54 protein-coding genes and 1 pseudogene (1 of these 55 running past the window's edge) are annotated in these 57,671 nt (G+C 49.0%); 6 read left to right on the top strand and 49 right to left on the bottom strand.

The annotated features are described in order from the left end of the window. The 22 genes from HP398_RS13630 to coxB all read right to left on the bottom strand — a co-directional run. Positions 1–564: the beginning of an ABC transporter substrate-binding protein gene (locus tag HP398_RS13630; protein ID WP_069849014.1), read on the bottom strand. It extends 624 nt beyond the left edge of the window; 564 of the gene's 1,188 nt are visible here — the first part of the coding sequence; it begins with the start codon at positions 562–564; its stop codon lies off the left edge, out of view. A 50-nt stretch (positions 565–614) separates the two neighbouring features. Then, on the bottom strand, positions 615–1,358 hold the full coding sequence (locus HP398_RS13625) for an ABC transporter ATP-binding protein (protein ID WP_017251564.1): 744 nt from the start codon (positions 1,356–1,358) through the stop codon (positions 615–617). A gap of 22 nt (positions 1,359–1,380) precedes the next feature. Next, positions 1,381–2,142 carry an ABC transporter ATP-binding protein gene (locus HP398_RS13620; protein ID WP_173622851.1) on the bottom strand — a complete coding sequence of 254 codons (762 nt, stop codon included), beginning with the start codon at positions 2,140–2,142 and terminating at the stop codon, positions 1,381–1,383. Further along, on the bottom strand, positions 2,139–3,167 hold the full coding sequence (locus HP398_RS13615) for a branched-chain amino acid ABC transporter permease (RefSeq protein WP_017251566.1): 1,029 nt from the start codon (positions 3,165–3,167) through the stop codon (positions 2,139–2,141). The genes HP398_RS13620 and HP398_RS13615 overlap by 4 nt, the downstream gene beginning before the upstream one ends. Continuing rightward, on the bottom strand, positions 3,167–4,045 hold the full coding sequence (locus HP398_RS13610) for a branched-chain amino acid ABC transporter permease (RefSeq protein WP_017251567.1): 879 nt from the start codon (positions 4,043–4,045) through the stop codon (positions 3,167–3,169). The genes HP398_RS13615 and HP398_RS13610 overlap by 1 nt, the downstream gene beginning before the upstream one ends. Positions 4,046–4,178: 133 nt before the next feature. After that, positions 4,179–5,006 carry a phenylacetic acid degradation operon negative regulatory protein PaaX gene (gene paaX, locus HP398_RS13605; protein WP_173622850.1) on the bottom strand — a complete coding sequence of 276 codons (828 nt, stop codon included), beginning with the start codon at positions 5,004–5,006 and terminating at the stop codon, positions 4,179–4,181. Between the two features lie 169 nt (positions 5,007–5,175). Continuing rightward, on the bottom strand, positions 5,176–5,601 hold the full coding sequence (locus tag HP398_RS13600) for a thioesterase family protein (protein ID WP_017251569.1): 426 nt from the start codon (positions 5,599–5,601) through the stop codon (positions 5,176–5,178). 27 nt (positions 5,602–5,628) lie between these two features. Beyond that, positions 5,629–6,828, bottom strand: coding sequence for a thiolase family protein (locus HP398_RS13595; RefSeq protein WP_173622849.1), 1,200 nt, complete (start codon positions 6,826–6,828; stop codon positions 5,629–5,631). 34 nt (positions 6,829–6,862) lie between these two features. Beyond that, positions 6,863–8,062, bottom strand: coding sequence for a thiolase family protein (locus HP398_RS13590; RefSeq protein ID WP_173622848.1), 1,200 nt, complete (start codon positions 8,060–8,062; stop codon positions 6,863–6,865). Further along, on the bottom strand, positions 8,059–8,814 hold the full coding sequence (locus tag HP398_RS13585; protein WP_069849028.1) for a 3-hydroxyacyl-CoA dehydrogenase family protein: 756 nt from the start codon (positions 8,812–8,814) through the stop codon (positions 8,059–8,061). The genes HP398_RS13590 and HP398_RS13585 overlap by 4 nt, the downstream gene beginning before the upstream one ends. Next, entirely contained in the window at positions 8,798–9,655 is an 858-nt protein-coding gene (locus tag HP398_RS13580; RefSeq protein ID WP_173622847.1) for a 3-hydroxyacyl-CoA dehydrogenase family protein, read from the bottom strand. The genes HP398_RS13585 and HP398_RS13580 overlap by 17 nt, the downstream gene beginning before the upstream one ends. Positions 9,656–9,677: 22 nt before the next feature. Continuing rightward, complete coding sequence (locus HP398_RS13575; protein WP_173622846.1) at positions 9,678–10,457, bottom strand: enoyl-CoA hydratase-related protein; 780 nt, start codon at positions 10,455–10,457, stop codon at positions 9,678–9,680. 9 nt (positions 10,458–10,466) lie between these two features. Beyond that, complete coding sequence (locus HP398_RS13570; protein WP_173622845.1) at positions 10,467–11,240, bottom strand: enoyl-CoA hydratase-related protein; 774 nt, start codon at positions 11,238–11,240, stop codon at positions 10,467–10,469. A gap of 33 nt (positions 11,241–11,273) precedes the next feature. Beyond that, positions 11,274–12,602 carry a phenylacetate--CoA ligase family protein gene (locus HP398_RS13565; protein WP_173622844.1) on the bottom strand — a complete coding sequence of 443 codons (1,329 nt, stop codon included), beginning with the start codon at positions 12,600–12,602 and terminating at the stop codon, positions 11,274–11,276. Positions 12,603–12,658: 56 nt separating this feature from the next. After that, positions 12,659–13,444 (bottom strand): enoyl-CoA hydratase-related protein, encoded by a 786-nt coding sequence (locus HP398_RS13560; RefSeq protein WP_017251577.1) that lies wholly within the window; start codon positions 13,442–13,444, stop codon positions 12,659–12,661. Next, positions 13,444–13,845 (bottom strand): PaaI family thioesterase, encoded by a 402-nt coding sequence (locus HP398_RS13555; RefSeq protein WP_016741459.1) that lies wholly within the window; start codon positions 13,843–13,845, stop codon positions 13,444–13,446. The genes HP398_RS13560 and HP398_RS13555 overlap by 1 nt, the downstream gene beginning before the upstream one ends. A gap of 93 nt (positions 13,846–13,938) precedes the next feature. Next, entirely contained in the window at positions 13,939–14,400 is a 462-nt protein-coding gene (locus HP398_RS13550) for a PaaI family thioesterase (protein WP_173622843.1), read from the bottom strand. Positions 14,401–14,402: 2 nt separating this feature from the next. Next, positions 14,403–14,702, bottom strand: a complete 300-nt coding sequence (locus HP398_RS13545) for an EthD family reductase (RefSeq protein ID WP_007723387.1) — start codon at positions 14,700–14,702, stop codon at positions 14,403–14,405. Positions 14,703–15,299: 597 nt separating this feature from the next. Beyond that, positions 15,300–15,617, bottom strand: coding sequence for a cytochrome C oxidase subunit IV family protein (locus HP398_RS13540; RefSeq protein WP_007723383.1), 318 nt, complete (start codon positions 15,615–15,617; stop codon positions 15,300–15,302). A 3-nt stretch (positions 15,618–15,620) separates the two neighbouring features. Next, positions 15,621–16,247, bottom strand: a complete 627-nt coding sequence (locus HP398_RS13535; RefSeq protein ID WP_017251582.1) for a cytochrome c oxidase subunit 3 — start codon at positions 16,245–16,247, stop codon at positions 15,621–15,623. Next, positions 16,247–18,091 carry a cytochrome c oxidase subunit I gene (gene ctaD / locus HP398_RS13530; protein WP_017251583.1) on the bottom strand — a complete coding sequence of 615 codons (1,845 nt, stop codon included), beginning with the start codon at positions 18,089–18,091 and terminating at the stop codon, positions 16,247–16,249. Before ctaD ends, HP398_RS13535 begins: the two co-directional genes overlap by 1 nt. Positions 18,092–18,162: 71 nt before the next feature. After that, on the bottom strand, positions 18,163–19,191 hold the full coding sequence (coxB, locus tag HP398_RS13525; RefSeq protein ID WP_017251584.1) for a cytochrome c oxidase subunit II: 1,029 nt from the start codon (positions 19,189–19,191) through the stop codon (positions 18,163–18,165). A gap of 336 nt (positions 19,192–19,527) precedes the next feature. Here coxB and HP398_RS13520 point away from each other — a divergent pair, with 336 nt between their 5' ends. Further along, entirely contained in the window at positions 19,528–20,364 is an 837-nt protein-coding gene (locus HP398_RS13520) for an oxidoreductase (protein WP_173622842.1), read from the top strand. Positions 20,365–20,423: 59 nt separating this feature from the next. Here the strand turns inward: HP398_RS13520 and HP398_RS13515 are convergent, their stop codons facing one another. From HP398_RS13515 to HP398_RS13490, 6 genes are all read right to left on the bottom strand, one after another. Next, entirely contained in the window at positions 20,424–20,774 is a 351-nt protein-coding gene (locus tag HP398_RS13515; RefSeq protein WP_017251586.1) for a DUF2512 family protein, read from the bottom strand. Positions 20,775–20,821: 47 nt separating this feature from the next. Continuing rightward, positions 20,822–21,049, bottom strand: a complete 228-nt coding sequence (locus HP398_RS13510; RefSeq protein ID WP_173622841.1) for a hypothetical protein — start codon at positions 21,047–21,049, stop codon at positions 20,822–20,824. 28 nt (positions 21,050–21,077) lie between these two features. Next, positions 21,078–22,259, bottom strand: coding sequence for a Ger(x)C family spore germination protein (locus HP398_RS13505; protein ID WP_173622840.1), 1,182 nt, complete (start codon positions 22,257–22,259; stop codon positions 21,078–21,080). A gap of 35 nt (positions 22,260–22,294) precedes the next feature. Further along, the gene (locus tag HP398_RS13500; RefSeq protein ID WP_173622839.1) at positions 22,295–23,803 is read right to left on the bottom strand and encodes a spore germination protein; all 1,509 of its coding nucleotides are present in this window, start codon (positions 23,801–23,803) and stop codon (positions 22,295–22,297) included. A 142-nt stretch (positions 23,804–23,945) separates the two neighbouring features. Then, a complete protein-coding gene (locus HP398_RS13495) occupies positions 23,946–24,590 on the bottom strand; it encodes a SurA N-terminal domain-containing protein (protein WP_017251590.1) in 645 nt (214 codons plus the stop codon). A gap of 109 nt (positions 24,591–24,699) precedes the next feature. Then, positions 24,700–25,119: a hypothetical protein gene (locus HP398_RS13490; protein WP_017251591.1), complete on the bottom strand. Its 420-nt coding sequence runs from the start codon at positions 25,117–25,119 to the stop codon at positions 24,700–24,702. 218 nt (positions 25,120–25,337) lie between these two features. On the opposite strand from HP398_RS13490, the gene HP398_RS13485 reads away from it, so the two are divergent. Together HP398_RS13485 and HP398_RS13480 are read left to right on the top strand one after the other, a co-directional pair. Next, the gene (locus tag HP398_RS13485; RefSeq protein WP_173622838.1) at positions 25,338–26,081 is read left to right on the top strand and encodes an ABC transporter ATP-binding protein; all 744 of its coding nucleotides are present in this window, start codon (positions 25,338–25,340) and stop codon (positions 26,079–26,081) included. Further along, positions 26,078–27,217, top strand: a complete 1,140-nt coding sequence (locus HP398_RS13480; protein WP_173622837.1) for an ABC transporter permease — start codon at positions 26,078–26,080, stop codon at positions 27,215–27,217. The genes HP398_RS13485 and HP398_RS13480 overlap by 4 nt, the downstream gene beginning before the upstream one ends. Positions 27,218–27,329: 112 nt before the next feature. Here the strand turns inward: HP398_RS13480 and HP398_RS13475 are convergent, their stop codons facing one another. Next, positions 27,330–29,054, bottom strand: coding sequence for a methyl-accepting chemotaxis protein (locus HP398_RS13475; RefSeq protein WP_017251594.1), 1,725 nt, complete (start codon positions 29,052–29,054; stop codon positions 27,330–27,332). 210 nt (positions 29,055–29,264) lie between these two features. Beyond that, complete coding sequence (locus tag HP398_RS13470) at positions 29,265–30,029, bottom strand: class I SAM-dependent methyltransferase (protein WP_173622836.1); 765 nt, start codon at positions 30,027–30,029, stop codon at positions 29,265–29,267. A gap of 292 nt (positions 30,030–30,321) precedes the next feature. Between HP398_RS13470 and HP398_RS13465 the strand changes: the two genes are divergently transcribed. Continuing rightward, positions 30,322–32,451, top strand: a complete 2,130-nt coding sequence (locus HP398_RS13465; RefSeq protein WP_173622835.1) for a multicopper oxidase family protein — start codon at positions 30,322–30,324, stop codon at positions 32,449–32,451. A 57-nt stretch (positions 32,452–32,508) separates the two neighbouring features. Here the strand turns inward: HP398_RS13465 and HP398_RS13460 are convergent, their stop codons facing one another. The 17 genes and pseudogenes from HP398_RS13460 to pdxR form a co-directional block, all read right to left on the bottom strand. Next, positions 32,509–35,352 carry a VWA domain-containing protein gene (locus HP398_RS13460; protein ID WP_017251597.1) on the bottom strand — a complete coding sequence of 948 codons (2,844 nt, stop codon included), beginning with the start codon at positions 35,350–35,352 and terminating at the stop codon, positions 32,509–32,511. After that, positions 35,342–37,216, bottom strand: a complete 1,875-nt coding sequence (locus HP398_RS13455; RefSeq protein ID WP_173622834.1) for a VWA domain-containing protein — start codon at positions 37,214–37,216, stop codon at positions 35,342–35,344. The genes HP398_RS13460 and HP398_RS13455 overlap by 11 nt, the downstream gene beginning before the upstream one ends. A 16-nt stretch (positions 37,217–37,232) precedes the next feature. Beyond that, the gene (locus HP398_RS13450) at positions 37,233–38,114 is read right to left on the bottom strand and encodes a DUF58 domain-containing protein (RefSeq protein WP_173622833.1); all 882 of its coding nucleotides are present in this window, start codon (positions 38,112–38,114) and stop codon (positions 37,233–37,235) included. Beyond that, entirely contained in the window at positions 38,111–39,094 is a 984-nt protein-coding gene (locus HP398_RS13445) for an AAA family ATPase (protein ID WP_017251600.1), read from the bottom strand. The genes HP398_RS13450 and HP398_RS13445 overlap by 4 nt, the downstream gene beginning before the upstream one ends. A 30-nt stretch (positions 39,095–39,124) precedes the next feature. Next, a complete protein-coding gene (locus HP398_RS13440; RefSeq protein ID WP_173622832.1) occupies positions 39,125–40,840 on the bottom strand; it encodes a hypothetical protein in 1,716 nt (571 codons plus the stop codon). Between the two features lie 3 nt (positions 40,841–40,843). Beyond that, on the bottom strand, positions 40,844–41,704 hold the full coding sequence (locus tag HP398_RS13435) for an ABC transporter permease (protein ID WP_017251602.1): 861 nt from the start codon (positions 41,702–41,704) through the stop codon (positions 40,844–40,846). Further along, positions 41,701–42,627 (bottom strand): ABC transporter ATP-binding protein, encoded by a 927-nt coding sequence (locus HP398_RS13430; protein ID WP_173622831.1) that lies wholly within the window; start codon positions 42,625–42,627, stop codon positions 41,701–41,703. The genes HP398_RS13435 and HP398_RS13430 overlap by 4 nt, the downstream gene beginning before the upstream one ends. Beyond that, the gene (locus HP398_RS13425; protein ID WP_254476102.1) at positions 42,624–44,999 is read right to left on the bottom strand and encodes a DUF7408 domain-containing protein; all 2,376 of its coding nucleotides are present in this window, start codon (positions 44,997–44,999) and stop codon (positions 42,624–42,626) included. Before HP398_RS13425 ends, HP398_RS13430 begins: the two co-directional genes overlap by 4 nt. Positions 45,000–45,197: 198 nt before the next feature. Then, positions 45,198–45,401, bottom strand: a pseudogene (locus HP398_RS13420) (proline dehydrogenase family protein); the annotation flags it as partial. 479 nt (positions 45,402–45,880) lie between these two features. Further along, positions 45,881–46,435, bottom strand: coding sequence for a glycerol-3-phosphate responsive antiterminator (locus tag HP398_RS13415; protein WP_017251605.1), 555 nt, complete (start codon positions 46,433–46,435; stop codon positions 45,881–45,883). Between the two features lie 13 nt (positions 46,436–46,448). Continuing rightward, entirely contained in the window at positions 46,449–48,119 is a 1,671-nt protein-coding gene (locus HP398_RS13410; RefSeq protein ID WP_173622829.1) for a glycerol-3-phosphate dehydrogenase/oxidase, read from the bottom strand. A 147-nt stretch (positions 48,120–48,266) separates the two neighbouring features. Continuing rightward, entirely contained in the window at positions 48,267–49,766 is a 1,500-nt protein-coding gene (gene glpK / locus HP398_RS13405) for a glycerol kinase GlpK (protein WP_017251607.1), read from the bottom strand. Positions 49,767–49,820: 54 nt separating this feature from the next. Further along, positions 49,821–50,651, bottom strand: a complete 831-nt coding sequence (locus tag HP398_RS13400; RefSeq protein WP_173622828.1) for an MIP/aquaporin family protein — start codon at positions 50,649–50,651, stop codon at positions 49,821–49,823. 216 nt (positions 50,652–50,867) lie between these two features. Further along, the gene (locus tag HP398_RS13395; protein WP_173622827.1) at positions 50,868–51,290 is read right to left on the bottom strand and encodes a YvaD family protein; all 423 of its coding nucleotides are present in this window, start codon (positions 51,288–51,290) and stop codon (positions 50,868–50,870) included. Further along, entirely contained in the window at positions 51,287–51,649 is a 363-nt protein-coding gene (locus HP398_RS13390; protein ID WP_017251610.1) for a DMT family transporter, read from the bottom strand. Before HP398_RS13390 ends, HP398_RS13395 begins: the two co-directional genes overlap by 4 nt. Positions 51,650–51,663: 14 nt before the next feature. After that, entirely contained in the window at positions 51,664–52,233 is a 570-nt protein-coding gene (locus HP398_RS13385) for a TetR/AcrR family transcriptional regulator (protein WP_106834671.1), read from the bottom strand. Positions 52,234–52,324: 91 nt separating this feature from the next. Then, on the bottom strand, positions 52,325–53,746 hold the full coding sequence (gene pdxR / locus HP398_RS13380) for a MocR-like pyridoxine biosynthesis transcription factor PdxR (RefSeq protein WP_173622826.1): 1,422 nt from the start codon (positions 53,744–53,746) through the stop codon (positions 52,325–52,327). Between the two features lie 116 nt (positions 53,747–53,862). On the opposite strand from pdxR, the gene HP398_RS13375 reads away from it, so the two are divergent. Together HP398_RS13375 and HP398_RS13370 are read left to right on the top strand one after the other, a co-directional pair. Beyond that, positions 53,863–54,438 (top strand): GNAT family N-acetyltransferase, encoded by a 576-nt coding sequence (locus HP398_RS13375; protein WP_173622825.1) that lies wholly within the window; start codon positions 53,863–53,865, stop codon positions 54,436–54,438. A 143-nt stretch (positions 54,439–54,581) separates the two neighbouring features. Next, a complete protein-coding gene (locus HP398_RS13370; protein WP_173622824.1) occupies positions 54,582–55,859 on the top strand; it encodes an erythromycin esterase family protein in 1,278 nt (425 codons plus the stop codon). 83 nt (positions 55,860–55,942) lie between these two features. Here the strand turns inward: HP398_RS13370 and HP398_RS13365 are convergent, their stop codons facing one another. Then, positions 55,943–56,524, bottom strand: a complete 582-nt coding sequence (locus HP398_RS13365; protein ID WP_173622823.1) for a hypothetical protein — start codon at positions 56,522–56,524, stop codon at positions 55,943–55,945. Between the two features lie 66 nt (positions 56,525–56,590). Continuing rightward, positions 56,591–57,259 carry an MBL fold metallo-hydrolase gene (locus HP398_RS13360; protein ID WP_017251616.1) on the bottom strand — a complete coding sequence of 223 codons (669 nt, stop codon included), beginning with the start codon at positions 57,257–57,259 and terminating at the stop codon, positions 56,591–56,593. Between the last annotated feature and the right edge of the window lie 412 nt (positions 57,260–57,671).

Below are 57,671 nucleotides of genomic sequence, written 5' to 3'. Positions count from 1 at the left end.
ATTGCTGTCATTGAGCGTAGCAATTTTCGTAATGCCTTTTTCCTTCAAATATTTGAAGATGCGCTTCGTTCCGTGTACGTCCGTGTGCGGCGTTTTGTAGATGCCTGCACGAACTGGATTGGTGATTTGGTCTGCCGCTGCCATCGAGATCAGCGGGAGCTTTTCTGCTGCGGCATACTCAGCCATCCCGAGAGACGGACCACTGCCCGAGGAACCGAGTACAGCTACGACCTTTTCTTTCGAAGCGAGCTTTTTGATTGCTTTTACTGCTTCCGTATTGTCAGACTTGTCGTCTTCAAAAATGACTTCCAACGGTCGACCCTCTACTCCGCCAGCGCCGTTGATTTCTTTTACCAACAACTCTACCGCTTGCTTCTCTGGTACGCCGAGCGGACTGTTCGGACCAGTCAGCGAGAAAATAGCGCCGACCTTGATCGGGTCCTTGCTGGCGCCACCAGTGCCCGACTCTGCCGCTGGCGTAGCGCCGCCTCCACAGGCACTCAAGAAAACGAGCGAAGCGACTGCTGCTGGAAATAGCCATTTTTTGAATGTTCGTTTTTTCATGGGTGTACCCCCTCAAATGTATGTGTCTATCTTAGTCAAACTGCTATTGGCTACACTGCCTCGTGGGAGCTTCCCAAATAAGCAGATTGCACACGCGGGTCATTGCTAATCTCGTCTGCCTTCCCTTCCAGCATGACGGTTCCTGTACTGAGTACGTAAGCCCGGTCGGAAATAGCGAGCGCTGCGCGAGCATTTTGCTCGACCAACAGCACCGTGGTGCCCCACTCCGAGCGAATCTCCTGCACAATCGTCAGGATTTCTTTGGCAATCAATGGAGCCAATCCTAGCGAAGGCTCGTCCAACAAAAGAAGCTGCGGTCGAGACAAGAGCGCTCTGCCAATGGCGAGCATCTGCTGTTGCCCCCCGGAAAGCGTTCCCCCGAGCTGCCATTTCCGCTCTGCCAAAATGGGAAAACGTTCATACACCGTCTCCATTTCTTTGGCAATTTCCTTTTTGCTCGTCTTGGGCATCCGATGCGAAGCACCCAGCCACAAATTGTCCTCTACGGTCAGCGTCGAAAAAATTTGTCTGCGCTCCGGTACATGCGCCATGCCCCGCGGTACTACCAGCTCCGCAGGAACACGTGTAATGTCCGCGTCACGAAACCAAATCTTGCCTTCCTTGTCGCCGTGCAGACCGCAAATACAGTTCAAAAGCGTCGTTTTACCTGCCCCATTTGCACCTAACAGAGAGACGATCTCGCCTTCGTTCACTTGTAAAGTAATCCCGTGCAACACTTCCACCGGACCGTAGCGAGCCGTGATGTTGTCTACTGTAAGGACTGCCTTCCCCATGTTTGTCCACCTCTTTCGCGCTTCATTCTGCACCCAGATACGCCGCAATCACTCGCGGGTTCTCCTGAATCTCACGCGGGGTTCCTTCTGCGATTTTTGATCCTTGATCCAATACAACGATGCGATCCGCAATCGTCATGATCATATCCATGTCATGCTCCACTAGTAAAATAGCCGTTCCGTTGTCACGAATCTCGCAAAACATGCGGCTCATCTCCGCCGTCTCGGTATGATTCAGACCCGCAGCAGGCTCATCCAACAAGAGCAGCCGTGGCTTGGCTACCATTGCGCGGGCAATCTCCATCAGCCGCAGTTTCCCGTATGGCAAGCTCCCAGCCAGCAAGGACGCTTCCTCTGCCAAGCCAACATTCTCTATCCACGTCTGTGCTTGCTCCTGCATCATCTTCTCTTCCTTGCGGGACTTTGCCAGATTCATGCCGCAGGAAAAGAGACTCGCGCTTGTCTTGGTATGCATGCCGACCATCACGTTTTCCAAGACGGTCATATCGTCAAAGGTTTGGAGGTTTTGAAAGGTTCGGGTGATGCCCAATCCGGCATATTCGTAGCCTTGCACACGTGTCAACGGCTGGCTGCTGAAGCGAATCTCTCCTTCCGAAGGCGGGATCACACCCGACACCATGTTGAGCACCGTGCTTTTTCCAGCGCCATTCGGACCGATCAGCGCGAGGATCTCTCCTTCTCGCACCTGAAAATCTACTTGATTCACTGCCCGCACGCCGCCAAAATCACGAGAGAGCTTTTGCACATCCAAAAGTGTTGTCATGTTGCAGCCTTCCTTTCCACCTGCTGCTTTCGTTGTGCGTCGTCAGCCATGGCCTTCGCCTTTTTCGCCTGCCCTTTTTCGAAAGCAGCCCGGATACGCGGAACCAATCCTTCTGGCATGAACATAATGATCAGCACGAGAATCGCACCGAACACAATCGTATCCACATCCCCCTGCAAGCCCGGCACCACTTCACCCAAGAGGATCAGCCCTTCACTGATAAAGCCAATCAGGATGGTCCCGATCAAAGCGCCCCAGATGCTTGTCATCCCGCCGATGACGACCATCGTCAGAAACTTGATCGACTCGTGCAGTCCGAACGGCTGCGGATCAAGAATTCCCATGTAATGGGCATACAAGCCGCCGGAAATACCAGCGAACATGCCGCTTACTACAAAGGCATTCAGCTTGAACTTGCGGACATCAATTCCCATCGAGGTCGCGGCAATTTCACTTTTGTGAATCGCCCGAAACGCTCTGCCGACTCGTGAATTCAAGAGATTAAGTGAGAAGAGCAGCACACAGGTGACGACTCCCCAAATCAGAAAGTACATGGATAGCTCGCTTCCACCGAAGAAAGTCATCTGCGGAATGCTGATCATCCCGTTTGCTCCCCCTGTGACCGACTCCCATTCCGTAATCCCGATCTGGACGATGTAGCCAAATGCGAGAGTTGCCATCGCGAGGTAGTAGCCTTGCAGCCCCGCTATCGCCCGTCCGAGGATAAAGGCGAATAACCCTGGAACAACTGCAGCGGCGATAAGACCGACAAATGGCGGCAGACCGTACTTCGTCGTCAATACAGCCGACGTATAGGCGCCTATCCCCCAAAACGAGGCTTGCCCCAGCGAAATTTGTCCAGCCAGCCCCATCACGAGGCATAGCCCGATGGTTACGATTGCTTGAAGACCGATAATAATTCCGACAGATCGATAGTATTCATCTGGCATAACGAATGGGAAAAGAATCATCAAAAACAGGTAGATTCCTATGCTTTTGCCCCACTTATCGATGATCTGCTTCATCATAGCCCTCCTTTTCCAACGCTACGTTCTCCAAAGATGCCGGATGGCTTAATCAACAGCATGCCGATCAACACCAGAAAGGCGATCGCGTCCTTCATACCCGAGCTGATGTAACCAGCTCCTAGCGACTCGACGATCCCGAGTAAAAAGGCGGCTACGGCTGCACCCAATGGATTCCCCAGTCCGCCTAGAATGGCTGCGGAAAAGCCTTTGATTCCGAGCAGCACGCCTATATCGTAGGAGGTTACGGAAAGCGGCGCGATCACGATTCCTGCAATCGCCCCTGTCGCTCCACTGATGGCAAAGGCCAGCATACTCATCTTTGTTGGGCTGATCCCCATCAAGCGAGCTGCCATTGGGTTGACCGAACAGGCGTTAATTTTTTTGCCGAGAATCGTCTTGTCCATCAAGTACCAAAGTAGAAAAAGAATGATAAGAACAGCAGCCAAAATCCAGATACTTTGTTGCGCGATCATCACGCCGCCGATCGAGATCGGCTCATTGCTCGTAATCGGTTCGAGTGCAAACGCATCTTTTCCCCAAATAAAGCTGGCAATGCCGCGAATGAGTGTCGAAATTCCTATCGTCAAAATAATCAAACTAATTGGATTAGCCTTTTTGACATAAGCGATTACGTATTTCTGCATCAAAACACCGATCAAGGTGACCAGGAGGATCGCGAGCAATGCCGCCAACCCATATGGAAGATTCATACCAATCAAGGCGACTGTGACCATTCCGCCCAGCATCAAAAATTCACCCTGTGCCAGATTAATGACCTTGCTTACGTTGTAAATCGTGATGAAACCCACCGCTACGATCGCGTAAATCCCGCCACTGACGAGGCCGTTTGCAACGTACTGCAGCAATTCCGTCATATTCGTGCTGTACCCCCTTTGTTTCGCGTCCACCAAACACACCCAAGTAAAACGCTTACATTTTAAATAATGGAAAATGAATTGAATGAAAAAGACCCTAGACTTGCTAGGGCCTTTCCTTCGCAGCTATCGCCTATGCGGATGGCGCAGCTTCATACACGGTCTCGAAGAATCGTACTGCCCCTGGATTCAATAACTGGTAGTAATTTTGGAACAACTGATCCGCCTCTTTGCCCAACCACAGCTCTGGCAACAATTCCTGCGGCAAATCAGGATCGATGAACAAGAACTTGCGGTATTGGTGGACGAGCTTTGTCTTTTCCACGAAGCAATGGCTGTCTGGAACCTCTTCCCCATTGCTGAGTTTTGCTGAAAGCTGCTCGTATTCACCTCGGTAGGCATCGATGAAGGCCTTGTATTTTTCATTGATTTCATCGATATCCCAGCATTTCTGCACGAGCTGCTTCGGATCGCTCCAGCCCATATGCTCTGCTGTAAAAATCTCGACATACTCTGTAATCTCGTGTGCTTCCGTCAGGTCCTTCACGCGATCACTGAGGTTATTCGGGCTGATCCATGTGCTGGTCGTCAGCATCCCGAAGCCCATCCAGCCCAGCTCCTTGCGCAGTTGATCACGCAGCGCTCGACGCTCCTCTGGGATGTTGTAGCTGGCAATGCACCACTTGCCGTCCCACACATCTGTCTCGACCTTATAAATACGTGCCGCTGCTTCTTCCAGCCGCTTTTTGCCGCGCTCGGATACCGAGTAGAAGCTGCGGTTCCCTACTTTTCGCGATTCCAGCCAGCCTTGGCGAAGCATCCGGGAGATTGCTGCACGAACAGCCGGCTCCGACAGTCCGAATTCCCCCATCAGCTTGGTCAGACTACCAATCCAGATTTCGCTTCCATAATGGCGGACGTATTCCCCGTAAATTGTAAAAAGCATGGATTGTGGCTTCACGTTTCTTCTACCCCCAAATCGATTCATACCTATATGCTGTGTGAAATTGTACCATATTCTGTAGGAAGTGCGTGAATCGATCGAGAGTATATGACGATAAAATCGTATAACGTAATTTAAACGTAATTATAGTAAAACATTTTAAAAGAGTCAATTTATTCTGTCATATTTATGATTTCCCATTTACTTCCTGGTTGATCTCTTCTTGCAAGGCCTCAAATCGGTGCTTGATCTCGTCCTTTTTGAAGATGGCTTGGACGAACGTACCGAGTCCTACACGATTACGCGTAGTGTCCGCCGTAACCTCGCACACTACGCGTTTTTCGGTAACCTGCACGCAGGTAGCCCGGAACGTGACCGCTTGACCAATCACTGCTGGGCCGACATGCTTGATGTCTACAGCAAATCCCGAGCCCTCTTCATCAGCTTCCAGGTACGGTAAAATGACACGTCTTCCCGCCCATTCCATGTAATAAATCATGCTGACTGTCGACATCACGGGATGCACGACTTGGCCTTCAAAAACAGGCAGCATGTCCTTTGTCACTGTCACAGTAAATTCTTCCGTCGTACCTGGCTGCAGTCTATCTATCAAGAGTACCTGCCTCCCTATCTACCCAAGCTACACACGCTCGATAATCGTCGCAATTCCCTGTCCAACTCCAATGCACATCGCAGCCAGCCCGTAATGAGCATCACGACGCTCCATTTCATTCAGAAGAGTAGTAAGGATGCGCGCTCCGCTACACCCGAGAGGATGGCCCAAAGCAATTGCTCCGCCATTTACGTTGACCAGATCAGGGTTGACCCCCAGCTCACGTACGCTCGCCACTGCCTGCGCCGCAAAAGCCTCGTTGAATTCGAACAGATCAATCTGCGTAAGCGACAAGCCTGCCTGCTTCAGTACTTTGCGAGTAGCAGGTACAGGCCCAATTCCCATTACGGAAGGATCGACCCCTGCCACAGCGGATGCGACGATTCTTGCACGAGGCTTCAAGCCGGCTGCAAGAGCCGCTTCCTGTTCCATGATAAGCAGAGCGCAGGCTCCATCGTTTAGACCGCTGGAGTTTCCTGCTGTGACGCTGCCATCTGCTTGGAATGCTGGTTTCAGCTTTTGGAGCTGTTCGATGGTCGTCTCTGGACGTGCATGCTCATCGTGCTCAAACAGCGTAACCTCGCCTTTGCGCCCTTTCAGCTCAACGGGAACGATCTCCGCATCCCACTTTCCTTCTGCTAAGGCACGTGCGTAATTTTGCTGACTGCGCAAAGCAAACTCATCCTGCGCTTCACGGCTAATGCCATATTGCTCCGCTACCTTCTCCGCTGTTTCCCCCAAGCTGATCGGCGGATACATCTCTTTCATTTTTTCGTTAACCAATCGCCAGCCCAATGTCGTATCGACCAACTGCTGATTGCCGCGCTGAAAAGCTGTGCCTGGCTTCATTATCACCAGCGGAGAGCGTGTCATGCTCTCTGTCCCGCCCGCGATATAGACATGACCTGCTCCGGCTTTGATTGCATTCGCGCTTTGGTTCACAGCCTCCAGACCTGAGCCGCACAGACGGTTCACTGTCACTCCCGGCACTTCGACAGGTAGCCCCGCCAACAGAAGTGACATACGCGCGACATTGCGGTTATCTTCCCCAGCCTGATTGGCACAACCCATGATGACATCATCAATCGTCTTCGGATCGATCGAGTTTCGTTCCAGTAGCTTTTGAATCACCAATGCGCCCAGGTCATCCGGGCGCACATCCTTCAACGCACCACCAATACGGCCGATTGGCGTGCGCACAGCATCTATGATGACAGGTGTACTCATTCTTCCACTCCTCCCATGCACAAGGGCTTTGTTTCTATAGCACTTCTACTAACGTGGCCAATCCTTGACCGCCGCCTATACACAAAGAAACGATTCCGTATTTCTTTTGGCGACGTCTCAGCTCGAAAAGTATCGTACCTGCCAGTCGGGCACCGCTCATTCCGAGTGGATGACCCAACGCGATTGCTCCACCGTTTACATTCGTTTTCAAAGGGTCCAGTCCCAGTTCGCGCATGCAGGCGAGTGACTGGGAAGCAAAAGCTTCATTTAACTCAAATAGATCAATTTGATCTACGGTCATGTTCGTTTCTGCTAACAGCTTGCGGATCGCAGCGACCGGACCAATGCCCATAATGCGCGGATCTACACCAGCACTGACAAAATGAACAATGCGCCCCAAAGGAGCGATGCCTGTCTTTAACAGCATTTCTTCATTCATCAGCAGCAAGGCCGCTGCGCCATCGTTGATACCGGAGGAGTTGCCTGCTGTGACGCTACCATCTTTTCGGAAGGCAGGTCGCAATTTGGACAATGACTCCACACTAGAATCCCTTCTTGGGAATTCATCCGTATCAAACAGCGCTTCTTCCCCTTTTTTCCCAGTTAACGTGATGGGAATGATCTCATCGCGAAACAGACCTGCCTCTATAGCGTTGATAGCCCGAGACTGGCTCTCTGCTGCAAAACGATCCTGATCCTCGCGACTGATACCAAATTGCTCCGCCACGTTTTCCGCTGTATCTCCCATGGTCAGATCGCCATAAAGCGAGACAGGAGCAGAACGAGGTCCGCCAAAGGACTCGATCAGCATCTGTCCCCCACGTTGATACGGCTGCTCGAATTTTTCCATGATGTACGGTGAACGAGTCAAATTTTCTACACCACCAGCCAGCATGACCTGACTATGTCCTGCCTGGATGGACTGCGCAGCCAAATTGACTGCCTCTAGCCCGGATGCACACACCCGATTCACTGTCAGTCCAGGTATGGTGTCAGGTAGCCCTGCTTTCAACAAACCAACGCGCGCAATGTTAATAAACGGCCCGGCCGATATGACGTTACCCATGATGACCCCATCAACAATCTCACCGGATTGTCCTGCCTTCGCAAGCGCTCCATTCAAGACAATGGCTGTCAGGTCGTCGATGGGGGTGTTCTTCAGACTTCCGCCCAGCTTGCCGATTGGTGTACGTACTGCTGTTGCTATGTACACCTTCTTGGTAGTCAAGCTCATGCCTCTACACCTACTTTTTCTTCGTACGTGTAAAAGCCTTGCCCACTGCGTACGCCGACACGCCCTGCCAGAACCAGCTTGCGTAATAGCGGCGCTGTGCGATAACGCTCCTCGGCCAGGTCGCGCTGCAAGCCTCTCGATATCGCAAAAATCTCATCCAACCCGATACGATCTGCCCATTCGAGAGGGCCGTATGGGTAGTTGGTTCCTTTTTTCATCGCGATATCGATATCGGTAGCGGTTGCTGCTTTTTCCATCAGCGTAAAGGTAGCCTCGTTGATAATGAGTGTTAAAATGCGTGGGAACACGAGACCTACCTCGTCATTTACGGTCTCCGTTGCTTTCCCGAGTGATTGAAAGAAGCCTTCCGTTGCTTGAATCGTATCCAGCTCCGTTTGCAGGGCAGGGGCAATCTCGATCAGCTCCCGTTCAACCAAGGGCACGAGCGTTCCAAATCCGCAAACGCGTTCAGGATGCTGTGTCCATGACGCTACCTCTGTCGCTGTAATCGCGAGCGAAGTTGTGATAATCGGTACGTTTGGTGGCAATAGGTCATCCAGCTCGCGTACCTGCCTCTTTTTCGCCTGCAAATCGACGCTATTTACTTCCACAGCCAATTCAATCAGCTCAGGTTCAGCCATCGCTTCTGCAAGCGTAAGCACCTGGTAACCTCTTTCCACCATCAAATGATTCAACTCTGCGTACAGCGGGCTTGTGCCCACGAGCAATACAGCCTTATTGGTTGTAATCATAGAAGCCTTCCCCCGTCTTTCTGCCCAAGCTGCCGGATTGAACCATTTGTTGCTGAATCCGGCTAGGCTTAAATCGTCCTTCATGGAAGAAGTCGGTATAGATCGATTTGGTGGTGGCAAAATTGATGTCGATGCCGATCATGTCTTGCAACTCAAACGGTCCCATTTTGAATCCGCCAGCCAGCTTCATAATGCGGTCAATCTGTTCCACACCTGCCACATGATCGCCCATGATACGCAATGCTTCATTATAGTAAGGCCGCGCGATTCGATTGACGATAAAGCCTGGGGTGTCCGTCACCAGGACAGGCACCTTGCCCAACTCTTGCGCAAATCGATACGCCACCACCACATTTTCCTCACTCGATTTTTTTCCACGAATAACCTCAACCAAGGGCATGACGGGTGCCGGATTGAAAAAATGAAATCCGAGAATGCGCTCGGGATGCGAAAGCCCTCCTGCAATCTCCGTAATCGAGATGGAGGAAGTATTCGTTAGTAAAAGGGCATCCTCTCTGCAAATCACAGAAAGCTGGCTGAAAATGCTTTTTTTCAAATCAAGACGCTCTGGCACCGCTTCGATGACGATATCGCAGTCTGCCAATTCCTCTATTTCCGATACGAGATGGACCAGCTCTAGCGTCTCTGCCATTTCTTGTTCACTGATTTTGCTTTTCTCCACGTCTTTTGTCAGGATCGATTCCAAATAGACAAGCGCTTTGTCCAGCACCGCCTGATTTGCATCCAGCAGCATGACCTGATGTCCTTTGCGAGCACAAACGAGAGCGATCCCCGCTCCCATCGTTCCCGCCCCGATGACGCCTACTGTTTTTATACTCACTCGGGCTTGCCTCCCTTCGCCTCTAACGGCCTGTAAAACGAGGCGCACGCTTTTCCATGAAAGCGGTGACCCCTTCCTTATGATCCACTGTGCTGCCAGCCGCCTCTTGTGCAAAAGCTTCATATTCCAAGGTCTCTTCCAACCCCATCTCAAGCCCTTTGTACATCGTGCGCTTGATTAAACCGATCCCCTTCGTCGGCAGTGACGCCAGCTTGCGCGCATACGCCAACGCATCCTCTATGAAGCTCTCCGCAGGGTACACCTGATTGACCAATCCAATTCGCATTGCTTCCTCAGCAGATACTTTTTCCCCTGTCATCGCCAGCTCCAACGCCTTGCCGATCCCGACGATGCGTGGCAAGAAATAGCAGCCTCCTGAATCAGGAACGAGCCCGATGTTGACAAAAGCATTGACGAAGGATGCCTTTTCCGATGCCAGGCGAATATCGCACGCTAGCGCAACACTCATGCCTGCACCTGCTGCTACACCGTTTACTGCTGCAATGATCGGCTTCTCTGTTTTTTGAAACTGAAGGATCATTGGATTATAGCGATCCCGCAAGAAACCACCGTAATCCACATCTCCCCCTCCAGAAACGTCACTGAGATCCTGACCGGCATTGAACGCCCGCCCTGCCCCGGTAAGAACGATGCAGCGCACATCCGCATCCTTCTGCGCTTGCTTCAATGCATCGGTGATTTCCTTGTTCATGACGGCTGTAAACGCATTGAATTTGTCCGGACGGTTCAAGGTCACTACTGCTACGCCTTCTGACACTTCATAAAGAATCGTTTCGTACATGGCCGCCTCCTAATTTCCCGTAAAACGGGGTTTGCGCTTCTCCAGAAAAGCTTGCATGCCTTCTTTTCGATCTTCGCTTGCCAAAAGAAGATAAAAGCTGTTTCGCTCGTAATCCATCCCCTCTTGAAGAGGGAGATCACCAGCTTTGTACACGGCTTTTTTGATTACCTGTACTGCGAGCGGCGGCTGCTGGGCGATTTGCTTCGCCAGCTTGAGCGCTTCCTGGTAATACGCCTCCACTGGTACTACCCGATTGACCAATCCGTATTTCAACGCTTCTTTGGCCGAAATCGGTTCACCTGTGAGCAGCATCTCCAATGCTTTTCGCTCACCTACCGCACGCGTCAGACGCTGTGTACCACCAGCCCCAGGCATGACTCCAAGCTTGATTTCCGGTTGACCAATGACAGCTGTCTCCGAAGCGATCACGATATCGCAGTTCATCATTAATTCACAGCCACCACCGAGCACAAAGCCGCTGACGGCACCAATAATCGGCTTGGAGATAAGCGAGATGCGATCCCAAACCGCGAACTGATTGCGCTTCATGATGTCGATGGCTGATGCTTCCGCCATTTCATTAATGTCGGCACCCGCTGCGAACGCCCTCGCGTTGCCAGTCAGGATGATCACCCGAATATCCGGGTCGCGGTCCATTTGCTCCAGCTGTTCAACCAATTCGTCGACGAGCTGCAAATTCAGTGCGTTTAGAATCTTCGGTCGATTCAACGTAATGATACCGACACCATCTTCACTGGCTACGCTAATATATTCATAGGCCATGAACTGTCACACCCTTTTTTTACAGGAGCTGGTTTAAATAGCTGCCTGTGATTTGTTCCGGTTATCCACGACACGAATCGCTTTTCCTTCGCTGCGCGTCAAAGAATTCGGCGGTTGCACCCGCAGCACCACGGACACACCCAACGTATTTTTGATCTGATGGCAAATTTCTTTCACCAATGGCGAGAGAGCAGAGCTGTCATTTCCACTGATCTCATTTGCATATGCTGGTGTCAGCTCACAGTGCACCTCAAAACGGTCGAGGGCACCGTCGCGTTCAATGACGACCTGGTAGTGTGGAGCCAATTGGTGGAACGTAAGCAAAACGGACTCGATCTCTGTCGGGAACACATTGACCCCGCGAATAATGAGCATGTCATCTACACGCCCTTTGATGCGCGACATACGCATGGTTGTCCGTCCGCACTTACAGGGCTCAGTATTGAGGGAAGCGATATCACCCGTACGGTAGCGCACAACCGGGAATGCTTCTTTCGTCAGTGACGTGAATACGAGCTCGCCTTCTTGTCCATATGGGAGCACTTCTCCAGTGCTCGGATCGATAATTTCTGCGTAGAAATGGTCTTCTGCGATATGCAGGCCATCCTGCCCTTCATGACATTCAATGGAAACACCTGGCCCCATCACTTCGCTCAGCCCGTAAATGTCCACCGCTTTAATGTCGAGCTCATGCTCCAGTTGTACGCGCATTTCTTCCGACCACGGCTCTGCACCAAAAATCCCGTATTTGACACTCGTCTCACGCGGATCGATTCCTTGCTTTTTCATCTCTTCCACGATGTTGAGGACATAGGATGGCGTTGCTGCAATGCCACGTGGCTTGAAGTCCTCGATCAACGTAATTTGACGGGAGGTATTGCCACCGGATACTGGCACTGCAACTGCGCCCATGTGCTCGATGCCGTTGTGCAGACCCAATCCGCCTGTAAAAAGGCCGTAGCCATACGCGTTATGGAAAATGTCTCCCGGCTCACCACCCGCACAGCAAATGGCGCGCGCCACGATCTCCGCCCAATTCTCCAGGTCTTTTTTGGTGTAGCCGACAACAGTCGGTTTTCCTTTTGTCCCGGATGAACCGTGAATGCGTGCTACTTCCTTCATTTCGACTGCAAACAGATTGAATGGATAATTTTCTCGCAAATCTGTCTTTTTCATAAATGGGAGCTTCTGTATGTCTTCGATCGATTGGATATCTTCTGGTTTCACACCAGCTTCATTGAATGCCTTGGTGTGGAAAGAGACGCGCTCATATACGCGTTTGACCGTTTCTTTCAAGCGTGCCAGTTGCAGTTCCGTCATTTTCTCTCTTGGTAGCGTTTCCATTTCTGTATTAAAGATCATGTCGCTTCCCTCATCCCCTTGCGTTATGACTCGGTAGGAGTACTTGTTTGAAAATGTTACTCGCCCTTAAAAACTGGTTTTCGCTTTTCGCGAAAGGCTTCCAATGCTTCCAGACGATCTGTCGTGGGAATAATCACTTCATAACACATGGTTTCGATATCTAGTCCTGTCTGCAAATCGACACTGCTTCCGCGATCAATGGCTGATTTTGCCTGATACACAGCCAGCGGAGCATTTGCTAAAATCTCGTCTGCCAGCCCCATTGCCAGCTCACGCAGCTCCTCTGTATCTTTTGCAACAGCATTTACAAAACCGATTTGATACGCTTCCTGCGCTTGGATGCGCCTGGCAGTCAGGATCAGCTCCTTTGCCTTGGAGACTCCGATTAAGCGAGACAACCGCTGCGTACCACCCGCACCTGGAATGATGCCCAAGCTCACCTCTGTCAGACCCATTTTGGCATCTGCGACGGCATAGCGGAAATCACAGGCCAGCGCCAGCTCAAAACCCCCGCCAAAAGCAAATCCGTTAATCATGGCAATCGTCGGCTGCGGAAGCCTCTCCAACGCAGTAAATACATCGCGGATTTTGCGTACATTGCGGCGTACCTGCTGTTCCGTCAGTGTACGGCGCTCCTTCAGATCTGCCCCTGCGCTAAATGCTCGCCCTTCTGCCTTCACGATGACTACGCGAATCTCTTTTGCATCCAGACGTACCTGCTCAATCAAGTTTCCCAGGCGCTCCAATGTATCGTAGTTCAGCGCATTCAACTCATCTGGGCGATTCAGCGTAATCAGTCCTATATGTCCTTCACGTTCAAATCGAACGCTCTCTTCCATCATCAACGTCCTCCTTGTGCAGGCGGGTTAACCCGTGCATACGTTCCGGTAGCAAAAGCCACAAGCTTGCCATCACAAGTCACGCGTGCTTCCATCACGATCAAGCTTTTTCCTTGTTTCAATACATGAGATTGTGCCTCGAGTACCTCACCGCGAGCTGGGTGCAGGTATTGAATCTTGCTCTCCACCGTCACACATTGCTGTACACCATCCACATGAGGTGCTGCCCCATGCCCCATTGCCACATCGGCTAATGTCGCCGTAACGCCTCCGTGTACGACACCTTCGATGCTATTGAACAGCTCGGGGCGAATTTTCAGTGCTACCTTACAGCCCTGTTCATCTCGGTGCACAACTTCTATGCCCAGGTAGTGATTGAATCGATTACGGATCTCCACTGACATCTTTGCCCCCTTTCACGTATTGTCTTGAAACAGTGAAAGGAGCCTAAGCACGTGGCTTTTGGCATCCTTTCTCCGTTTTATTTTCGCTGTCAGTTATTCGTTTTCGTCGATTTCGACGAAGTAATCACTTTTCCGGTAAGCCAGTGCATCCAGTGTCGCTACCAAGCCATGCTCCGTTTCTACGCGAATACGGTACCAGGCTGTTCGATTGTTTTTCTTCTCTTCGGTCGCGATTGCCACCAAGCGATTCCCTTTCATGGCAGCAGCCAAAAATCCGATGTTCATCGACAGTGCTACAGACGTTTTGCCATAGGAATTACAGGCCGCTGCAAAAACAAAGTCTGCCAGGGAGAAGATGATTGCGCCATGAGCGGTGCCATGTGCATTCAGCATATGCTCGGCAACTGTGACTTCCGCAGTCGCCGTTCCTTCTCCCAGCTCAATCAGCTTGATACCCAAAAATTGCGCAAATGGATCTTGCTTTAGCTTCTCACAAATCTCTGTGTAATGCTTCTGATGGATCGCTTGTTCGTCTATCAATCTTTTTGTGGTCATGATTAAACTACTTCTGCAAAATGCATGGACACAATTGGTCCAGCGAAACCACGGAGGTCTTTTCCTGCTGCGCGACCTTCAGGCGATGACAACGCTTCCATCAACGCTTCTTTTGATTCAAAGTACATTTCTGCCATCAGATGCAGGTCGGATTCTCCCATTGGTGTTCCATAGATTTTGCTCACTTCCATTTTGATTAAGCCAGGCATTTTCTCTGCCAATGGGCCATGTACCTCGAAATAGTGCTTGTCAAAAGCATCGATATCTTCGGGCTTGCGATAAATCGCTACCAATTTCACCATCATGATCCCTGCTTTCCTCAGATTATAGTTGTAATGTGTGACGACTAATTCATATAACGTTATTTTAACGCATGTTAATATTTTTATTATATAAAGCCTTTGTGACAGGTGCAAGTATTTTTCAAAAAGCAAGAAAACTCTGCCGAATCGTTTTCCCTCCTTCTCTTCATGTTTATGACTGGGAAAAGGCTGACAGAATATGCTTCGATGGGGTGAATTCCATCAATTCCATCTTTTGTGGTCGGGGGAAGCCCTGCCACATGTTTTCCAGTCGCCTGTATCCTCTCTTCGTTCGGCGGTCTCCTTCCAAACATGTGACAGGACTTTCGAACAGCTGTGGCTGCATTTGATTTTTCAAAAATTTGTTATGGTATTTCAAGAAGTCCTCATTGAATTAGCTTTCTCGGAGTTTAATAAAAGCCACGTGGGAAGAAGCGAATTTCCAGTCAAGCGCCTCCGGAGCGGACAGTTCCCCCCCTTGCAGGGCGTAGGCCGAAGCGTAGACTGGAAATTCGCTTCTTCCCCTCCACCACAGCTCCTTTAAACGCAAAAAAGAGGACAGACCCAATGTCTGTCCTCTTCTATTCGCTCCACTTCCTAGATCCAAACCCAGAAAATAAAGACGAAAATTGCCAATAGGATTACGAATAACCCTGCAAAAATACTGATACGTGCAAACTCATGACCTTTTTGATCCATGTGCATCCAGACATACAGCTGGAAGAACGCTTGAACGAAGGCCAAAGCAACGATGAATGGTACGGTAAAACCTGATGGAATTGCTTCATACGCCACTGCAATGAATGCCAGTGCAGTCAATACGAGAGATCCGATGAAAGCAACTAGGTGTCTTTTCGGACCCTCGTGTTTGACTTTCGGCTTGCGTACCTCTTCATTATGAGCTTGTGCTCCCATAGATTATCCCACCTTTCCACCGATCATACCCATGAGATATACCACGGTAAAGATGAATACCCATACAACGTCGATAAAGTGCCAGTACAGACATGCCAGATAGAACTTCGGTGCAGTTACTACCGTCAGGCCCTTTTTCGTCGCAGATACTTGCAAAAGGATGATCCAGCTAATCCCGAACGCTACGTGAGCTCCGTGGAATCCAACCAAGGTGTAGAAGGCAGATGAGAATGCACTTGTTGACATTTTCAGTCCTTCATTCACATAGTGTACAAACTCGTAAATCTCCAAAGCAAGGAAGCCGAGACCGAGCAATACAGTGATGGTCAGCCAAAGCTGAATCTTCTTCAGGTCTTTCTTGTGCAGAGCCAGCGTAGCCATAACACTTGTCATCGAGCTGGTAAGCAAGAGAAGTGTTGCCACGGCAACGAGATTCATGTCAAACAACGATTGGGACGTCGGTCCACCATTTGCCTGATCACGAAGAGCGATAAATGTTGCAAACAAGGAACCGAAGAGAACTGTCTCTCCACCGAGGAAGAGCCAGAAGCCAAGAACCTTATTCTTGCCTTCAAGGGTGGCTTTTTCCGGTTCGTCAGGCAATACTGCATGTGCATGATGGTTAGCCATTAAGCCTTTACCCCTTTCTCGTCGAGTTCGTCCTCATGAATGTGATAACCTGGATCGTCTTTCACAGAACGGGTAAACATGCAGCCCAGTGTAAAGAGCAATCCAATAACTACGACCACGTAGTTGTGGTAGATAAAGCCATAACCTGCAATGAACAGACCGAGAGACATCAAGAATGGCAGGAACGATGGTGATGGCATGTGAATGTCACCGATTGGTTCTGCAGGTGTCATACCTTTGTTACCAGCCATCTTCTCAACCCACAACGCATCCAAACCACGAACGAGAGGGGTTTGAACAAAGTTGTATTCTGGTGGCGGCGAAGGAATCGCCCATTCGAGTGAACGTCCATCCCATGGATCTGCAGGAGCGCGTTTGGAGCTTTTCGCTGCAACGACTACGTTGATCAAGAATAGGATGGTACCGATCGTCATACCAAATGCACCAATCGTACTGATAAAGTTCCCCATATCCAGGTTCTGATCCTTGAGGTATGTAAAGACGCGACGCGGCATCCCCATCAGACCCAGGAAGTGTTGCGGGAAGAAGGTAAGGTGGAAACCAATGAAGAACGTCCAGAAGTTCCATTTACCAATTGTTTCGTTCAGCATTTTACCGAACATTTTCGGCCACCAGTAGTAAAGACCAGCGAAGAGACCGAATACGAGACCCCCTACGATAACGTAGTGGAAGTGAGCAACTACGAAATAACTGTCATGGTATTGGTAGTCAGCTGGCGGAACCGCAAGCATAACCCCTGTCATACCACCGATTGTGAACGTCGGGATAAATCCTACTGCAAACAGGTTTGCGGTAGGGAAGCGGATTTGACCGCCCCACATGGTCAACAGCCAGTTAAAGATTTTGATACCTGTAGGAACAGCAATCAACATGGTTGCAAGTCCAAACAGCGTGTTGGCAATTGCGCCCAAACCTGTTGTGAACATGTGGTGAGCCCACACCATGAAGCCCAAGAAACCGATCAGCGCAGTTGCAAATACCATGGAGCTGTAACCAAACAGACGCTTTCTTGAGAATGTAGAAACCACTTCAGAAATGATACCGAATGCTGGGAGAATCAAAATGTATACTTCGGGGTGACCGAAGATCCAGAACAAGTGCTCCCAGATAACAACGTTACCACCTGCGTCAGGGTTGAAAAAGTTTCCGCCGAACAAACGGTCAAACATCAACAGAACCAAACCAACCGTAATCGCAGGGAATGCGAAGAGGATCAAACCGGATGTAATAAAGGACGACCAGGTGAACATTGGCATACGCATGAATGTCATACCTGGAGCACGCATGTTGATGATGGTAACCAAGAAGTTAATACCACCAATCAGCGTTCCAAGACCGGCAATTTGCAAACCGAGTACGTAGAAGTCTACGCCGATTCCACTGTATTGATTCAAAGCCAAAGTCGTATACGATGTCCAACCAGCATCAGGTGCGCCACCCAAGAACCAGCTTGTGTTCAATAGCACTCCCCCGAAGAAGAATAGCCAGAATCCGAGTGCGTTAACAAACGGGAATGCTACGTCGCGTGCACCGATTTGAAGGGGAACAATCGCATTCATCAAAGCAAAAATGATCGGCATAACTGCCAAGAAAATCATCGTGGTGCCGTGCATCGTAATTAATTCGTTAAACGTCTTGGCACCAACCAATTGAATTTCTGGGTACATCAACTGCAAACGAATCAGCAGGGCTTCCAAACCACCGGCCAAGAAGAAAATTCCACCTGCAATCAGATACAGGATCGCAATTTTCTTATGGTCCACTGTCGTAAGATAATCCCACAGCCCCGAGCGATTTGGTGCATGAGAAGCATGTGCAGACACGGGTTTACCTCCTTTTTAAGCGTCACTGCCTATGACGATTGTCAATGCAATAAGTTTTATGAGGTTTTACTTTACTTTTTTTCGCTTACGCTCAATGTCTCCATGTACTCTACAAGCGCTTTCACTTGGTTGTCATCGAGGTTGAGGTTAGGCATTTTGTTGCCCGGTTTCATTTTTTGCGGATCTTTCAGCCACTCTGCAATGTTTTCAGGCGTATGTGCTTTGATACCTGCTACACGTTCGCGATCTGCAAAGTTAGTCAGGTTTGGCCCCATCTTACCGCCTTTACCTGCCACAGCGTGACATCCCAAACAGCTCTTATCGAAGATTTGTTGACCTTCTGCAGCCAGTGGAGAAGTTGCCGTTACAGGTTCTTTTGCCTGAACGCCCTTCATGTTAGCTACCCAAGTGTCAAAATCTGCTTGTTCCTTTACTTCTACCTTGAAGTCCATCAAGGCATGGGACGCTCCACAGAGCTCCGCACATTTACCGTAGTAAATGCCTGTTTTGTCTGCTTGCAGCCACAATTTGTTTTCTTGCCCTGGGTTCGTATCGATTTTACCGCCCAATGCAGGAATCCAGAATGCGTGCTTAACATCAGACGCTGATAATACGAATTGAACCTTTTTGCCAACTGGCAATACCAAGTCTTGTGCAGTCGATACGCCAAGATCAGGATACTCGAATTCCCACCAGAATTGGTGAGCGGTAACCTTTACTTGAACTGCTTCCTCTTTCGGAAACTCCTTGTGCAGTGCGAAACCGGTAGTAACAGTTGGAATCGCCATGATGATAAGAAGCAAGAAAGGAATTACCGTCCAAAGAATTTCAAGTGCATGATTTCCTTCGACCTGCTTAGGAATGCCTTGCTGTCCGGGACGCTTACGATAACGGATAAGGACGTACGTAAAGATCGTCATAACGACAATGAAGACGCCGATCATGATAGCGGAGGACAGCTTCATCAGGTCAAACTGCATCGCAGCTACCGGACCAGAGGGCTTGAGCGCTGAGAGCTCATCTTTGCCACACCCGGTTAACACTAGCGCCAGCAGAGCAAACAGGGAAAACTGACGCCAATACTGTTGCCAACCCTTCATACCAATGAACCCCTCTTTCTTCGTGTTGGTAACGTTCTAGCCACGCCTACAACTAGAAGTTTTCGTACTTTTCTATCTGAATGAAGAAATCGCATTCAATACTTTCCACAACTATAATGCCCAAACAGGAAAAGTATTAGCAGCAATTCCAAAAACAAACAGGAAAGTAAGGGGCAGTATTGCACACTTCTACCCAAGCGTGGTAACCATTTAAGTATACATAAATTTTCCTTAATACAAAGGCTATTTGTTATGATTTTGTTAACAAATTTATGAACAAATTTGTGAACTTTGCAGTTAAATCCTACCATAACATCCAATTTAAAGGAGAATTCCATGCAAAAAAGACCAATTGCACTAGTCACTGGTACCTCAAGTGGCTTTGGCAAGCACGCATCAGTCGCTTTAGTCAAGGCTGGTTTTCAGGTAATTGCTGCTATGCGTGATCTAGCAAAAAGAGACCCTCTTGACAAATTGACAAGCTTGCATATAGATCCTGAGCATCTGGAAGTCCTTTCCCTTGATGTTACGCTTCCGGAACAAATTCAGGATGCGATCTCCTCCATCATTGCAAAGCATGGGCGCATTGATCTGTTGGTGAACAATGCCGGCTACGCGTTGGGCGGCTTTGCGGAGGAAGTCTCTTCTGAGGAATGGCGCAAGCAGTTTGATGTAAATGTGTTCGGACTGATCGACGTCACTCGGGCAGTCTTGCCTTATATGCGGCAGCAACAATCTGGACGAATTATTAACCTAAGCAGCATCAGTGGGCGATTTGGATTCCCCGGTCTCTCGCCGTATGCCGCATCCAAGCATGCAGTTGAAGGCTTCAGTGAATCACTTCGCCTTGAAATGCTACCCTTTCAAGTTCAAGTCGTCCTTGTTGAGCCCGGCTCCTTTCGTACAGCAATCTGGGAGAAAGGCATGCAAGACCAACAGCTTGATGAAGCCTCTCCATACGCCTCCCAAATGAAACAACTGATGCGTCACGTAGAAGCGATCATAGAAAAGGCACCTGCTCCCGACGCAGTCATCTCGACGATTGTCCATGCGGCCACCACTCCCAAGCCACGATTCCGTTACCCGGTTGGCCGAGGCGTGGCGCTCACAATCGCCGCAAAAAATTGGCTTCCGTGGTCATGGATTGAGCGAATCGTGACAAAGCGATCGTGATGTTTTGTTTATGCATAAAAGAACACACCCCCGTAAGGAGTGTGTTTGCACGTTGAACACTATACACTTTCCGTTCGTCCTGTGCGTATCAGCCAAACATGTTGGATATATTCAGCTACACCAAAAAATATCGCAACAAAACCGGCCCCGATTGCGGCGATTTGAGCCGTCGGCAAAAACACAATGCTTCCATAAACGATCAAAAAGCCGATAATCAAGTCAAACATGGTCGTCAGCCAAAGACTCCCTGATGTAAGAATCGCCCTATCCAAAAAATATCCGGCGACTGCCAAGACAAATCCGACTCCGACAGACTGATATAGATTTGCGAAATTCACTTCTGGAAAGAGAGCATCTGCCAAAACGACCAACACCGGACTAACGAGCAGCTTCATCAAAAGACCGTCCACGTCTATTTACTCTCCTTTACTGGGGGTGTACTCAGTATGCCCCTCGTTTACTTCAGCCATGTCATGACTCCGTCGTATACCGGCTTGTAAACCATTTCCATCCAATAAACAGGATTGGGGACAACCCCTTTTTCGGCTCCTGCGTACAAGCCCACACTTATGACAAGCAACCCGAGAAAGACAGCGATCTCTTTGCGCTGCCGCTTCCGAATCAATCGGGGTAGCTCGTATGCACAAACGATTATGGATACAACGATGACAGCAAATGTCGTCATACAAACTCCCCCTGATCCTGTTGCACAATCACTTTTCGTCAAAGGCATTATTGATGGTTCCTAAACGTCTGATTTTCACATCAGCTATGACATGTACAGGCAGCTTGGTAAATTCCTTTTCCCAATTGCCCCCTATCTTCTTCCATACTTTCGGGTATTTTCGATGGATCGCTTCGCCGAATCCATAGATATCTATGCCATTTTTCTTGGCATTGGCAATTGCTTTTGTCGCTAATGCTTCCATTGATTTTTCCGACTCTTTTTCCAGGTCTTTGATCGTATTCATGTTAGTCAGATCGAGTTTGCATTGCACTTCACCAATATCATTTTCCAAACCGATGTGAACGATGATTTCAGGCGTACCATTTTTCATAGTAGCCTCGATTTTGGCGTCGGCGCGCATGACTTCCATCGTCAAGCGTCCTCCCCCCTTGCAAGGCATGCTTCCAACCGTGCTTTTTACTTTACCCGTAATGTAACTATACGCTTTGCTGTCCGCTTCACTCAGCCAAGTGATCAGCCTATCCCCCCGGAACGTAGCCAATGTCGTGTATTGAAGCAGGACAGGTGTATCTATTTCTTCAACATTTTTTCGTTCGTCTCCCTCACTTCCTGGCCCAGCCGTGCGGATACCTGTCAATACTGCTTGCTTTCCCTTGCTGGTAAAGTCGGTAATCAATTGATCCATCGTAACTGCTGCGGTAGGCGCCCATACTTTGGAAGATGTCTCCAAAGAAGCAAACATTTCTGTGGAAGGAATTTGTTCAAGCGGTGTGATCACTTTCAAGATATTGCGGGCTGTTGTTCCTCTAGCTACGGCGATATAAAAATCAGTTCGAAACTCATGGTCGCGTGAGACAAAATCAGTGATTGAAGAGATCCCTTCCCTGGCCACCTCCTCGCCAAATATGAGCATCCTGGTGTGCGCCATGTATATTTTACGCGGAGATACCGTGGTCATTTTACGCACAGCCTCAAAGATGGTCGGAGCGTTCATGGTAAAGAGCGTAACGGGCGCACGTCCAGGCTTCCCTTTGTTGGCTGCGACCTCTGCCGGGTCTACAACTTGAACGGAAACCTGATAACCTCCTTGCACTTTATCAATACCGATCCCAACAGCAATCGCCAAATCGTTTAGTTCTTTGCGATCCCAACAACCAGCTAGGATAATAACGAGCACGATGCAGAGAAGAACTTTTATCCCTTTCACTGGTGCCCACTCCTTTACATGCTGTGAAAAGCCTCTTACTTCTGCGGTGGTAATGGCTTTATCCCTTTAGATTGGCGACGCAAATTGTTTTTGGTAATCGATTCAGGGCGTTTGTCCAAGGCCCAGCGAGGCAAGCGAAGGATCGTGTCTCTTTGCTCTTTCAAGGAAAACGGGGCAAACGATTCCATATACGGTACGCCAAATGAGCGCAGACTGCATAAATGCAACACTAAGGCAAGCATCCCTACAATGACCCCGTAAATGCCAAAAGAAGCAGCCAGAACCATCAGGGGAAAACGAAGAATCCTCACGGTAATCGACATATTGCTCGCTGGGAAAATAAAGCTGGATATTGCGGTAATCGAGACCACAATGACCATCGCGGCCGAAACAATCCCCGCTTCCACCGCTGCTTGTCCGATAACCAGTGTTCCCACGATGGAAATGGCTTGACCTACTGCTCGCGGCATGCGGATTCCAGCCTCTCGTAATATCTCAAAAGCCACTTCCATCATGATCGCCTCAATAAAGGCTGGAAAGGGCACTCCTTCTCGCTGTGCCGCCAAGCTAATTAGCAACTGTGTCGGGAGCATCTCTTGGTGGAAGGTCGTAATGGCGATATAGAGGGAGGGAGCAAGCAACGCGATTAAAAAACAGGCAAACCGCAGCATACGAATCAACGTACTAAAATCAAAGCGCTGATAGTAGTCTTCCGCTGAATGAAAAAACTCAACAAAGAGAGAGGGCACGGTCAAAACAAAGGGAGTCCCATCTACAAGAATCGCTACGCGTCCCTCTAATAGATTCGCAGCCACCACATCCGGGCGCTCCGAGTTTGAGATCGTGGGGAAAGGCGTGTAAGCTTCGTCCTGGATCAACTCCTCAATCATTCCGCTTTCCATGATGCCATCGATGCTGATTCGATCCAGTCTATTGCGTACTTCTTCTACAACACCCTCTTCTACAATCCCTTTCATATACACAACCGCGACTTCTGTCTTGGTTTCCTCGCCAATTCTGTTGAATTCAATCCATAGCTTTTCACTGGAAATCCGTCTCCGTAGCAATGTAATATTCGTACGGAGTGTCTCCGTGAAGCTTTCCCGCGGTCCACGAATGACTGTTTGGGATGACGGCTCAGTGACTCCTCTATCCCTCCACTCCTGCAAACCAATATGAATTCCTTGCGAGCAGCCATCTATGAGAATAATGACACAGCCGGACAGCAATGCTGTAAACAATGTGGGAAAGTCGAATAAATCCCCCATATCCCCAACGGTCAGGACCGATTCTTTTAAAAAGGGAACGAACTCGTCCTCGCGTATCCCTTCCCATTCCTTCAAACGCGTCTTGTATAAAAGACTATCGATTAATACGGCTTGTACCAAATACGAATCAACCATGCCATCCGCATACAAGACAGCTGCCCGAATGGGTTCTAGGCTATTTAGGACTACCTCTCGAATCACAATATCATTGCTGTATCCGAGCGATTCTTTAATATAGTGAACGTTGTCGTCTAAGCTGCAACCAATCTGAGCCATTCGGATTGCTCCTCACATCGGCAATTATGAACACAGTTTCTCCGATTGCTCCCATTACTAAACAAAACGCTCCTATCCGTTTTCACAGAAAAAGACCTCGCACTCATTTAAGAGGACAAGGTCTTTTGGTATGTGTTCTACACTATGGAGCAGGTGTTTGTGCATCACCTGGCACTGGTGCATCGTCAAAGGATGGGTCGTGCCATTCTACTTTATGTTTTTCCTGAAGCGTATTTAACCAGGTACCGTAGTTCTGACTGCGATTTTGGTCAGTCAGCATTATCTTGATCTGATCTTTGACTTTATCAAACTCAGGTGCCGGTGACCCCAGCTGTTCTTTATTTGTATCGTAGTAGGTTTTGATTTGCTCCTCGGTAACCGGGAATGCTTTATCCAACAACCTATCCCGTGTCATGAGCACGCTCAACTTATCCCGCAGCTGGGCCTCGGTCATTCCCATACTCTTCAAGTAGTTTTGGAATGCCTCAGGTGAACCTACCTGTTGTTTCATCGAATCAATCTCTTTATCCATATCTTCTTGCGTCACCGCGACGTTTTGCGCCTTGGCTTCCTGCTTGATTAACGCTTCCGCAACAAGTTCATGTATCGTTTGTTTTCCGTACATTTTTTTCATTTCACTGTAAAGCTGATTTTGTGTAATGGAGGTATCGCCAGCCGTTACCAATACAGGGTCATTGCCTTTTGCCCATGATTGATAAAACCCTAAAACAGCTAACCCCGTTAATAATATGGCAACCGAAAGCATGGAAAGATCAAACTTCTTCACTTGGATATCCTCTCTTTCTATAATCTGCCCTCCAAGTATAGAAAGAAGTTACGGTAGAAAAATGGAAAGCGTATTACACAACTTTTCCACATTCTAAACATATTATGCGCTACATAAAAAATCGGGTAAAAAAAGAGGAGAGAACGGAGGCGATGACAGGACCTAAAACTGCCCAAACCTGTAAAAAGCGTTCTTGTTTCCTGTCTTTTTCTACTTCCATGAACTGAGCGAGTGCTTCCTTGTCCCGAGTATCGTTCTCCAGTAATTGCAGGATAATATCTTTGTCTTTTTCCGTCTTCTCTGCTTTCATTTCTAACTCGGTTTGCAACTTGTTCAAAACTTGCAGTACATCATAACGCACATCCTCCATGCGTCCCAATTGATGTTCAATTCGTTCTAACCACTTCGTGACTACTATCATTTGTCCCTCAAGCTGATCGATTCGTTCTTCGAATTTGTCTAATTTCAAATAGATGCGCTGTATATGCTGATCTATATTTCTCTGATTTTCATATGGTCCCGCTGTCATAGATTCCACCTCCCCCGTCCGTCCTTTATACTACTTGTTTATGTAGCGGAGAGAAGCATTGCTTGTACGGTTATCCCTCTTTGTTCAGTCTCGTGTAAAAAAAGGCGGCAAACAAATGTATTTCCAAATCCTGAATTCAGCTAAAATAGATGGAAGACTATCTAGCATTTCTCTCAAATAAACGGGGACATGACCGTTTATTCATAAAGGAGGATACCATGACAACCTTGCTGGAGGTAAAAGGGGTAACGGGTGGGTACTCTTACAACCACGCTGTAATCAAAGACGTCTCCTTTCACATACGCGAAAAGGAAATTGTAGCGCTAATCGGGCTGAATGGCGCAGGCAAAAGCACGACCATCAAGCATATTTTAGGACTCTTGGAACCAAACGCAGGCGAAATCAGCATTGCGGGGAAGACCTTTCAATCAGACCCTGAAAACTATCGTTTGTCTTACGGGTATATTCCCGAGTCACCCATTTATTACGAAGAGCTTACGCTGTGGGAGCATATCGAGTTAATGGCCATGAGCCATGGGCTGGACCAGGAAGTTTTTTATGAACGGGCACGTCCTCTCTTAAAAGAATTCCGCATGGAAGAAATGAAAGACCGATTTCCCCAGCAGTTTTCCAAAGGCATGAGACAAAAGCTCATGATCATGATGGCGCTGCTCGTACAACCGCCTCTGTACATCGTGGATGAACCGATCCTGGGTCTGGACCCTCTGGGGATTCGTTCTCTTCTCACGTGGTTAAACCGTTGCAAGGAGCAAGGGGCTGGCATTCTGATGTCCACACATATTTTGGCCACCGCCGAAAAGCATTGTGACCGATTCATCATTATGCACAAAGGCGAGATTAGAGCCCAAGGAACGCTAGAAGAGCTTCGGGGTATTACAGGGCTCCCAGATAGCTCCTTGGACGACATATACTTGCATATCGTAGAGGATGACGGCCAGTGAAAATAGACGTAGATCAATTATTTCGCAAACGGTTCCATGCCTTTTCAGTCGAATTCATTCGATATGCCCAGTACATGGCCAATGGCGGCCTGATGTTCGTCGCGATCTTTTTGATGGGCTTGCTCGCCTTCTACTACCGCAGCATCATCGCGATGATCCCACCCTGGTTCCCTTTGCCGTATGCCATGGCTCTCGTAATTGCTTTTGTCGTTGTGAGAAGCCCCCTACGCACGTTTTTATTGGAAGCGGATTTGCTTTTTTTGACTCCGCACGAAGTAAGGCTGGATCGCTATTTCCGGAAGGCGCTCGTCTACAATTTTGCTACTCAGAGCATCGTGGTGTTTATCGTCCTGCTCCTGCTCATGCCTATGTATACAGAGGTCGTAGGTGCACAAGGCGTGCAGCTGTGGGTTTATTGGTGCATTCCCCTGCTCTTGAAGGGGTGGAATGTTTACAGCAGTTGGACGTTCTTACGTTTGCCAGATCAGAAGAAGATCGGATTCTATACGCTCGCTCGATTTGCCTTTTCGTATATCCTCCTCGCTTGGGTATTGAGTGAAGGACAATTCTTACGCGTGGGTATGATCCCATTTGGTGTTCTGATCTGCGCTGCGCTCTTGATCTGGCTCCATTTGCGAATGTTGACCTATAAGAAAAAACATTCCATACAATGGTATCGCCTGCTGGCTATCGAAAGCGGCTTGCGTCACCGCTTTTATCAGTTCATGAATAACTTCCGGGATGTCCCTGCCATGCAGCACCAGGTGAAGTCACGCTCGTGGCTCATTGCCCTGACGAAGCTTCTGCCTTATCGTCAATCAACAGCAGGACGTCATTTGTTTACCAAAAAATTTATTCGATCTGGTGACTTTGCGGGTATATACTTCAGGCTCATCCTGCTATCCGCCTTCCTGGTCCTGATTTTGCCAGGCCCATATGCAAAAATCATTGCCGGCCTGCTCTTTCTCTTCATGACTGCCAGCCAGATCGGCACCCTCTGGCGCCACCAGCAAAAGCGAAACGGGTATGCGATTTTTCCGATTCGAGATGGTCAGTTGAAACAGTCATTTAGCTGGCTGCGCATGATTCTGTTGGGTTTTCACGGTGTAGTTCTTGTGCTCATTGGGTTATTGTAGTTAAAGAATGCTTTTTATCAAATGCCGCTTCTTCCCTCCACTACAGCCACAAAAAAAGCAGCTCTTCATCAGTAGAAGAGCTGCTTTTTTATTTATTGATAAAGTGATTTGTTTAGAGTCGGAACGTATCCACCTTGCTGCGCAGCTCCTGAATGCTGTCTGTCACCTGCTCCGTTTCAGACACGAACTGATCAACGTTTCCACTGACCTCATGCATCGTAGCAGATACTTCTTCAGTAGCTGCTGCTGTTTGTTCCGAGATGGCAGTAACCGTCAACACGGATTCATTCACCTTGTTCTGACCTTGCTTCATCGTCTCTACGCTCGCCATGACATTCGCAAGCGACGTCTTCAAGGTATGCGTCATGTCAGATAGAGCCGTAATGCCTTGTGTAACGGAATCCAAACGCTCTGTACCCGCGTTGTAGCGATCCAGCGTCGCATTTGTCTTTTCCGTAGCTTGTCTTACCTGATCTTGAATGTCTTTGATGCTCTCCTGAATGACGTGGGTTGCCGCACCTGTCTGTTCAGCCAGCTTGCGAACTTCTCCCGCTACCACTGCGAAGCCTCTGCCCGCTTCGCCAGCACGCGCGCTCTCGATGGCTGCATTCAACGCCAACAGATTGGTCTGTCCGGCGATTTGCTGAATCGTTTCAATCACGTCGTTAATTCGGCTCGATTTTTCTTCAAGAATCGCCATTGTATTTTGCACTTCATGAAATTGTTTGTTCGTCTCTGTTCCATCTGCCAAAAACTCTTGCAATACTTTGTAGCTGCTCTCTCCGATATCGGACACGCGATTGGATACTGCATCCATCTCGTCCATCGCCGTATTCAATTCAGACAGCTCGCTCAAGAATTCTTGAACCGTTTGCACCGTCATCTCCATCGCAGTTGCTGTCTGCTCATTCCCCTGCGCAATCTCTTGGCTGGTAACCACGATATTTTTGTTTTGCTCGCGGACAGAGTTGGCACCTTCCCGAATGGAATTCGCCATGCTGTCGATATGCTCGGTTGTCTCTTTTACACCGCCAATGATTTGACGCAGCTGTGTCGTCATCTCACCAAAAGCAACGACAATTCGGCCAATCTCGTCTTTTTTGTTGGAAACAGAAATCTCTGTAGACGTGAGATCACCAGAAGCAATACGCATAGACGCCTCTTGTACAACTTGCAGTGGACGCAGCATCTTCTTGATCAAAAAGAATACAGCAACCAAAGCAATAATCGTTACGACAATCATAGAGAGAATGATGCGTGGCATGGTCTCATCCAAAACCTGATCATTAATCAGTTCCACTTTGTCTGCCGCAGTATCTACACCTAGCACCGCAATTACTTGACCAGATGGATCTTCAATCGGTGCGAATGCACTCAGGTAGTCCCCGAACACAGGGTCTTTGACGATTGGCGTACTGTTCGATCCGCCTTCCAGGGCAGGAGCAATGTCAGCTATGCCAGTAGAGGTTGTCTCTTGACCGATTGCAGATGCTCCCTTTGCTCCTTTCGCCGTTCCATCCACCATAATCCTTACCTTTTCACCGTCTGCATGAAGAATATAAACATAAAGGGCACCTGTTTTTTCGGTGTAATCAAGCAACAAATTTCGGATAGACCAGTAGTCGTCAGATTCTTGTGGCTGAGATATAAATTTCGCTATCTTCTCTGAGTCAAGCCCTTGGGAGATATGCAAGGCTGTGTTGATGCTTGAGCGCGAGAGTGTCTTTTCAACAGTAGTTACGCTATTTTCGTAAATCATAATAATATTGATTGCCATCATGACGGCAATGATCACCGCTACAAGAGCAACGACCCGTGTTGCCAAGCTCTTACTCATCCTGTTTCACTTCTCCTTCGCCGGTTACGATATGTGTATTGCGGACTACCCACCTGGGAGCAGATGCATTGTTGCGGGAGGTTTTGCCTTTTCGTAAAAGGATCAGCATTGTTGTTCTCACACGGTGATACTCGATAAAAAAAACACCCAAAAAGGGTGCTTTTCCTAAACACTCCCTACCAGTCTTATCGACAATCGGTAGTGATTTAATTAGGACTTTTGTTGGGCAATCAGGAAAAATCGATGGGTAGGAATATCGATATACCCAACCGCTTCGATTTTTTGGTGCAGATCGAGCAAGGCATCCGCGTACTTTTCTACAGTAAAGTCGCGAATCTGCCATTCGATCGCCTTCAAGTAGTAAACAATGGCACCGATATCGTAAAAACGTGAAAGGCTCATTTCCTCTCTTTGCTCCACAATCGTAAGACCGACTTCCTCCAGCTCGTTCACTGCATAGGCAAGATTCCAGTGCAAGTAATCAGGCGGAATTGGAGCGCCCAGCAATCGATTCAGGTCGAGATTGTCTTGACCGCCTACTTGCTGAGTGACAAATGTGCCCCCTGGCTTCAACAGGCGCTTCATTTCAGACGGCAAATAAGCTTCATGTCGATTGATAATCAAGTCGAGTGACTGATCCTCAAAAGGCAATATTTCTTCCCCGTCTACCGGATACACACGAACACCCAAGGGCTCCAGATTGGCTTTTGCCACAGCTACATTCGGCTCATAGCCTTCTGTCGCATACGTCTCCACAGGGAACGGCGCAAGCGTAGAAAACAGTTCTCCACCGCCTGTTCCCATTTCCAGCATAGAGCGAATCCCAAGCATGTTCTTTTTCACGATATTTACGTAGTTCCAGCCAAGTGGTGCATCCTGCATCCTGCCTGTCGCAGTCAATCTGGCAAAATCCCACCCAGCGAATGGTGCCTCCACTTCCTCTTGAAAGCTTTTGATCCAATCCTTATTTTCCATTTCTGCTTCTCCTCTCATTTATACCAGTCTGTTCATTTCCAAACCAGACGAGGCAGGAGGAGCTCGAGCGCGTTGTTACGTTTGTACAAAATCAAAGGACATGAGAAAAAGCCCCCTTCCCAATATTCTGATAATCCGAGAAAGATTACTAAAATTGTAATGTATATCCTGTATGTAGATCAAGCGCACTTCTCCGACTTAAGGCGGAGTGAAAATACTGCCTCGGTACGTTTGGTCTTTAGCCGTTTCTCTATATCATTAGTATCGAACTAGTAAACAGGAGGAACTGATCATGGCTGATTTTGAAGTGCTTGCCGGGATTCATCAAGGATTGTTTCTGGTCCTTCTCATCGTCATGCTGGTCCCAACAATCATGGCAAACCAGCTCGTTTTCCGTCCGACGAAACGGGCTTTCATAAGCAGTGCTCGCATCACTTTATGTTTTTCATGGTCGGCCCTTTTTGTATTTGCGGGGCATTTGGTGATGACGTGGGTTCTGTTTGAATCCTTTGGTTGGCTTTACATAAAGGATACGTTGCTTGGCTTTTTACCTTTTATTTTTGTTCCATTGCTCTTTTGCCTTCTCTCTACTTTTCCACGATTGTGGGAGTTGACCGGGAAAGGCGGCAGAGAGTCAAGGCAGTCACAAGTAGATACGGATTATACCCGCATTTTGTTACAAGAGAAAAATGCTAGGTCTGCAAAAGCAAACTCGCCAGATCTAAACGACGCATTAGATGCAGAGTGGCGAGGAGACGCATCTTGCCCCGAATTGCTCGTTCCGCTACAAGCTAGCGTCTTGAGTTGTCTGATCGCACTCTTTCTTCAAGTCTTTTTTCCGGCTGTTACGCTGGAACCGTCCATTTTGTTTCTCGCTTGGGGCGTATTATTAGCCGGGGTCTCCCTGCTCTGGATTCAGCAATCGTGGCAGCATCAATACCATTCCACTGCGGAAATTTGGGTAAAACCACGTCGCCTACATCGCTTTATCCGTTTTGCCACGTTTCTTCTGATGACTGCTTTACTTGCGACGATCTGGGGAAATCAAGCGATGATAGCGAGTCGCCTTCCCGATCATTCACCTTTGGGAGGTCAGAATCAGGACGATCACGCTTTCCCCGATTTCGTTTTCCCTGTAAAGGCGAGTGCCCATTCGATGCCTTCCACAGGGAAACTTGGAAGTGTCGATGGGCCAACAGAACCAAAACAAGAAACCCCGGATCGAACGTTTTCGCTGAACGCACAGAAAACACCCATCCTTCAAGCATCAGGAAAAACCGTAGAAGCATGGACCCTGAACGGACAATATCCCGGGCCTGAGCTGCGTATGAAGCAAGGGGAGCTCGTCGAAATCATCCTTTTGAACAAGGATATTTCCGAAGGGATAGACATCCACTGGCATGGCATGCAGACTCCCGCTAGCTATGATCGCATTGCAAAAGGAGAAAAATCTGTTTATCGTTTTCGTGCAGAACAAACAGGAACGTATTGGTATCATTCTCATCAGCAAATTCCTGAGCAAGTAGTGAACGGACTGTTCGGCGCCCTTGTGATCGAGCCAGCCGAGGCTACCACTACAGGCGCACCCATCCGCGACATCGCCATGATTCATCACAAGGACGAAAAGGCAGGCGCGATGTTAAACGGCTCACATACACGAAAAATCGAAACAGTTACTCCTGGCACAACGGTTCGCCTTCGCTTTATTAACGCAGAAAATGCTCCTGTCACCTACTTGCTGCAAGGAACTCCTTTTCAGGTAGTAGCGATTGACGGAACCGAGGTAAACGAACCGAATTTGATTGCCAATCAAGCCTTGCAGCCGGGGGCAGGCGGTCGATACGACATTCAGTTTACGATGCCTAATCGTCCCGTGCTATTTGCTCCAGCTACAAACCAGCATGACAAAGGGCTACTCTTACGTCCAGACGGGTCCGAAGATGCTGTGCCCTTCTTAGATGCAGAGCTTTCTGTCTTTGACCCTGCACGTTACGGCAGTCCGATTGCGCTTCCTTTTGATCTCTCTTCCCATTTTGATCGGGAATATCAACTGCTCATTGATGGTCAGTACGGATTTTTTGACGGTCAATTCGAGCGTTTGTCGACGGTAAATGGCGACTTGCTTCCTGAGACGCGAATGATGATGGAAGAAGGGGATCTCATAAAGCTGACTTTCGTCAACCGCAGCTTCCAGGATCAATCGATGTATCTGCATGGTCATCACATGCTCATCTTGAGTCGAGACGGCAAAAAGGTGACAGGAAGTCCATGGTGGACGGACACTCTCCAGGTAGCGCCAGGTGAAACCTATGAAGTTGCTTTCCGCGCGAATAATCCTGATGCATCAATGGAAGAGAGCCTGCCTACAGGTGACACTGCTTTTGGTATAGCAATCCCGCTCGTGTATGAAGAGCATCTCTAAAAAGAAAACAGCAGTCCGTAGCGATTTTCGCCAGGCTGCTGCTTTCTTTTTTGTCTGTTACTGAGACTTTTTCCGGTTCTTGGCCGCCAATAGTCTGTTTAACGTTTCGTCAGGCTGTGTTTGCTTCTCCTGCTTCTCTTTTGCCTGCTCGTTCTTGATTGCTGCTGGCTTCACCCGATTTCCAGCCGTCCCTACCGGATGAATAAGAGGAGCAGATACGACTTTCTGGTCATCTATCCGCTCTTCACGTGTCCGTCTTGTCGCAGAGCGCTTCTCGCCGAGGCGAGACAATACTGCCTGTTGTTCAGAATCGGCAGACGTGGACTTGCGCAATCTCCATAGACTAGATAGCCTTGCCCACCATTGATCTGGCAACTGCAGACGGCGAACGGCGATATCGATTGGCAGCAGCAAAGCCGCCAACATCAGCAACCACTCACTGATTGACTGTGTGTCCCATTTATCAGGAAGCGTGCCGCCAAAAGCTTCTTCCGGTTTGGTGATCTGATTCCCGCCACCGGCACTTAGCCACTCTTGAAGTTCTTTCTCTCCATCGGCATGTATTCCGTATTCGGGTGAATAGGAAACAGTCAATCCAGTCGTTTGGCTCGCCATGACTCGTCCTTGATTTTTTTGTGAGATCTGAATCATGTAAGTGCCCGGATCAGCAGTCTCGAATTCACCCTCCATGACGCCTGGCGCAACCGGCTTAAGCTTGATGACCTCTCGCTTCATCTCTTGATTGAGAACCACTGCCTCCATCTCTTGAGGCATGCTTCCACCAGCTGGCATCGTAACCCTCACATTGCCTTTTGCGCCGTTCACGCTCGTGGTCGTCTTCCAAGTGCCTTCTGTAATTTGTGGGAAAGTCCATGCCACGATTTCGTTCCACAGACGGCTGTTTCCTCCCCAAGCCACCCAGTCCGGTGACCACTTCCCTTCCAGATCACTCGTCCAGGCGACAGAACGCCCCAGGCCGTACTGCCAGCGGGTGAGAATCGGATCATCGTCAGCACTCATCAAGGATGATTCAGCTGTTTGCTTCGGTGTTGTTGCTATATACGCTCGCACTGGAGGCAATGTCTGCTTCAGCGTAGGCCATGCTCCCATCCCTGTATAGCCTGGTACTTGGGGCTTCTCTACAATAAAGGTGCGACTGGCTAACGCTGTTTCCTTACTGAAGATTTTCGGGATAGATTCGGCATCGTTGGCAAAGTAATATCTGCCCTTTCCTAACTCGGCAATCATCTCCAGCAGCGACCTATCCGAATCATCACCCAGCGCCACAGTTGAAACGGTAATATTTTCAGCCGTCATTTGTTGTAGCAGGCCCTCGTAATCATCGCCGATTGCAGACTGCCCATCTGTGAGCAAAATAACATGCTTGCGCTGGGTGTTCATCGCCTTTACACGTTCGTAGCCCAGCTGTAAGGCAGGGAAAATATCGGTCCCGCCATCCGCTTGGATTCTGCTGATCTGCTGTTGGATTTCATCCAGCTTCGTGACAGATTGTGGCGCTACGACATCCCATGGCGCATCGTCAAATGCGATCACCCCGATGTAGTCCTGTGCATTCATCATGGTTGTCGCTCGAATTGCGGCTTCTCTAGCCAACGCCATCTTATCCGCACCTCTGGCATCGGCACTCATACTGCCCGATTTATCTATGACCAGTTGGAGCCCGAGCGTAGGGAGCTGTTCCTTCCCTTTCAAATCCATGTGAACGGGCAATGCCTCTTCGATTGGTGTCTGGAACCAGCCACCCATGCCGAAGCTATCTTTCCCCCCTGTCATGATCAAACCAATGCCCAAATCACGTACAGCGGTCCGCATCCGTTCCATATCCGCATCAGTCATGCTGGTAGCAGGCACATCTGCCAGTACGATGGAGGCAAATTGCTTGTAGCCCTCAAGCTCCTTTGGCAGCAGTGCAAGATCGCGCAGCTCCACCTTGATATTGCCCGCTTCCAGCGCTTGAATGAGGTTGCTGGCGGCACCTGGATGCCCTTCGGCTACGAGCACGACTGGTGCCCCGGCTACCTGTGTGTAAGCAGTAGCCTGATTGTTCGCCGCTACGGTATCTTGTCGCGGCTCGATTTCCACGCGATAGCGATGGAAGCCCTGCTGCATCGCTTTTTGCGAAAAAACGAAGCGGTTGTTGCCCTTGCCGATCTGTACCGTTTGCTGGCCCGCCTCTCGATTGCCTTCATACAAGCGTAGGGTTGCCTCGGTTGCTATTGTACTCTCCACATCAACGGTGATGCCGTATTCCTCTCCTGCATACAGTCTTTGCGGTACCTGTACAGATGAAAGAACGACCTCATCCCCGTGTGGCTGCTGTAAGGAAACAGCCTCTACAGCGATTCCTCGCTCCCTCGCCAGTCTTGTCTGCCGTGCCGCATCTCCGTTTGTTTCCTGACCATCTGTCAGCAAGACGACTTTTCCTCTTGCATTGGTAGGGATCATGGCAGACGCCAATCGGATTCCTTCTGCCAAATTGGTTGCATTCCGGTTGACATCCACGCCCAAGGGCTGTACCTCTTGGCGTATCGTCAACGGTTGATCAACCGCTGCCTCTGCACCTACTGCAATGACAGCATACTTATCTGCTACTTGCTTTTGCCCGATCGCCTCGCGCAGAAAGGAGAGAACCCGCGGATCGTCCTTCATAGAAGCGGATCGATCTACAACAAACACAATCGTTTTCGCCTGAACAGGTGTCAACAGCTGTGTCCCTGCCAACGCCAACACCAGAAGGAGGAACAAGAGCGAGCGAATAGTTGCAATTGTCGCCTTTCTGGCGATTGGCATTTGCTTTTGATGTCGCCACCAGCTGATGATGACGTACGCAACGGGAAGCAATAACAACAGGAATAGCGGCTGTATAAAGTTAATACCCACGCTGATACACCCTCCATTCCACCAATAACACCAAGAGAGCAAACGCCGCCAACCAATAGGTCAACTCCTTCGTTCCCAGTGCTCCTGTTGTGTCAGTCGCTGTTGCTTCCTCACTCTCCTTTTGTTCTTCGGCATTCTTCCGGGCAACGCTCACAGACTTTGGTGTAATATTCGATTCTTCCTCATTCATTTGGACAGTAAAATACGTACTTTTGGTCCCGGTATCTACCCCTTCGTCAAGACGATATAGTCCGGTCATCTCCGGTAGTTGCATCGTTTTCGACGTGGCGTCCTCCGTAAGAGACTGCTGGTGTCCATTCGGATACGTCAAGGTACGTGTTGTCGCTCCAGGTGAGAGTGGGATGGTCAAGACCTCTCCCGGATGTGCCGTGGGGATTGGGGCTGTTTGACCAGGTGACAGCCAATTGACGATATTTTGCATGAAAATCGGAAAAGCAGGACGCAGTGGAAAGTCCGATGCATGCAAATCAAATCCGATGATGACCATTCGACGACCGTCTATGATCCCAGCTCTGACCAGATCGACATCGCCTGCGCGTACCAATGGCTTCATACCAGGCATCTCGTCCAATACGTATCCTTTGGCGACGTGCACATCCCGCCAATCTACGTGCTTGAGCAGAGGGTCATCCGGGGAAACTGGCCTTGGCTGTTGATCCAGTTCTTTTTCCCCAGCAAGCGGTAACCACTCTGTTTTCTTGTTCGGAGCAATCAACAAAATGTTTCCTTTTGGCAACTGTTCTGGCACGACTCCGTCAAAAACCCACAAGTCACGCGCAGCCGCCGCTGTAACCGGTGCCTGCTGAATCGTTTCCACCTCAAGACTTCCGACTGTCTGCAATACTTGATGGAGGAAGCGGTTCCCCTCTGGCGAATACAACGCTGCCTTTCCCCTCCCGGCAGCGAATGGCACGCTCCACATGACATTATCCTGGGAAAGTCCGTCCTGCTCCGGTTCGATGACTGCACGATAGACGCTAGACACCGCTAGCTTCTGAAACGAAAATGTCTGGGAGCTACCTGCCCCAATCGCAAAAGAATCGGTATCCAGCAACTTGTCTTGCTCATCAAAAATAGTGACTTTTCCTTTCGCAGGCATACTGCCGTGATTGTCCACCCGCAGCAGTCCCTCTACCCCTTTTTCCGTCGGCTGGGTCACAAAAACACCGATTGCGGTATTCTCGCGGGTGCTTCCCATCTGCATAAACTGAAAGCTCCCGGAAAAAGCTGGAACTGGGCCTCCATCCAGCTTGCGTTCCCCGCTTCCGTCCCCCATCCACACCACTCCACTACCTGGTTCATTCTCTGCAATAGCTCCCGCTAATGACAACGCAGCGATTTGATCGGATGTCCCGGAAAAAGGCGCAAGCTTTTCGATGGCTTGCAAGAGCGGCTCTTTGTCTGCACTTTTGGAAACCAAAACATTCGGCTCACGCCCTGCCTCGATGAGGGTCATTGTCTGGCTACTTCCCAGCTTCTCTACGAGTGCTTTTGCCTGTAAAACGGCTCGTTCTAGCCGCGTCTCGTTCCCTTCCTTCGCCATCATGCTCCCTGATGTATCCACGACCAAAATCGTATGGTCGGATGTGATTCCCTCAGTGGGAACGCCCGGTCGTATCAAAGCCAGCACGAGCATGCAGGCAACGAGCAGTTGCAGCAGCAACAACAGGTTACGCCGCAGCCTTTCCCACGGTTTCACCGCTTCCCAGTTTTGCATCGTGCGCTGCCACAGGAGTGTACTTGGTATGACACGATCCTCTACTTTTCGCTTGAGCAGGTAGAGGACGATGATGGCCGGGATAATCAGCGCAAACCACAAGTTGCCCAAACCCATCCACTGCATGTAGTCTCTCTCCTCTCTAGCGAATCAAGCCGGCCTGACGAAAGACATGGAAGACAATCGATTCCAGCGATTGTTCCGCCTCTACAGACACGAAGGCGATCCCTCTTCCATAAGCAAACGCGGACAGTTCTTGTTGATAATCTTGCAAGCTCTTGTGGTACTCTTCCATCAAAAGGCTGGTCAGGGATACTTCTTTTGCTTGCCCGGTCTCTGAATCTATCAACCGCAGCTCTCCCGCATACTCGGGCGCAAGCTCTTCTTTGGAAAGCACCTGAACCAGCGTGACCTCTTGTTTGGCCGCCTGCAAATACGCGATGCCTTCCGTATAGCCTGACTCGAACAAAAAGTCCGACAGCACGATAGATGTGCCAGCTTTGCCGCTGACAGCCCCAGGCTGACGCATTGCCGTTTGAATATCACCTGCTTCCCCTTCTTGCAGGGAAGATAGGAAGCTGAGCAAGCGATGTGCCTGACTCTTTCCTTGCAGCCCGGTAAGTGCTGCCGTAATGCGGCTGTCAAATGCATAGACCGACACATGATCGAGATGGCACAGGGACAAATAGCCAAGAGCCGCGGCAATCTCGACAGCTCGGGCCATTTTGTTCGGTTGCCCGTAGCTCATCGAGCGACTGCAATCGATATACAAGTTCACATGAAGCTCTGTTTCATCCAAGTACTTTTTCAAAAACAGCTTGCCTGAACGGGCATACGCATTCCAATCGAGCTGCCGCAAATCATCGCCGGGAACATACGCCCGAAAGTCCGCGAACTCCATGGAGCTGCCCAGCTGTCTCGCCCTTCGCTTGCCTGCCTGGCTACCGCTGACCGCTTTGCGGCTAGCCATCTGCATTCGCTCCAGTCTGGCGAGCCATGACGGATCAAGCAGGTGTTGATTCATACTTTCTGCGTCCCCAGTTCGTCCAAAATATCCATAATGACGCGGTCTGGTCGGATGCCGTTTGCCTCTCCTTCAAAATTAAGGAAAATGCGGTGGCGCAACGCTGGCAGAGCAACTGCTGTCACATCCTCGTATGCCAGATTGTATCGGCCAGCCAATAACGCACGTACCTTTGCTAAGGAGACAATCGCCTGCACGCCACGTGGACCTGCACCGTTGCGCACATATTTGTTCACGGAAGCAATCGCCTGTTCCCCCGGATGCGTCGCTAAAAGCAGCTTCACGGCGTAATCTAGTACCGCATCGGCAACCAGCACTTCACGCGCTGCCTGCTGAATCTCAGCAATTTGCTCGGCTGAAGCCACTTTTTCCACGGTGATCACCTGACTCGTGGTCGTTTGCCGCACGATCATTTTCAGTTCTTCTTCCGTCGGATACGGCACGTCGATCTTCAATAAAAAGCGGTCCATTTGCGCTTCTGGCAACGGGTATGTCCCTTCCTGTTCCAGCGGGTTCTGTGTCGCGAGAACGAAGAATGGCGCCGGCAGCTGACGAGTCACACCGCCGGCAGAAACGGTTCGCTCCTGCATGGCCTCCAACAGAGCGCTTTGCGTCTTCGGCGTCGCCCGGTTGATTTCGTCAGCCAGCACGACATGAGCGAAGATCGGACCATGTTGGAATTGGAAAGACTGCTGACCCTTCTCGTCGACCAACAGGATGTTCGTTCCAGTAATGTCTGTCGGCATCAGGTCCGGTGTGAACTGAATACGCTGAAACGACAGCTCGAAGGCTTGAGACAGTGTCCGAACAAGCAGCGTTTTGCCCAATCCGGGTACGCCTTCCAAAAGCGCATGTCCACCTGCAAACACGGCCCACAGAAGTTGCTCGACCACATCTTTTTGTCCTACCAATACCTTTCCAATCTCCTGCCTGACAAGCTCTACTCGCTGCAAGCAATCCTCTAGCGTTTGCTGCGCCATCGCCGTGTCTCCTTCCTGTTGTTGAATGATCTAAGGCTCAATTTTGCTGAAATAATCCTTTACGATCTGTTGGTAATCGCCGGGAATACTGCCCTTTTCCATACTTTCACGGGCAAATTGCTCATACTGGCCGTACACTTCCTCATACGGCAGTGTTCCACCGGAGGAGACTTGTGTGTTTCCGCTTTGCTGCGACTGGGAAGGTCCTGACCCGAGTGTGCCTCCGACTGTATCAACAGGTCCTTTGTCCCCACCTATGCGATCTGCCGGGACGGTAACGAGCTCGTGTTTGCCTTTTCCTAACCCGGCCCCGCCACCTTGACCGCTTCCTTGACCGCCGTTTCCATTTCCATTTCCGTTGCCGTTGCCATTACCGTTTCCGTTTCCATTCCCTTGCCCCGAGCCATTATTTCCATTCCCGGACTGGTTTGCCGGGTTCGTCCCTTGATTGGGATTGGTACCTGTTCCCGGTGTTGCCGCAGTTGGCTGATTCCCGGGTGTCCCCGATGCTGGAGTCGCCTGGCCTGTTGCCGCCGTACCTGCCCCAGCTCCACTCGCTCCAGCATTTCCTGCTTGTGCGCCTGCACTGGCAAGCGTCATCTGCGACTGATTGAGCGAAGCAGCGGCATGTATAGCTGCAAGCATGGCTTGCTGAGATTGCTGGATGCCCGTCATCGCTTGCATCAAGCTGTTCTCGAGCGCAGTCATTGCTTGAGGCATTTGTCCTTGCGCTGTTTGCTGGGCTGCCTCCGCCAGTTGTTTGGCGATATCCTCCAGCTCCTTCGAGTCGGCAGACTCTGCCTCTTTTTTCAATTGTTCTGCTGCACTTGCGAGTTCGCGGGCGATCTCTTCCCGCTCTTTTTGCGGCATGCTTTCCATGGCTTTTGCCATTTGTGCCAGGGCCTCGGTCATCGCTTGTCGATCTTTCGCTTCCATCGCGCCAGCCAAGGATTTGGTCCCTTCTTGATTACCCAAGCTGCGCTGGAGTGCTTGCAGCGCTTTTTCTTTGTACTGCTCTGCATCTCTGACCTTCTCCAATTGTTTTTCCGCAGCGCGCAATGCATTTTGACGTTCTGCCGGATCGTCTGCTTTCGCCAGAGCCTTTTTTGCCTGCTCAAGCATTTCCTCCAGCTGCTTTTTCTGCGCGTCGGTTAAGCCTGTATTCTTTTTCACGTCCTGCTTGATTTCTTCTACTTCTTCCTCGACCTGCGCGATTGCTTTCTTTTCCTCTGCTATCTGGGCCAGTCGCAAGTCTTGCGGATTCGGCCAAAGAAACAGCACCAGGCATACCAATAGCAAGCTGCTTGTGACATACACCTTTTTTTGGATCAGCGACCAGATGCGGACGCTCTCTACGATTTGCGGCAAATTTTTACGCAGATGCTGCAAGGCGTCTTCCCTCTGCATACCCGCTACCATCGACTGATTCTCTTGATTCTCCCATGCTGTGACGACTCGCTGAGCCAAACCATTACCGTCTGCCACTTGCGCACAGTGGAGCCAGGTAGGGCGCATCCAAAGCGCACGCACCAGACCCGTGATGACAACAAGCACTGGCAGTACTACCGCGATCCATTGGTAAAACGGAATCGGCCAGATGCGGGCAAGGAGGAGGAGCACCAGACTCGCCCCCATTCCCCACAAACCATAGACCGTTAGCTGCTGTATCCATACACGCAAGCCCAATTGCTTTCGAATAGGCGCAAGCAGTGACTTCAGCTCGTCGTTCGATTTAGAGGTAAACATGGCTTATTGCTCCTCTTTTACTTTGCGAAATCTCGGTTTCACTGGCTGAATGAGATAGATAGCGAGTAAAAGGCAGAACAGTGTAATGATCCCGAAAAACAGGCAGTAAACCGCGTACGGGTCCACATTCCCAATCCTGAGCTGCGGTCCTTCTTCAAAAATGTTTAACATCGCAAACAATGGGTTGAAATTATGCAGGAGATCCGGCCAGTCCGGCCTAGTCGCAGATGACATGCCACCCGATCGTCGCTGGTACCGAATGAACTCTTTGATAATTTCCGCCAGTATGCTCGATCCAATCGCATATCCAAACACCACGGCATAAGTAACGACCGTAGCGATACCTGTCCGCTTGATCAGCGTGGACATGAGCACACCAATACTGCCGATGCCAAACATTGTAATGACGTAAAAGCCAAACACCTTGATCACTTGTGCAGGTGAGATTCCTCCATACAAAAAGACGATAGCATAGAGCGGGATAGTCGCAATAACTAAGAAGGTCATGAAGCTGAGCGACGCCAGCCATTTGCCTAAAATCAATCGTGTGGCACTGACATTCGTGGTCAACAGTACGCTCAACGTCTGGCGTTCGCGCTCACCGGAAATCACACCTGACGTTAGTCCTGGCACGACGAAACAGATCATCCCGAGTTGAAACACAGACAGCATCATGAACAGCTCGCGTGTATCATTCGGATTGTAGTAGCTGCCACCGTTTGTCATAAAGAAAATCAGCGTGAGCGTCATTGCGCCCAAAACAAGCAAATAGAGCAGGATGATCCACGGTGACCGATTGGTCCGCATCCGCATTTTCCATTCATTAAACAAGACAGGGTTGCGAAATCGTCTCAAGTCGCTCATGAGCCCACCCCTTTCGTAATTTCCAGGAAGATTTCTTCTAAATCACCAACTGACTCATTAAACGCGGCGACAGGATAGCCTGACACCGCAAGCTCACGCAGCAGCTCAACCTGCTCTTCGTCATTGCCTGAAAAGCCTGCAACGACCCAGTTTCCTTCGCGTGTCACCCTTGTAATGACGGGCATCTCACGCAAGCGCGTCATTGCTTCATCAACCCGATCCAATAGACGGATACGCAATACCCGCTGTTCTTGCATTTTCGAGTAAATCTCATCGACTCGTCCAAAGGCAACCAGATTGCCTTCCTCCACAATCCCGATGACGTCGCACATCTCCGCTAGCTCAGGCAATATGTGCGAGCTAATGATAATCGTCTTGCCCATGTCCCGCAGTTCCTTCAAAATCTCCCGCAGCTCAATGCGTGCACGCGGGTCCAACCCAGAAGCTGGTTCGTCCAAAATGAGCACTTCCGGATTGTGAACCAGCGAGCGAGCCAGCCCGAGACGCTGCTTCATCCCCCTCGACAACGAGTCGACGTAGGCATCCCGCTTGTGCGTGAGATTCACCAGCTCTAATAACTGCGGAATGATTTGTTTTCGCTCTGCTGCCGGAATATCGTAATTCGCGCCGTAAAAATCAAGGTACTCTTCTGCTGTCAAATTGTCGTAGACACCAAAAAAGTCAGGCATGTAGCCAATCAGCTTGCGTACTTCCTTTGGATGCTTGGTCACTTCGTAGCCGCCTACGTATGCTTTCCCACTGGTCGGCTCCAATAAAGTCGCCAAAATGGACATCGTCGTCGATTTTCCTGCCCCGTTCGGACCGACGAAACCAAAAACGGTTCCCTTGTCAATTTCGAGCGAAAGTCCTTTCAACGCTTCCATTTTGCCGTAGCGCTTACGCAAATTTTGGATCTGGATCATTTCTTGCTCACCTTCCCTTCCACACTGACACTTGGAACCCCAATGTGGCGATCATCCTCAAACTGGTGGGCAAATTTGATGCGGACAATGCCGTCGCCCGAAACATAAGTAGTGGTCTTGTCGCTTGTCATGACGTTGTTCATGAATGCTTTTTCAAATGGTTCGAAAGCTTTTGTCTTCCAGTTGTAAACCTCTTTTTCAAATGTCGTATTGTCCTCTGACCAGGTGTACAGATACAAATTGCTGATGAGAAGATCCTGCCCTTCCTGATTCAGATTGATGTCAAAGGTAATATCCCCGGCAGGCAATCTAAAGCCATCTCCATAGTCATCTACCGGAACAGAGCTACCCGACATCGTCACATCAAATGATCCCGTCGGATAATAAATGTGTCCGTCCTTGGATGGATTCACTTGCAGTGTCGAAGTGACCATCGCAATGCTGCTGTTCTCTGTATTTTCGTTTGGTACGACAGCCTCAACAACTTGCTCATCGGTCCAGCCAACGAGTTTTACCACTTCAGACTGACCACCACGTCTGTCCATCATGTCGAGCATTTCCACGATGACTTGCTCGCGCGTTTGTCTGTCATAGCCATTCGATTGCATATACTGCGGCAGTGCATTCCCCGTATTCATCCGATGTTGGTTCCGCCTTGCTTGATGTTGAGAGGCAAACGGCAAGTTCACTTCGATACTGCTGCCAGCCGCCAACTGCGGAAACTCTTGTACCGTTATACCTGTCGAGATCGTCACATCTCGCAGCGAGTACTTCGTATGGTTTGTCACAGTTCCTTTCAGTGCGCCATTCTCATACGACAGGTTCGATTCTATTTTTCCTACGTCCGATAAGGTTTGCTCCGTTGCAACCTTGCGCATCGACCAAAATTCTACATCTCGAAAATCAATATGAGTCTGATCTGGCTGTATGGAAATCCACGTTTTCGGAATTTGATCGATATAATCTCTTTCAGTGACGGGTTGGGTTATACCCTCTCCCTTTATCGTCAAACGATAGTCGTCATTACTCGGTACGAATAATGCGGTTACACTCATCGCATTCGCCTGTCCGTTGTTTTGCAGCTCAATATAACCTACCTGATGCAGCTTTACACCCACCCCCCGCTGGATGGCACCAATCGAGAAGATTCCGATTCCCACCAACACCGAAAGGGCAGGGACGATCACCCACATGTAGCTTTGCTTGCGGCGTCTCCGCAAAATATAGAAAAGAACTGGCCCTACAACCAGTGCATAAATTCCAAAAAACACGGCGAACCAGCCAACCTCTGGAATTTTCAAGGATGGGACTCGATCAGCAGCATCCCGAAGCGGCCATACGTTGTCGATCATGCTCCTATTTGAAGCGTTCATGGAAGAACCAAAAGCCTTTACTAATGTATCTGCCCAAAAGCGACTGTTTCCTGCCCAACTGGCTACTGGTTCCGCCGCCAAATCATAGGCGACGTACATTACTTTTCCGGCTCCCACGTTATGGACAGCCATCAGCGGAATATTGCCTTCGCTGTACAGAACCTTCCCTGCCTTCACTGTCCCATTGCTTACAGTAAAGGGTGATGTCAGTGAAATCGGATTGGTCTTATCCACTTTTAAACTAGAGAGTGTCTGTACACTCGTCACTCCAGTCACTTCTACGGGCGACAAGTCAGCCAAAATGCCTCCGGCTTTCTTGTACTGTGCTCCTCCGGCTAAAATCAGCATCCCGCCAGAATTCGTCCAATCCCGAATCGCCTTGATCTGCTGTTCATTCAATGAATCCAAAGCAAAATTATTGATAACGAGCATATTGATCATTTGGAGTTGAGTACCTGTCACAGGCATATTGTCTGCCTTCATCGTCAAGAGCTGGACAGGGTTATGAATAGAGCCTTTCGGCAGTACACCAAGGAAGTTAGCTGTGTCGGGATTTTCTGCCAACACGCCGATCATCAACGTATCCTCGCTGTATGAAACGCCTGTTACCGGAGTTTGCGTGATGATCTTATCATTTTGCATCAAGGCCACAAAAGAATTGCCATGCAGCTCTGATCCAGGAACGAGAATCGTTACCTGCTTGGTCACTCCGCCTGCAATCGAAACCGGCTGATAATTGGCAACTGCGAAGCGTCTGTCTCCCTGTTCCCCAGTGGCGACAAACAGTTCCCCTTCAATATCCGCCCCTCCATTTCTCACCGTTACCACAACGGGTACCATCCCCGTATCCCTGTACTTTCCTTCAATTCCGACTGTTACTCCCAACTGAATGTTTCCTTCTGCCAAGGCTGTCCCCGTTAATCCGAAAGGAACACCCGCTACCAACAGGAGGAACGCACAGAAGGCCAGGAGCCATCGCTTACACTGCGCCGTTTTCATTCGTTCAAAACCTCCACGGACCATTCTTTTTCTTCCTATCTTTTCTTCTCATACAGTTATTGACGTTATTTCCAGACAAATAGCTACATTTTTTTCAAAATGAAGTCGTTTGGTCACAAAGTGCAAACGTGAAAAAAAGAAAAAACGTCAGGATTGTGCTCTGACGTTTTTCGTAATCCTTCTATGACATGCCATACCCTACATCCTGAGGTTCTCCGCCAGTCGATGACACAAGTACAAGTACCACTCTGTCCCATATGTGAGGTACAAGCGCACCGGAACCCCTTTTTCTCGCAAGGCATGAGCCAGCTCTGGGCGCCCCCCGTATAACAGCTCGACTTCTACATTCGGTCGATGCAAATAGTCTCGACGGGCTAGCTCGTCTACAATCGCTTGGTCGTGCGTGGCGAGTGTCGCCTTCCTTTTCTATTACCCAAAGAAAGAGCCAAATCTCGAATACCTCTCAAGATTTGGCTCTCGTTCTACTACTTATCTGTTAGCGAAAGCGTCCGCAGCAGCCAGGAGGGCACCAACGACAGTGGTCCGGGCATCTCCGTCTGTGGTCAAACTCCCAACTCCGGAAAGGTCGCTGCCACTCTCTTCCACGATCCCATCCTGGTGGCCGTTCTCGATCTCTTTGCCAAGGGTAATAAGAAGAATGTCCTTCCCGCGAAGAATACGATGATTGCCATTGAGAGCTTTGATAATTCACGCAACCGCCTTCTTTCCTCTTATTTTTTGCTGACTATATGTGTATATGCACGGTGGCGTTCATCCGCATAGACTACTGACATCCCTATAAATAAAAGGGTATCTACCTATCAAAAAAACCGGTATTCCTACGAACAGAATGACCGGCTTTTGACTACCCTAATATGTCCTTATGATTTCGTCCACAGCTCTCTGCGAGAAGTGGTTACAGATGTCGCACCGGCAAGAATAGCGCGATCCACATCTTCCTTTGTACGAATAAATCCTCCAGCGATAACCGGAATGCTGGTTCGTACAGTGATTTCTTCGATCAGGTGGGGAATGATTCCTGGCAAAACCTCGACGTAATCCGGTTTGGTTCTCGCTAGCTGGGTAAGGCTGCTGTCTAATGCCATCGTATCAATGAGAAACAGTCGTTGGATGGAAATGAGCCCTTTTTTCTTGGCGGCAAGAACGGCACTGTTCCGTGTGGTGATGATTCCTTCGGGCTGGGCTTCTTGCGCAAGAAACTCCATCGCATATTCATCAGACTTCAACCCGTCTATGAGATCAGCATGGATCAGCAGTTTTTTCCCGAATGCTCTGGCCCGTTTTCCCAGTGGCTTTACTTGCGCAACATGAGCATTCAGCAAAATAATGCGCTCGTAGCAGCTTTCCATGAGTTCATCAAATTCTTTTAATGTCCGGGCGGCAGGAAGTATTTTTTGATTGATCAGGTTTGCCAATCACGAATCACCCCTATTGAAATGTTTTCGCAAGATGATATTCCTCTTCAAACGCTTTTATTTCATGTTCTTTCCTCTCATCCGACCATTGCAGCTCATGAGCGAGCTCTTCTCCCACCATTCGATACACAGGCTCCAGTGTATCCCTCTCGAAGAATAGTCTGCCACTACGACGAATCAGAAAATCACTCATGGTCATGACCATTTCTTCCTTTACAGCGTAGCGCAGTTCTGCTTTCAGCAGTGCTTCGATTGGAGACACATTTTGAGCATTTTGTGTCAAAAACTCCAGGCATATTGTTACGATTTGCTCACTGTTGCTTCCATATTTTCCGACCAGAACGCGGATTTGTTCCTCGGTGATTCCCCATTGGCGAAGTCGCTCTGCCTGTGCTTTCACAAATACAGGAATCTTGGCTGCGGAGTCAAATTTTCCGCCAGCGAGGACGATTTTGTCTGTCCGACAAGCTTCAAATGCTCTGCCCTCTTCTTCGGTCAACTGCTTGGCCACCACATCCACAATGCGCTCGGCCATTTTGCGGAAGCCCGTCAATTTTCCACCTGCGATCGTAATCAGCCCGCTTTTGGAATAAAAAATCTCGTCCTTGCGTGACAATTCGGATGGGGACTTGCCATCTTCATGGATCAGTGGTCTGAGTCCTGCCCAGCTGGAGCTGACATCCTGTTCCGTCAGCTTCACAGAAGGGAACATCTCGTTCGCGGCATTCAATACATACTCCATGTCTTCTCTCGTCACTGTTGGCCGCTCCAGCACACCTTTGTAATTCGTGTCAGTGGTACCGATATACGTACTGTTATTGCGCGGAATGGCAAACAGCATGCGCCCATCGGATACATCGAAATAAACGGCCTGCTTCAACGGCAGTCTGTTATATGGCACGACCAGGTGGACACCTTTTGTCAGGTGGAGGCGCTTGCCATACAGGGAGTGGTCCTTTTCTCGAAGCTGATCCACCCAAGGACCTGCTGCGTTGACGATTTTTTTGGCATGGAGGGAGTACTCTGTGCCCGTAAGCAAATCCTTCGCGCTAATCCCGATGACTTTGCCGTTTTCATAAATAAAGCCAGTGGCTTCGGTATAGTTCACGCAAAGCGCTCCGTGCGAGCTTGCTGTTTTCATGACCTCAACCGTAAGTCTAGCATCATCTGTCCGATACTCGAAATAAAGCCCGCCGCCCTTGAGAATATCGCGGCGCAAAAGCGGTTCTGCCTCCACAGTTCTCTCTTTGTTCAGCATGATGCGTCGTTCTTTTCTTTCGACTCCAGCCAACACATCGTAAACATACAAACCAATAGAGGTTGCCAGCTTGCCATAGGTACCATTTTTCACGATGGGCAAAATCATTTTTTCCGGGATGACGATATGTGGCGCATTGCGATACAAAATAGCTCGCTCCCGGCCTACTTCCCGCACCAACTGCACATCGCCCTGCTTCAAATAGCGCAATCCTCCATGAACGAGCTTGGTAGAGCGACTACTGGTTCCCGCAGCGAAGTCCTGTTTTTCCACGAGTCCGACACTCAGACCTCTCGCGGCTGCGTCGAGGGCAATACCTGCTCCCGTCACCCCACCGCCAATAACCAAAAGATCGAGTTGTTTCGTTGCCATTTTATCCAGACAAGCCTGGCGTTGACTTGATGATAATGCATGTTGATCGTTCATCGTTCTTCTCATCCTCTCTAAAAGAAAAAGACAGCCAATATCCAAAAGAAGCAATGCAATGTCATTGCTCTTCTGATACTGGCTGTCTCCGTAGTCTCCACAGCATGATTAACTTATCTTTAACTTTAGACCTCTTTTACACAAAAATCAATGCCTAATCTTGTAACCCATCGTTGCTGTAACAGCTTGCTTCCAACCTGCGTACAGCTCCTGGCGCAGTTCCTCCGCCATATCCGGTGAGAAGGAGCGCTCCACCACTTTGTTATTCACAATATCTTCCTTGCTGCCCCAATACCCGACGGCAAGCCCTGCCAGGTAAGCTGCTCCCAGCGCGGTCGTTTCATTGACACGCGGACGCTCAACCTCTGTATTCAGGATGTCAGACTGGAACTGCATCAAAAAGTTATTCGCCACGGCTCCACCGTCTACCGCCAGCTTTTGCAGCCGGATGCCAGAATCAGCCTCCATCGCTTCAAGCACATCCCGTGTCTGATAAGCCAGTGACTCCAGCGCTGCCCGAATCAAATGATCTTCCGTCGTTCCGCGAGTCAAGCCGAAGATCGCGCCTCTTGCTTCCATATCCCAATACGGTGCTCCCAATCCAACAAAGGCTGGAACCATATAAACACCATCTGTGCTGTCAACAGCCAGTGCGTGTTTTTCCGAATCCGATGATTTTTCAATCAGCTTGAGTCCGTCACGCAGCCATTGAATCGCCGCACCAGCTACAAAAATACTACCTTCCAGGGCGTATTCTACCTTGCCATCCACTCCCCAGGCAATGGTCGTCAACAACCCGTTCTTGGATGCAACTGCCTTTTCTCCGGTATTCATCAGCATGAAGCAACCTGTTCCATATGTGTTTTTGGCCTGCCCTTTCGCAAAGCACGCCTGCCCAAACAAAGCGGCTTGCTGGTCTCCGGCAATCCCGGCAATCGGAATCTGGAATTCGAAGAGCTTCTCGTCTGTGTAGCCGTACAATTCGCTGGAAGGACGGACAGCTGGCAGCATGGCTTTTGGGATTTGCAGCATGTTCAACAGCTCATCGTCCCACTCCAGGGAATGAATATTAAACATCAACGTGCGCGAAGCATTGGAATAGTCGGTCACATGCACAAGGCCATTGGTCAGCTTCCAAATCAGCCACGTATCGATGGTTCCAAACAAGAGGTCGCCTTTCTCGGCTCGCTCCCGTGCTCCCTCGACATGATCGAGCAGCCATTTTACCTTTGTCCCGGAGAAGTAGGCGTCAATCAACAATCCTGTCTTTTCACGAACGATTTGCTCATAGCCTTGCTCTTTCAACTGGTTGCAAATATCGATGGACTGTCTACTTTGCCATACAATCGCATTGTGAATCGGCTTACCCGTGTGCTTATCCCATACCACGGTTGTTTCCCGCTGATTGGTAATCCCGATTCCAGCGATTTCTTCCGGCTTCACATGATTCTCCAGTAAAACCGCTTTCAAAACCTCCAGCTGCGATTCCCAGATTTCCTCGGCATTGTGCTCCACCCAACCCGGCTTCGGATAGATTTGCGTAAATTCCTTCTGGGCCACACCGATAATGGCACCTGATTTATCGAATAAAATAGCGCGAGAGCTCGTGGTTCCCTGATCGAGGGAAAGCATATATTTATTGTCCATGACAACTGTTCCTCCTTCACTCATATGAAATCGCCTTCATTCTTACTTTTATGTTTAGGAACGTGCACTTTCGGATGCGAGTCGCTCCTTGCTGCCGATTGATTTTTTGGTTGTCATTCCGACCACGATGGCAATCACCATGAAGGCCGCTAATGCTATTACACCTGTCAGCGAATGATCTGTAAACGTCCATTTGTAAAAAAACGCTCCACTTACTGCTCCAATGATAGGTCCAACAACAGGAATCCATGCATAGCGCCAGTTGGACTTTCCTTTGCCGTGGATGGGCAAGAGAGCATGAGCGAGACGAGGTCCCAGGTCACGGGCCGGATTGATCGCATAACCAGTAGTACCACCAAGAGACAAACCAATTGCGACAATCAGGAAGCCGACGATAAACGGATTCAGTCCTTCTGCAAATTTATTCGCTCCGATCGCCAGTAGACCGAGCACCAAGAAAAACGTACCTAAAATTTCACTGAACAGATTCGCGACTATATTGGGAATCGCAGGACCTGTTGCAAATACCCCCAATTTGGCTCCTGCATCATTCGTCTCACGCCAATGCGGGTAATAAAAGATCCAGACGAACGTCGCTCCCATAAACGCCCCAATTAGTTGAGCCGCTATGTAGCCCGGAACATGCTCCCACGGAAATTGACCGATGCTTGCCAGTGCAATCGTAAGTGCCGGATTCAAATGCGCTCCGCTAATGCTCCCTACTGCATACGCTCCGCACGCAACTGCCAGACCCCACCCCAGCGTAATGACAATCCAACCGCCGTTTTGGGAGTACGCCTTTTTCAAGTTTTGTCCGGCGCAAACACCTGCCCCCAAAATGATCAAGATCATCGTCCCGATCAATTCCCCTACATAAATAGACATGCCCCATCCTCCCCCTTTTTGGAAAAAACGTAAACCTACTCCTGTTAAACGCTTACAATACGCTAACTCCTTTGTGGTTTATCTGGAGAGAAAATAAAAAAGCTAATACTCGCTAAACAAGAGCCAATGCCCTCATTTTGCAAATATTAGCTGATCTCCCAATCTCCACAGCACTATTAACTTAAGACCTACTATATAGCCACCGCTCAAAATTTGTCAAGAATCCCTTTCCTTCACTTTTGCCAATTCTCGCATCAAGCCCGGCAAAAAGAATAACGGATATATCAGCAGGTACAGGTTCGGAATCCACCAGGACCAATCGTAATCTGCCTTGAACGCCCAAAAAGCGATCGCCTGCAAACCCGAGCAGGAAGTCAAAACGAGCGACAACATGGCAAGCGGCTTCCAGATGTGCCGTCCTCTGCGATAGGCGTACAGACTGGCAAAGCCCGTGATGGAAATGAAAATATCCAATGGAAAAAAGGACAAGTTCCATGCAAGCAAATTGGGGTTGTAGTAATCCTGATACAGATATTCCACAGGGAGAAGCTCCAAAAATGTAACGAGCCAGTATACGACAAAAGCCACATCGGTGACCCAGAAGAACACTAACATTGCTCTTGCATTTTTCTCACTCATTTCGCCTCAGCTACTCCTGTCTCTTTAGAAGATTGCGCGTGGGAGGTGTCTCCAAGATTCAACAGCACACAGCCCACAATGATCAGTCCGACAGCAATCAATTTTTTGACAGTGAAGGCGTCCTTGAAGACCACCACACCAATGACCGCGATGATCGCGGTGCCGAGACCAGACCAGATGGCATAGGCGGTCCCGACCTCCATTTCCTTGAGCGCCAGGCTCAGCGACGAGAAGCACAAAATATAAAAGATAAACATCATCACACTAGGGACAGGCTTGCTCAGCCCGTCAGACAGCTTCATCGATGTTGTTCCAGCCACCTCTAGCAAAATGGCCATTAATAGATAGACCCAACTCATTATGTTCCTCCTACTTACTTGTTTGAAGACGAAGAATCTACGATGCCGCCTAGTAATATATCGATGACTGCATCCAGCGCATCGCCAATCGTCACTTGATGCTGGTTCGCCAACTGCTGATCAATCAGCTGGTTGAGCGTCCCGGTATACATCTGAATCAGGATCGGAAGCTGGATACGACGAAATACGCCCTTCTCAACCCCTTGCTCCAGAATGATCCGAACATGCTCCCACTCCTGTTGATTGAACTCGTCGATCAGCTTCCATTGCTCGGGATAGTAGCGCTTCAGCTCGTACCACACGCGCAAGTCTGTTCGTGAGAAGTTGTTCGGGACCAGTGCCAGGAGTTGTCGCATCTTCTCTACCAAATCGAGGTCAAGATCATGTAAAATCTGATCCTCCGCTTTACGCAAATCCTCGATGTTTTCTTCAATGACTTTGGTGATCAAGGCTTCTTTCGAAGGAAAGCTCGCATACAACGTCTTGGTACTAACGCCTGCGCGCCGAGCTAAATCGGACATGGTAAAACGGACGCCCTTGGTCTCAATCTCATGATAGGCGCATTGTAGGATTCGCTCCTGCATGTTCTTGCCCTCCTTTCGAAAACAAGGAAAATATTTTGTTTTTCATATTTTCCAAAAGGTACTCTTAGCATAACGGCGTACTCATGCATTGTCAACAATCGCCAAACCACGCTTGGCTCAACGCTTCGATACCGAGTTCGATTTTTTCCAATGGAATACCCGCGAAGCCGAGGAAAAACTCTTTTGGCAAGGGATTAGGTGGCACCAGCCATGTAAACGATGCAGCCGAGGCTCTCACGCCTGCCTGAATCGCCCGCTTTTTCAACTCCTCCTCGCTTCGCTCGCTGTTTACCCGCAGTAGGACGTGAAACCCCGCATCGGCTCCAATGACTGTCGCTCTATCGCCAAAATGCTTTTGCACAGCCAGCAGCAGCGCATCATGCTTTTTGCGGTACAGCTTGCGCATTTTGCGGACATGCTTTTCGAAGTATCCTTTTTCCATAAAGGCTTCCATCGTCCGCTGATGCAGTCGGGATGAAGATGGTTCCAGCAGTGTCTCGCGCAGCAGGTTGTGGTACGTATCCAGCAGAGATTCTGGCAAGACCATGTACCATATGCCGATTGCTGGTGCCAACACCTGCGCAAAGCTCCCCATATAGATCACATTCGCATCCGGGAGCAAACCCTGCATGGACGGAATCGGTCTGCCATGGTAACGAAACTCTCCGTCGTAATCGTCTTCGATGATGTATCCTCCCACATTCTTGGCCCATTCGAGCAATTGCAGCCGCTTGGATATGGGCATGATCATCCCACGTGGGTATTGATGAGCCGAAGAAACGGCAGCCAGTCCAACCCCTGACTCATATAGCTCACTGACGCTAATTCCGTCCTCTGTCAGTGAGATCGGCACCACGTCGTATCCATGCTGGCGAAACGTATTGGCAAACAGCAAATACCCCGGATTTTCTACGCCGATGCGTTGGAACTGTGGCTTTACCATCAAACAGATCAAGGACAGCAAGCCAAACTGGCCCGCCCCAATCACCACTTGATTTGGCGAACAAGCGACACCCCGGTACCTGTGCAAGTAGTCAGCGATTTGCTTCCTGAGTCCAGCCTCCCCTTGCGGATCTCCATAAAAAAGATTCTCCTGCCGCTCTATGTGAAGCGTCTCATTGTACAGACGGCGCCAAATCATGGTTGGAAATAACGAAAAATCATTGCGGGAGAGATGAAAGTCATAGACGTATTCCCGCTCGTCACGCACCATGGGCCGATGGATAGTTTGTGCGCTCGCACCAGCACCCGGTTTCACTTCAGGATCTGGTAATTTCTCCACGTAATACCCACTGCGCGGTTTACTTTGGATAAAACCTTCCGCCAGCAGCTGCTGGTATGCCATCTCCACGGGTGTTGTGCTTAAGCCTAGCAAGTCAGCCAGCTTTCGAACGGACGGCAGCTTGCTACTCACCGCCAAGCGTCCTGCGACGATTTCCTTTTTCAAATAAGCATATAGCTGTACGTATTGCGGCTCGTCGTCATTTTCCTGCCATTTTGGGGTCAAGAGCATCTCGATTTCCCCCTCCATCTGTCCTTTTCATTTTTACAAAACTGCACATTTTCAAGTATACACTTGCTCGTTATCCTAAGAAAAAGAAGTTTTGAACGAACAGGAGGACAACGACTATGTCTATGACACAGGAGAATACACGTGCAGCGGTTCGCTTTTTGGAAGGGGAACGCGTCTTTTTACGACCGATTGGTACAGAAGATACCGAATTATACTTCCGCTCCTTGTTCAACAAGGAAACGCGTATGCTGACTGGTACACAAAAGCATTTCACTCGTGAGCAAATCCACCAGTACATCGAGAACAAAGGCCAGGACTCTTCCAGTGTCCTCTTATTGATCTGCCTGTGCGAAAATGATCAGGTGATTGGCGACGTCCAGATTGGGGATATCGATCGGAATAATCGAAACGCCTTTATCCGAATTTCGATTGACCAAAATGCCCATCAAGGTAAAGGCTACGGCAGCGAAGCCCTCCTGCTAATGCTCGATTATGGTTTTGGCATCCTCAATCTGCATCGCATCGAGCTAAACGTATTCGCCTTTAACGAACGTGCCATCCACACGTATGAAAAGCTCGGATTCCAGCGTGAAGGCGTACAGCGACAAGCTCTTTATTACAACCACACCTATCACGACTCTATTCTTATGTCCATGCTGGCAGATGAATATCGGGCGAAATATGTAAAGTAACAAAGAGAAAATGCACCTGGGAATCTCAAACCCAGGTGTGTTTTTTTAATCTAGGTAAACGACTTCATAAAGGAGTATAATAGGGAAAATGGTAAGAAAAACCACTTACAACCAAAAGATCAGCGCAAGAAAGAGAGAGTGACATGAAGAGAAAACTCCTATTCACTATCAGCTTGTTCATCATCCTGAGTGTATTGACAGGGTTCCATCCCGCATCAGCCAACACCTTGCAACAGTCATTCCAAGCAAACCTTGTCCCTGTTTCAAAAATGGAGCTTCCTGCAAAAACCATCATCGGGTTTGGAGAAGCTACGCATGGCAACAAGCAATTCACTACGCTGAAGTTAGATATTTTTAAGCATTTGGTAGAAAAACAAGGTTATCGCGTATTTGCCATCGAAGGTGATTTTGGCGGTGGACAAAAGGTCAATGAATACATTTTAGGCGGCAGCGGAACTGCTCAGGATGCCGCAAAAGCCATCGGATTTACGATTTACCATACAGAAGAAATGGCCGCCCTTCTCTCTTGGATGCGCGCCTTTAATGAGAAGCGAGATACCAAAGATCAAATTCATTTTTACGGCTTTGACATGCAACGCTATGACCATAACAAAAACGGGCTATTTTCCTATTTGAAAAAAGTCGATCCGACACTCTCATCCAAGTATGAGAAGCTGCTTACGAATCTGAATGATAAGACGGTGTATAATCAAAAGGTCGCCCTCGTACAGAAAGCGATCCCCCACATAAAAAGCTTGATGGATCAGATGAAACAAAACCAATCCGTTTACATCGCGAAAAGCTCTGAGAAAGCATATGAGCTGGCTACTGCCTTCGCAGAATCCATCAAGCAAAACGCTACACTGCGCGGAACAAATGTGAACTACAGCAACACCCGTGATCGCTACATGGCGGACAAAGTGATGTGGATTTTATCCTTTGAAAAGAAACAGTACGGTCGCAACAACATGTTCATCGCTGGACATAATGGACACATTGAAAAGACCTCTACTTCCGTAGGAATGACAACCTGCATGGGGGCACATCTCGCAAAAGCCTTGGGGGACCAATATTACGCAATCGGAAGTGAATTCTACGAAAGCACCTTCCTTGCAAATGACGCCTCTACCAATGAGCGCAAAGCGTTTACTGTAAAAAATAGTGGCAAAGATCGGCTAGCTGTTCTGTTTGCACAGACAGGGATGGCGGATGGATTCCTAGATTTTGCAAAGGCAAAGCATCATCAGGATTTTTACACCTATCTAAATAAAGCGCAGCCCATCAGTGCAATCGGTGATGTTTTTAGTGGATGGTATGGAAAAATGGAGAAGCTGTATACGTTGCAAATGGTTCCGGCAAAAGCTTTTGATGCGATCTTCTTCGTACGAACGGCTACTCCTTCGGTAATGATAAAGGATTAACGGGTGAGTACATTTGCCTGTTTATAAAATTACGGCAGCCGATTAAACAGGCTGCCGTTTTCTGTGATTCTTCAGTATTTTCATCAATCAGGTTTTGAGGCTTTGAGCTCCGATACTTTTATGATCATCTTCGTCTCATTATCCCACACGTACTCGGCCGAGCTATCCAACTCACCCTCTTTATTTAACGTAAGGACATAGATGGAATTACGCCCATCGTTGTAGAAGCCATAAATACGATTTGGAACATCTTCTGCTACTTTTATAGCTCCCATAGAGCTAAGCTTCCCTTTTTCATATTGAAGAAGTTGTAGGAAAACCTCGCGTTCGGTTCCAGTATGAAACATATAAAACTCGTATTTAGAATCGTCACTAGTAAAGTCCAAGTAAGGAAGTGCAGGAGTAATAGGCTCCTGCCCCTTACTTTTTCCCTCTAATTCTTTTGGGACAGGAATGGGAAATTTTATGCTGTTCGACCGATCTTCCAGCGTATATTGGAAACCAGGATTGCTCCATAGATGTAAGCCGTGTCCAATAGGCTTGTCGGTTGACATTGAATTCGTACCTTGATTGGTTTCCGTTTTATTTTTTGCAAAGCCAGGCGTTCCCCCAAAAATAAGTGTAGAACTAAGAACACCCGCTAAGATATAATTCCATTTTTTCACGAATAAAGCTCCTTCCTTTTTCCAGCTTTTCAATAAGACGGGGAAAAGAGAGGTTTTGTCACGAAATTAGCGTAACCCCTGACTGAGTTCAACTATTTGACCCTTAACATTTCCATGACTGAATCCTCCATGGTAACAAACCACAGAGGCAATGTCGAGGTCTACATACTTCTTTATAGAGAGACGAGCTGCATCCATATCCGGTGTGGACGGTTCATGAATTCCTGAGAGAATCCCGTTCACACTGTACATCGAATCCCCGGCAATGAGAGTCTTGCTTTTCGTTAAATAAAGGCTGATATGACCGGAAGTATGTCCAGGAGTATGGATGACACGAATCCCACCGCAAAACGGCAGTTCCTGACCGTCACTCACGGTATAGTCCACTCTGCCTTTGGGAGGATTCTCAAGGTGCCCGTCTTTTAAAAGCGGTTTCTCCCCTTGGACATACGGTTTCTCCAGTTCGTGTGCGTAAACGTGAACATGATTCCCGCACTCCTGCAAAATCTCAGGAAGACTGCCGATATGATCCACATCCTGATGCGTCAAAATCACAGCTTTTAGCTTGTCGAGCGATACTCCTACCTTTTCCATCCCCACGCGTAAATCATCCATTTGCCCTGGGAATCCTGTGTCTATTAAAACAGCCATGTCTCGATCCCACAAAAGAACGGGGTGAATGATATTTCCATGAAAATCTAGATGAAGCATTGATACTCCCTTTGAAATTTCCATCAATCAGACCTCCGTAAAATTCATTTTTTACGTAGGATTATATTATTACGTTAGTTTCGTTGTTGTCAACATCTGTAAACGTCTTCTGTATAAAACGCTCGAGATAGCAATCCAAAAGAAACGAACTTCGGCCAAATTAGATACAATCACCATTGTAAAATCCTATTTCAAGAACAGGGAACAAGCCCGTTAGTTTAATGAATCGCATTGAATCTAACGCTTTTAGTCTATATTCCAGTGAATACGGGGAACGTGTTTGTTTCCAAACCTATCACAAAAAAAGCCATTCCTTAAAGGAATGGCTTCTTCATTCATTATTCATTCAAAACTGGATCTGCATGATCAGTTGCTAAGTTTGTGGATAAGTCCTCGACCGATTAGTATTCGTCAGCTCCACGCGTTACCACGCTTC

It is taken from the genome of Brevibacillus sp. HB1.4B (assembly GCF_013284285.1).
Classification (GTDB): Bacteria; Bacillota; Bacilli; order Brevibacillales; family Brevibacillaceae; genus Brevibacillus; species Brevibacillus porteri.
The sequence above is the reverse complement of the archived record's forward strand: the minus strand, read 5'-3'. Positions and strand labels throughout refer to the sequence as shown.

What these genes read in the sequence shown, in the direction of transcription:
- HP398_RS13520 (WP_173622842.1), top strand. Translation starts at nt 19,528, where the DNA reads ATGCAAAAAAGACCAATTGCACTAGTCACTGGTACCTCAAGTGGCTTT.
- HP398_RS13565 (WP_173622844.1), bottom strand. Translation starts at nt 12,602, where the DNA reads ATGATCTTTAATACAGAAATGGAAACGCTACCAAGAGAGAAAATGACG.
- HP398_RS13385 (WP_106834671.1), bottom strand. Translation starts at nt 52,233, where the DNA reads ATGCAGGAGCGAATCCTACAATGCGCCTATCATGAGATTGAGACCAAG.
- HP398_RS13430 (WP_173622831.1), bottom strand. Translation starts at nt 42,627, where the DNA reads ATGATCCAGATCCAAAATTTGCGTAAGCGCTACGGCAAAATGGAAGCG.
- HP398_RS13570 (WP_173622845.1), bottom strand. Translation starts at nt 11,240, where the DNA reads ATGGCCTATGAATATATTAGCGTAGCCAGTGAAGATGGTGTCGGTATC.
- HP398_RS13400 (WP_173622828.1), bottom strand. Translation starts at nt 50,651, where the DNA reads ATGTCTATTTATGTAGGGGAATTGATCGGGACGATGATCTTGATCATT.
- HP398_RS13510 (WP_173622841.1), bottom strand. Translation starts at nt 21,049, where the DNA reads ATGACGACATTTGCTGTCATCGTTGTATCCATAATCGTTTGTGCATAC.
- HP398_RS13370 (WP_173622824.1), top strand. Translation starts at nt 54,582, where the DNA reads ATGAAGAGAAAACTCCTATTCACTATCAGCTTGTTCATCATCCTGAGT.
- HP398_RS13465 (WP_173622835.1), top strand. Translation starts at nt 30,322, where the DNA reads ATGGCTGATTTTGAAGTGCTTGCCGGGATTCATCAAGGATTGTTTCTG.
- HP398_RS13470 (WP_173622836.1), bottom strand. Translation starts at nt 30,029, where the DNA reads ATGGAAAATAAGGATTGGATCAAAAGCTTTCAAGAGGAAGTGGAGGCA.
- HP398_RS13440 (WP_173622832.1), bottom strand. Translation starts at nt 40,840, where the DNA reads ATGTTTACCTCTAAATCGAACGACGAGCTGAAGTCACTGCTTGCGCCT.
- HP398_RS13595 (WP_173622849.1), bottom strand. Translation starts at nt 6,828, where the DNA reads ATGAGTACACCTGTCATCATAGATGCTGTGCGCACGCCAATCGGCCGT.
- HP398_RS13575 (WP_173622846.1), bottom strand. Translation starts at nt 10,457, where the DNA reads ATGTACGAAACGATTCTTTATGAAGTGTCAGAAGGCGTAGCAGTAGTG.
- HP398_RS13375 (WP_173622825.1), top strand. Translation starts at nt 53,863, where the DNA reads ATGTCTATGACACAGGAGAATACACGTGCAGCGGTTCGCTTTTTGGAA.
- HP398_RS13545 (WP_007723387.1), bottom strand. Translation starts at nt 14,702, where the DNA reads ATGGTGAAATTGGTAGCGATTTATCGCAAGCCCGAAGATATCGATGCT.
- glpK (WP_017251607.1), bottom strand. Translation starts at nt 49,766, where the DNA reads ATGGACAATAAATATATGCTTTCCCTCGATCAGGGAACCACGAGCTCT.
- HP398_RS13450 (WP_173622833.1), bottom strand. Translation starts at nt 38,114, where the DNA reads ATGAATCAACACCTGCTTGATCCGTCATGGCTCGCCAGACTGGAGCGA.
- coxB (WP_017251584.1), bottom strand. Translation starts at nt 19,191, where the DNA reads ATGAAGGGTTGGCAACAGTATTGGCGTCAGTTTTCCCTGTTTGCTCTG.
- HP398_RS13410 (WP_173622829.1), bottom strand. Translation starts at nt 48,119, where the DNA reads ATGAACGATCAACATGCATTATCATCAAGTCAACGCCAGGCTTGTCTG.
- HP398_RS13585 (WP_069849028.1), bottom strand. Translation starts at nt 8,814, where the DNA reads ATGATTACAACCAATAAGGCTGTATTGCTCGTGGGCACAAGCCCGCTG.
- HP398_RS13395 (WP_173622827.1), bottom strand. Translation starts at nt 51,290, where the DNA reads ATGAGTGAGAAAAATGCAAGAGCAATGTTAGTGTTCTTCTGGGTCACC.
- HP398_RS13550 (WP_173622843.1), bottom strand. Translation starts at nt 14,400, where the DNA reads ATGACCACAAAAAGATTGATAGACGAACAAGCGATCCATCAGAAGCAT.
- HP398_RS13490 (WP_017251591.1), bottom strand. Translation starts at nt 25,119, where the DNA reads ATGACAGCGGGACCATATGAAAATCAGAGAAATATAGATCAGCATATA.
- HP398_RS13390 (WP_017251610.1), bottom strand. Translation starts at nt 51,649, where the DNA reads ATGAGTTGGGTCTATCTATTAATGGCCATTTTGCTAGAGGTGGCTGGA.
- HP398_RS13540 (WP_007723383.1), bottom strand. Translation starts at nt 15,617, where the DNA reads ATGGGAGCACAAGCTCATAATGAAGAGGTACGCAAGCCGAAAGTCAAA.
- HP398_RS13535 (WP_017251582.1), bottom strand. Translation starts at nt 16,247, where the DNA reads ATGGCTAACCATCATGCACATGCAGTATTGCCTGACGAACCGGAAAAA.
- HP398_RS13555 (WP_016741459.1), bottom strand. Translation starts at nt 13,845, where the DNA reads ATGTCAGTGGAGATCCGTAATCGATTCAATCACTACCTGGGCATAGAA.
- HP398_RS13610 (WP_017251567.1), bottom strand. Translation starts at nt 4,045, where the DNA reads ATGACGGAATTGCTGCAGTACGTTGCAAACGGCCTCGTCAGTGGCGGG.
- HP398_RS13445 (WP_017251600.1), bottom strand. Translation starts at nt 39,094, where the DNA reads ATGGCGCAGCAAACGCTAGAGGATTGCTTGCAGCGAGTAGAGCTTGTC.
- pdxR (WP_173622826.1), bottom strand. Translation starts at nt 53,746, where the DNA reads ATGCTCTTGACCCCAAAATGGCAGGAAAATGACGACGAGCCGCAATAC.
- HP398_RS13625 (WP_017251564.1), bottom strand. Translation starts at nt 1,358, where the DNA reads ATGGGGAAGGCAGTCCTTACAGTAGACAACATCACGGCTCGCTACGGT.
- HP398_RS13560 (WP_017251577.1), bottom strand. Translation starts at nt 13,444, where the DNA reads ATGATGGAAGAGAGCGTTCGATTTGAACGTGAAGGACATATAGGACTG.
- HP398_RS13485 (WP_173622838.1), top strand. Translation starts at nt 25,338, where the DNA reads ATGACAACCTTGCTGGAGGTAAAAGGGGTAACGGGTGGGTACTCTTAC.
- HP398_RS13500 (WP_173622839.1), bottom strand. Translation starts at nt 23,803, where the DNA reads ATGGCTCAGATTGGTTGCAGCTTAGACGACAACGTTCACTATATTAAA.
- HP398_RS13615 (WP_017251566.1), bottom strand. Translation starts at nt 3,167, where the DNA reads ATGAAGCAGATCATCGATAAGTGGGGCAAAAGCATAGGAATCTACCTG.
- HP398_RS13620 (WP_173622851.1), bottom strand. Translation starts at nt 2,142, where the DNA reads ATGACAACACTTTTGGATGTGCAAAAGCTCTCTCGTGATTTTGGCGGC.
- HP398_RS13590 (WP_173622848.1), bottom strand. Translation starts at nt 8,062, where the DNA reads ATGAGCTTGACTACCAAGAAGGTGTACATAGCAACAGCAGTACGTACA.
- HP398_RS13425 (WP_254476102.1), bottom strand. Translation starts at nt 44,999, where the DNA reads ATGAAAACGGCGCAGTGTAAGCGATGGCTCCTGGCCTTCTGTGCGTTC.
- HP398_RS13455 (WP_173622834.1), bottom strand. Translation starts at nt 37,216, where the DNA reads ATGCAGTGGATGGGTTTGGGCAACTTGTGGTTTGCGCTGATTATCCCG.
- HP398_RS13475 (WP_017251594.1), bottom strand. Translation starts at nt 29,054, where the DNA reads ATGAGTAAGAGCTTGGCAACACGGGTCGTTGCTCTTGTAGCGGTGATC.
- HP398_RS13435 (WP_017251602.1), bottom strand. Translation starts at nt 41,704, where the DNA reads ATGAGCGACTTGAGACGATTTCGCAACCCTGTCTTGTTTAATGAATGG.
- HP398_RS13360 (WP_017251616.1), bottom strand. Translation starts at nt 57,259, where the DNA reads ATGGAAATTTCAAAGGGAGTATCAATGCTTCATCTAGATTTTCATGGA.